The organism is Methanobacterium spitsbergense (assembly GCF_019931065.1).
GTDB lineage: Archaea > Methanobacteriota > Methanobacteria > Methanobacteriales > Methanobacteriaceae > Methanobacterium_B > Methanobacterium_B spitsbergense.
The window spans coordinates 5,999-63,669 of the sequence record NZ_JAIOUQ010000009.1 but is presented as its reverse complement, the minus strand read 5'-3'; the positions used below and the strand labels follow the sequence as shown (position 1 = coordinate 63,669).

The following is a 57,671-nucleotide window of genomic DNA, read 5'->3' as shown; positions in this document are numbered from 1 at the left end:
GTGAAAGAGGAGAAAAAGCAGTATAGTCATCTATATTTTTTTAATAAATAATTTATTTTATTTTATTTTTTCATTATTTTATTTTATATTGGTATATTGTTCATAATCATTAAATAGAAATTTATTATTTTTGAAAAATATTTAATATAATCCATTTAATCTAAACAAACTCCGTATATAGAAGAATAATATAAAATTGGGACTAATCAAAACGTTTATATATTAAAAAATTCAACATCAATATGTCGGAAGTATGTTTCCTACATCCGAGAGTTTAGGTTAAATTTAATTAAGGGGTGAAGAACATTGAAATGTTAATTTTATTTCCCATGGAAATTCACTTAAAAACCAAAATAATTGAGAATAAGATTAGATTCAAAAATTTAACAATAAGAAATAAATTAATTAAATTATAAAATAAGGGGGAAAAAAATGGACGCAATTCTTAACTCTGGTGATACAGCTTGGATGTTAATATCCACAGCATTAGTAATGTTAATGACCATTCCTGGTGTAGCATTGTTCTACGGAGGACTTACAAAAAAAGAAAATGTATTAAACACAATATTTTTATCATTTATAGCATTTGCAATTACAAGCATAATATGGGTAATATATGGATATCCACTTGCCTTTGGTGCAGATGTAATGGGATTAATAGGTAATCCAATAAATATATTGATGAACGGTATTGATGTGAATGCACTTGCACCTTTAGCACCTACAATACCATTGTTAGTATACGTAGCTTTCCAGATGACATTTGCAGCAATTACAGTTGCACTTATATCCGGTGCTGTAGTTGAAAGAATGAAATTTTCATCATGGATGGTATTTGTGCCAGCATGGATTACACTTGTTTATATACCTATATCCCACTGGGTATGGGGTGGAGGATGGTTAGCACAACTTGGAGCTCTTGATTTTGCAGGAGGTACTGTTGTACATTTAAATGCAGGTGTAGCTGCTTTAGCTCTAGTATTACTACTTGGAAAAAGGAAAGACATCAAACTTTTACCACATAACTTAGGATATTCCGTAATAGGCGCTGCCCTTCTATGGTTCGGCTGGTTTGGATTTAACGCAGGATCTGCTCTTTCAGCAGGTGGTCTTGCAGGATCAGCATTTCTGGTTACCAACACTGCAACCGCAGCAGCTTTAATATCATGGGTTATAATAGATATAGTAAAAACAGGCAAACCAACAGTTCTAGGAGCAATTTCAGGAGCAATAGCCGGTCTTGTTGCCATTACACCTGCTGCAGGATTTGTTACAGTTACAGGAGCAATAATAATAGGTTTCTTAACTTCAATATTCTCTTACTATGCAATATCCACCATCAAAAACCGCTTCGGTTATGATGATGCTCTAGATGTATTTGGTATACACGGTGTGTCAGGTGCATGGGGTGCGCTTGCAACAGGAATATTCGCTGCACCATTTATAAATTCATTAGGAACTGGAGCATTATACGGAAATCCTGGACAAATAGTAACTCAGTTAATTGCGATAGTAGTTGTTGCAGCATACACCTTTATCATGACCATAATAATAGCTAAAGTCATTGATATGACCATGGGGCTTAGGGTTGAGGATAAAGAGGAGATAGAAGGATTAGATACACATCTCCATGAGGAATCAGGATACAGAATTTAAAAAATGGATGTGGTAAAATGAAAGAAATAACCGCAATAATCAGACCAGATAAATTAGAAGTTGTTAAAGCCGCTCTACAGGAAATTCAATGCAATGGAATTACAGTGACAGAAGTTAAAGGTCGTGGCAGACAATTAGGTATAACTGAAAGCTACAGAGGACGTGACTACAAAGTTGATTTACTACCAAAAACAAGACTTGAGATAATTGTAAACGACGAAGATTTAGAAAAGGTAATTGATGCCATTGTTAAAACTGCACAAACTGGAGATATTGGAGATGGTAAAATCTTTGTATCCGCTGTAGAAGAAGTTGTAAGAATAAGAACAGGTGAAAGGGGAGAAAAAGCAGTTTAATTCCAAAATTTTTTCCTTACTTTTTTTTATTTGGTCGTTTGGAGGCGATCGATTTCTAATAAAGTAAGAATTAAATTAGAGAAATTGAATTTTGATTTTAACCCATAAACTGTTTAATATTTTTTTTTTAAATCTATTTTTTTGAATACATTATTTTATAAATTCTATAATAAAACAAAAAAAAATTAAAATTTATTATTATTCTATTTTTACCATCCTCTCTTTTGCAGAATTTCATTTTCAGGTATTTGACTTATTTCAAGACCAGGCATTGCCTTTCCAAGTTCAGTTGAAACATCTGCTATTATTTCTGCATCTTGGTAGTGTGTTGTAGCTTCTACTATTGCCTTTGCAACTAATCGTGGGTTTTCTGATTTGAAAATTCCTGATCCAACAAAAACACCATCAGCTCCAAGCTGCATCATTAGTGCTGCGTCTGCTGGTGTTGCAACACCACCTGCTGCAAAATTCACAACTGGAAGCCTTCCTAGTTTAGCAGTTTCTTTAACAAGTTCTAAAGGGGCTTCTATTTCTCGAGCAACACTCCAGAGTTCTTCTTCTGTTTTGTCCCGAAGTTCTCGAATTCCACCCATAATCTTCCTCATGTGACGAACTGCTTCAACAACGTTTCCAGTCCCTGCTTCGCCTTTGGTACGAATCATTGCAGCTCCTTCATCAACTCTTCTTAAACCTTCTCCAAGATTACGTGCACCACAAACAAAAGGTATGGTGAATTTTTTCTTGTCAACATGGAATTGTTCATCTGCAGGTGTTAAAACCTCACTTTCATCTATCATATCAACCCCAAGATGTTCGAGTACCTGTGCTTCAACAAAATGTCCAATTCTTACCTTGGCCATTACAGGAATACTCACAGCATCCATTATTTCCACAACCTTGGAAGGGTCAGCCATTCTTGCAACTCCCCCAGCTGCACGTATATCTGCCGGTACTCTCTCAAGAGCCATGACAGAAACTGCACCTGATTCTTCTGCAATAACAGCTTGTTCAGCGTTAACAACATCCATGATAACTCCACCTTTGGTCATCTTCGCAAATCCTTTCTTCAAAACTTCTGTTCCATGCAACATAATGATCCCTCCTGATTATGTTATTTAAATACATTTAAATTATTTCAAAACAATAAAAAGTCTGAAAAGCCATTATACAAACTTTTTATAACTCAAGAAACAATTATAAAATCTTTTTTTTATCATATCTAATTCAGTTTTTGAATATATTAAAAATTTTGTATTTGGAATAAATTCATATTACAATTAGAAAAAGAAATTTTCCATTTACAAATAGGCATATCAATAAATAGGTTTACAGATAACAAGGATTATGCAAAAATTATTGAAGGGCAGTTTTATAATTTTAATAGGAACTATAATCTTCAGGATAGGAGGATATATTTTTGCAGTTTTAATGCTATCCTTGCTTGGAGTAGAGGGTTATGGTATTTTAAACCTTGTTATGTCTTTTCAATGGATTTTAATATTGATCGCAGTTGCAGGACTTCCCCCTGCTATTGCAAAGTATGTTTCTGAGTACCTTGCCAAGGATGATAAATTCATGGTAAAACAGGTCATTGTAACTTCTTTGAAGATCATGCTCTTAATGAGTTTCATATTCACTGCAATATTCTTCTTTATGGCCAAACCACTAGCAGATTTCTTCAATGGCGGGCCAGAAGTTGTTATTTTGTTCCAAGTTGTAAGTTTTATTGCTCCTTTCAGCGTTATTTTAGGGCTATTCCGAGGTGTTTTTCAAGGATATCAACGCATGACGGATATTCTTATAACCCGAGCAGTTGAGCAGATATTCATGATAAGCCTGGCAGTTTCATTCATTCTTATTGGATTTTACGTCTTAGGAGCAGTAATAGGGGCAGTAGTTGGATTCGGAATTGCAGCAGTTTCTGCCGTTCTTATATTTAGAAAATATCTGTGGGACGATATAAAAAATGTAAAAAAGCCTGAAAATTCTGTGAATGAATATAAACTTGCTAAAAAACTATTAATATTTAGTTCACCCATAATTATAACAGGTCTGGCTGAACTAACTTTATTTCAAACTGGAAACTTTATTATCCCATTATTTTTGAATTTTTCGTATTTGGGTTATTACAATATAGCAAGCCCCATTGCAAGACTTCCTCTTGTAATATCATCTTCGGTTGCTGTAGCACTTCTACCCGCAGCTTCAGAAGCATTAGCTCTTAATGGTAAAGACCTAGTGAAAAGGTATGTTGTACACTCTTACAGATACTTATTCATTGTTCTTCTCCCATTATGTGCATTTGTTATAATATTTGGACAACCCATAATGGCGCTGTTATTTCCAAGGGCACCATTAGCCTATAGTTTTGCTGGAACTGCGTTGAGCATCCTTGTAATTGGTATGGCATTTTTTTCTGTCTATGGAATTTCTGCTAGTGTACTTCAGGGTGCAGGTAAACCCTATCCTGCAATGTTCTTTCTGGTGATTGGAACAGTTACCAATCTTATATTAACTATAATCCTTGTACCAATATTGGGATTGAATGGAGCAGCAATTGCAACAATGTCAGCTTCATTTATTATAATGCTCCTTACTACCTTAAAAAGTCTTCAAGTTATTGAAACAAAGCTGCCTTATGCTAATTTAATTAAAATCACAATAGCATCAATTTTATTGGGATTTTGCCTTTTATTAATGCCAAAAACAATCACAGGAATGTTAATATCCATTTTATTAATACCTGTTGTTTACATTCTGATTTTGGCATTTACCCAGGCGCTAGAAATGAGAGATTTGATACTCATAAACAAAGCGGGAAATCGCATAGGTCCACTTTCAAAACCCATAACAAGATTTACTAAATTTTTGAAAAGATTTGTAACAGAATGATTCCAAAAAAAATGTTACATCCCCTATTTGGTTTAGAGAATCATATTTAATCTATTAGCTTATCAATCTCATCAACAACTTCGGGATTTGCAAGTGTGCTGATATCCCCAACTGGATATCCCTTAACCTTAGCCTTAATAACTCTACGCATGATCTTACCAGAACGTGTCTTTGGAAGATCTGATACCCAATTTACACATGCAGGAGTTGCAATTGGACCTATCTCCATTCTAACATGGTTTATAAGTGCCTCTTTAAGGTTTTCTTCTAATTTGTAATTTTCTTTCAATACAATAAATGCACAAATTTCTTCACCCTTTATTTCATCTGGTTTTCCCACTACAGCGGCCTCAGCAACACCAGGGTGACTTACAAGAGCAGATTCAACTTCTGCCGTGCTTATTCTGTGTCCTGCAACATTTAAAACATCATCTTCTCTTCCTTGTATCCAAAAATAACCATCTTCATCCTTTCTTGCAACATCACCACTCAGGTAGATATTCTTAAAAGTGCTCCAGTAGGCCTCAACATATCTATCAGGATCTTTGTAAAGGGTTCTAAACATTGACGGCCATGTTGATTTTATAACTAAATGTCCCCCACCACCAACAACAGATTTACCATCATCATCCACTACATCAGCTATTACAGTTGGGAATGGTTTAACAGCAGATCCGGGTTTTAGTTTTGAAATTGGTAAAGGAGTTATAAGATGCATTCCTGTTTCAGTCTGCCACCACGTGTCCATAATAGGACATTTTCCTTTCCCAATAGTATTATAATACCATATCCATGCTTCAGGATTAATAGGTTCTCCCACACTTCCTAAAAGACGTAACGAACTCAGATCATATTTTTCAGGCCATTTTTCTCCAAATTTCATAAACATTCTAACAGTTGTAGGCGCTGTATAAAACACAGAAACCCCATACTTTTCAACCATACCCCATATCCTTCCAGGATCCGGAAAATCAGGAGTTCCCTCATATATCAACGATGTAGCCCCAATTAGAAGTGGTGCATAAACGATATAACTATGTCCTGTAATCCAACCAATATCGGCAGCACACCACCATACATCCTCCTCCTGAATATCAAAGACAAATTTCATAGTTGTGTAAACCCCTACAGCATAACCTGCATGGACATGTACAACACCCTTGGGTTTACCTGTAGTACCCGAGGTGTATAGTATGAATAAAGGATCTTCAGAATCCATTTCTTCAGTTTTACATTCGGTATCACTGTTTTCCATAATCTCATGCCACCAGACATCAGTTGGACTATGCATTTCAACTGGGAGGTCAGCATGATTAATAACTATCAATTTTTCAATGGATGGTGTCTTATCCATTATTTTATCTACATTTTCCTTGAGATTTATGATCTTACCCCTTCTAGTAAAACCATCTGCAGTTATAGCAATTTTAGAACCTGAATCATTTATTCGGTCCTTGAAAGCTTTAGCCCAAAACCCTGAAAAAACAACAGAATGAATTGCACCAATTTTTGCACATGCAAGCATTGCAATAGGAAGTTCAAGTATCATCGGAAGATATATACTCACAGTATCTCCTTTTTCCACTCCAAAACCTCTAAGTACATTTGCAAATTTGTTTACTTCTTTGTAAAGTTCAATATAGGTCAAACTACGGACTTCCCCAGATTCTCCTTCCCACAAATAGGCTATTTTTTCTCTATTCGGCCCTTTAATATGCCTATCAAGCGCATTATGAATTATATTGAACTTACCTTCTAAAAACCATTTTGCATGGGGAGGATTCCATTCAAAAGTTTTTCTGTATGGTTTAAACCATTCAAGTTCCCTTGCAAGATCATTCCAGAACCATTCTGGATTTTCACTTGCTCTTTCAAGTAGTTCATCATAATCATGAACATCTTGTGTTTCCATCCACTTTTTTATGTTAGTTTCATCTGTCAGTATTTTTGAAGGTTTAAAAATCCTTTTTTCTTTTAGTAAAGTATCTAAATCTCTGGACATTATATATCCCCTCTTAAATCTTTTAATACTTCGTTATGCAACTTAAAAATTATTTAATAGAGTATATCTAGGATTTAAAAAATATGTTCCATAAATGAGTTTAAATGGATTTTCAAGTATTATTATCTAATTTGAAACATTAATAATTTATGAAATTTTACAGCCCTAATATTTATAAAAAGTAAAAACAATATAGAAAAAGTAATGGAATCAGATAATTTACGATGTGCAGATGCACTTGTTAAAATTTTAGAACTTAATGGTGTTAAATTTCTTTTTGGACACCCAGGAGAACAGATACTACCTTTCTACGATGCAATGCGCGAATCCAAAATAAAACATATACTCATGAGACATGAACAGGGTGCTGCACATGCAGCAGATGGTTATGCTAGGTCATCGGCAAGTATTGGTGTTTGTGCTGCAACTGGAGGTCCTGGTGCTTTGAATCTTATAATGGGAGTTGCAACGGCTTATAAAGATTCTGTTCCCCTAATTGTGATAACTGGTGATGTTTCAAGGGATATGAAAGGTAAAAAAGGGTTTCAGGATATTGATATTGGGGCTGTCTTCAAACCCATCACTCTCAAAAGTTTCGATATTAAAAATCCGCAAGAAGGTATTTTAACCTTAAAAAAAGCAATTGAAACTTTGACATATAATCAAAAAGGTCCAATTCATCTTAATTTTCCAAAAGATGTACTTGAGAGTTATGTTGCTAGATCGATACTGGAATCACTTGAATGTGATAATGAAGAGTATAAAACAAAAATTGCTTTTAAAAAACTGCATAAAGCTATTAAATTGCTCAAAAACTCTGAAAAACCCCTTATACTTGCAGGAGCGGGAACTGTATGGTCAAAAGCATCAGATTCTCTAAAAAAATTTGCTGAGGAAAATGAAATTCCAGTTGTTACCACTTACCCTGCAAGAGGAGTGGTATCAGAAGATAGTTCAATTGCACTAGGTATGATTGGTTTAAGAGGTACAGAAGCCGCCAATTATGCCGGGAAAAATTGTGATGTTTTAATAGCTCTTGGTTGTAAATTCTCAGAACGTACGTTATTGGGAATTGGAGACTGTAAAATAATTCATATTAACATCGACAAGTCCGTTTTAGCAGGGGATGTTAAAATTCATGGGGATGTTAAAGAATTTTTAGACAGGATAATGGAGGTTAAATTTAAGAAATGTGAAAACTGGCTTTCAATTATTAATAAACTTTCAACTAAACATCACATAAATACAAACTATCCAAACGTCCCTATAAAACCACAAAGAGCCATTAAAGAAATATTGGATGCATCGGGAGATTCAATAGTTGTAAACGATGCCGGAACACATACTACATGGGTCACACTTTTAATATCTGTTAAAACTCCATCATCACTCCTTTTTTCTGGAGGATTCGGACCAATGGGATATGGTATTCCTGGAGCTATTGGTGCTGCACTAGCAAATCCCAATAAGAGAGTAGTTGCAGTGGTAGGTGACGGAGACTTTCAGATGACATCACAAGAACTTGCAACCATTAATGAATTAGATCTACCAATTATTATTTGTATCATAAATAACAACTCACTAAGAATAATAAAACAATGGCAAGAAATGCAATACGGAGAAAGTTATCAAGTTGAACTTGAAAATCCTGATTTTATAAAACTTTCAGATGCATATCACGTCCCTGCATCGCGAGTTGATTCACCAGGAGAAGTTTTTAATGCAGTACAAAAAGCTTTAACTTTAAACATACCATACCTAATTGAAGTTTTAGTCGATGAAAAAGAAGAAATACCACTCCCCGAGGTTTTAGAATGAAAGTTTTAATGATAAATCCCCCATATAACTCATCAAAATATAAATTTATAGGCTTAGTGGCACCTCCTCTCGGAATAGCTTATATAGCAGCCATGCTAGAAAGAAACGGCGTTACAGTAAGAATATTGGATGCACCAGCACTTGAATACGATCATGATGCAGTGAAGAATGAAATTCAAAAATATTCACCAGATATAATATCAATTACTGCTGTAACCCCAACAATTGACAGCGCCCTTAAAACAGCTCAAATATCAAAGGAAGTTTCTCCAGATTCAATAACTGTTCTAGGTGGCTATCATCCCACATTCACTTATCAGGAAGTACTAAAAAACAGCTATGTTGACGTTGTTGTGTGCGGTGAAGGGGAGCAAACAATGGTAGAACTGGTAGATGCTATTGAAAAGGGCAAAAATTTAAAAGAAGTAAATGGGATTGCAATCAAAAACTTCAAAACTCCACCCAGAAAAATAATAGATGATCTGGATAGTATCCCCTTTCCAGCCAGACACTTACTTCCAATGGATGAATACAAAATACTAAATATGAAATTAACTACAGGTACAATTGTATCTGGAAGAGGATGTCCCTACAACTGTTCTTTCTGCGCATCATCGGCAATGCACGGCCATAAATTAAGATTGAGATCTGCTGAAAATGTAGTTGATGAAATGGAACATCTTGTTAACGACCACGACATTGAGATGATCGCATTTATGGATGATACATTCACTATCAATAAGAATCGTGTATATGAGATATGTGAAACTATCAAAGATAGAGGACTCGATAACTATTGGGGATGCACAGCACGTGTAGATACAATATCTGAAGAACTTTTGAAAACCATGAAAGATGCAGGATGTATCACAATGTTTTTAGGTGTTGAATCTTCTGATCAACAAGTTTTAAACCATTTAAATAAAAATACCAACATAAACAGGATAAAAAAGACATTTGAACTCACTAAAAAATATGGGATGAGAACAATTGCATCTGTTGTATTAGGAATGCCTGGAGATACAAAGAGAAGTATAAAAAGTACTATAAAATTTGTTAAAACACTTGAACCATCATATGCCGTGTTTTCACTTGCAACACCATATCCTGGAACTGAATTTTATCTAAAAGCAGCCAGTGAGAATCTTATAAAAATTAATGACTGGTCCAAATATACTCTTCTGAGTCCTGTGCTTGAAACAGTTGATTGTTCCCTTGAAGAGCTTAGAAAACTCCAAAGAAAAGCATTTACAGAATTTTATTTAAGACCCGGATACATTGCCAGGAGAACTTGGACAGACGGACCAATAATCCTTAAAACAATAGCATCCATTGTAAAGGGCGTTTAAAGGTATATAACTGCTCTTTTTAATTTATTTTCATCTAGCTAATGATATGATAATAGTATAGTTAAATGAAAAAGAAACTATCAATAATTTCAGAAATTAAAGTTGAATCCCTTAACCACGAAGGAAAATGAAAGTTAAAATACTAGGGAATAGATTTATACTTCTTAAAAAAAATTAAAAAAAAGAAAAGTTCAAAAATAGATTAAAAGAATTCTAAAGTGTTATTTCCAGGCATGTATGTTTCCTGTACTGCAGAAACTCCAGTTCCCAATTCTATTTCGTAACCATATTCTTTTAGAGACATTTCAAGGGCTGCAATAGTTGAAATTATTTCTCTGTGTGTTATGTTTCCCATGTGGCCTATTCTGAAAACATTTCCCTTAAGATGATCTTGACCACCAGCAAGTTCAATTCTATACTTGTTACGCATAGTACCCCTTAGGTTTTTATCAGTCATTCCTTCAGGGATGTTTATTGCTGTAACAGTAGCTGATGAAGCTTCTTCATTGGCAAAAAGCTCTAAGCCCATTGCTTTAACACCATTAATAGTTGCTTTTGCAGCCTGCTCATGTCTTTTTATCCTTGCTTCAAGACCTTCTTCCATTATCATCTTTAAAGCTTCATTCATGGCATACATTAGTGATACTGATGGAGTGTATGGTGTTTCTGGAACTGTTTTTTCTCCACTTTTTCGGTATTTTTTCAAATCAAGATAATATGTCTTGGATTTAGTTTTATCGACTACATTCCAGGCATTATTATTTAAGGTAATTGCAGCCATTCCTGGCGGTGCAGCCAGACATTTTTGTGAACCTGTTACACATATATCAATACCAAAATTATCAACCTGTACATCGTCTCCCCCCAGGGATGAGACTGTATCAACAACATAAAGTGCATCAAAATCTTTGAGGACCTTGCCTATTTCTTCTATAGGGTTTGCAACACCAGTAGAAGTTTCATTGTGAACCATTGTCACGGCTTTAATATCTTCTTCCTCTTCAAGAATGTAACGAACATCATCAGGATTGGCAGCATTTCCCCATTCCACAGTTAATTCAACAGGAATTCCCTGATGAGTTTCAGTTATTTGCATGAACCTCTCACCGAACTTTCCACCAACTATGTTAAGGATTTTATCGCCCTTCTCAATCACATTTCCTAGTGCTGCTTCCATTGCAGCAGTACCTGAACCTGTAATTAAGTAAGACTGATTTTCTGTCTGAAATACTTCTGACATCATTTCGTTTGTGTCATTTAGAATTTCACCAAAAACTGCACTCCTATGATTCACTATGCTCTTTGACATGGCTTTTAAGACTCGCGAGGAAACCCTCGTAGGTCCTGGTATCATCAGCAACGTCTCATACATCTAAAAAAACCTCCAATTTTATAGCTAAGATTAACTTAATTCATTTCTTTGTTGTTTAACTTATCACCCTTTCTCAAACCCCAGTACCAAATTTTGTTGTTTAATTGGTGATGAATAATATATGAAAAATGATAATGATATACTTGACTATTGTTTGAAAAATTTGATTCTAAACTTCAAAGATATTCATTTAAATACAAAAATATTCAGTAATTAGTTTAAAAATAATCATTGCTGAAATAATCTGGTTCGTATTAAAGAATAATGTAATAGAAAATTAATATTGTCGTTTTAGATCTGTGTTAGATCATGACAGGGAACTCATTACTACCCATATTTCATTTTAATAAAACAAATATGAATAATCATTTGAAATAAATTTTGATAATTAATTATAAAAGTCTGAGTTTATTTATGTTTGATATTACAACTCATTTATATGAATCTTGAAGAATGGTTTTCATGGTATAATGAGATATTGGAAGTATTTGGCTTTGACAAGGAAATGGATGAAAAATCTGCTGAAATACTCAGAAAACTTCTTAAAGATAAAAATAGCCTATCTCCCCCAGATTTAATTATCAAACCTAACACAATTATTTTTGGAGCCGGACCTTCACTTAAAAGGAATTTGAAAGAACTTAAAAAGTTAAAACTAGATGATTTCACCATTATATGTGCAGATGGTGCTGTTACAGCTCTTTTAGAGGAAGAAATGATTCCAGATTTAGTTGTTACTGATCTTGATGGTAAGATTGAGGATATAATAGAATCAAACAGAAGAGGAGCTATGATGATTGTACATGCACATGGTAACAACATAGACAACTTAAAAAAATATGTTCCCCTCCTTGAAAATGTTCTAGGAACTACACAGAGTATTCCCCTAGATAATGTGTATAATTTCGGAGGATTCACAGACGGAGACAGATGTCTTTTCCTTGCAGTGGAATTTGGTGCAAAAAATATTGTGATGGCTGGTATGGACTTTGGGAAAATAATAACACGTTATTCAAGACCAAATATTGTTGGAAGTGAAGGTCTAGCAGACAATATAAAGGAAAAAAAACTTGAATACGCAAAAAAACTTGTTGAATGGATTGCAAAAAATGAAAATGTGATGATCTTCAATTTATCACATGGAGAAAAGATCAAGGGTGTTACAGATATTGATATAGATTATTTTCACCATAACTTTCAAAAATAAAGTACAATGTAAATAATTTTTTTTGTATATAACCAATATTTTTATAATCAAAGCCACCAAATAAGAAAACATGGGTATCGATGATATACTACTCTTTGATGAAACAATATTCAAGAATATAGACGCTTTCAATCCAGATTACGTTCCCGAAAATTATCTTCACAGAGAATCACAGATGGAAGCTCTTGCTATATGTTTAAGGCCAGCCCTTAGAGGAGGGCGTCCAATTAATACAGTTGTTCTAGGTTCTCCGGCTACTGGAAAAACAACTGCAATAAATAAGATCTTCAACATAGTTGAAGGAACTTCTGATAGAGTTGTGTGTGTTTATGTAAACTGCCAGCTCCATACAACCCGTTTCAATATCTTTTCTCAGATATACAATAAGATATTTGGGCATATGCCTCCTGAAACAGGTGTACCATTTTCACGGATTTATGGAAGTATAATGAAGTACCTACAGACTGAGAAAAAATCAATGGTAGTTGCACTTGATGATGTGAGCTATCTATTCCATAGTAAAAATGCTAATAAGATATTTTATGATATATTAAGGGCTCACGAAGAATTTAAGGGAGTTAGAACAGGTATATTTGCAATTTTATCCGATATTGAATTCCGCTACATGCTTGACAAAAATGTCACTTCAGTGTTCATACCTCAAGAAATTATTTTTGAACCATACACAACACAAGAAATGTTTGACATATTAAAAGACAGGATAAAAGCAGGTTTCTATCCAGATGTAATATCTGACGATATTTTACAACAGATTGCAGAATATGCATCATCTGCAGGGGATCTGAGGATGGGAATAGATTTATTAAGGGTCAGTGGAAATTTTGCAGAAGCAGATGCATCAAAAACTATAGAAAAAAAGCATCTAATAGAAGCAGCTAAAAATACAGGATCAGCAAACCTCAAAAGCACTCTTAAAACCCTTTCTAAGGATGAAAAAATTCTTTTAAAAACTATAATTGATTTCAACAAAGATGACCTGATTGCAGGGGATCTTTATAAGAGTTTTAGTGAAAAAACTTCGACTAGCTATGCCTCATTTGATAGAACATTGAATAAATTGGAATTTTTAAGGCTCATTGACACAAAATTCACAGGTAAAGGTGTAAAGGGTAATTCTAGAATTATTATTCTGAGATTCAATACCGAAGAAATATTGAAGTGTCTTGAAAGAGTTCAATATTTGAAAAACAAAAATGGATAATTAGACGCTCATTGGCATGTTAGAATTCGGAGTACCTGCTACCAACATTATACTTGCAATTAAAACCACAACAATGGTAAATATAATGAAACATGATTTAGGGTCTATAAAGTATTCATCTAAATATTCAAAGATTCTTGCTTTTTTTCTTAGATCTGGTATCTGATTTCTTCCATAATTTCTCTGCATAAAAATCCCCTCCTAATATTAGAGATCATGATAACTTTATTTAAAAGAAGAGATAGAGAGCGTTTGATAAGTAATATCTCAGTTAAATTTGTTTTATTACAATAACAAAAATTTGGTAAATAACCTAAACTAATAGTATATTCCACAAGTAAGTACAAGAGGTTAAATATTGGAAGCCACTAAAAAGAAACATTTAAAATATGAATTTTTCGATGTTACAGCTGATGTAGGATACAGAGCATATGGCCAAAGTCTTCAAAAAGCTTTTGAAAACGCTGCCATTGCAATGTTCGAAGTAATAACAGATACATCTACTATATTACCAATTATCGAGAAAAAAATTCATTTGGAAGCCGAAGATGACTGTGCAATACTATATGACTGGCTTTCAGAATTACTTTTCCTACATGATGCAGAATATCTAGTTTTCTCTAAATTTGAGGTAAAACTTTATTCTAAAATTGATGCTGGAGAAAAAAAATATATCATTGATGCTTCAGCTTTTGGAGAAGAATTTGATCCATCAAGGCACGAGAGACGATCTGAAGTTAAAGCTGTCACTTATCACATGATGAATATAAAATTTGAAGATAGTTACATAGTACAAGTAATTCTTGACATTTAATTAAATCAACTCTTTTTTCAGGATCTCAATTCGTTAAGTAAATTCCATTCAATTTTTCCCTTTTTTAAAAACAATTAAATTTCTGATGATTTAAAATCAAACTAAGCCTGTTACCAAATATTAAATCTTTTGTAATAAATTGAATTTTTTTTTATCTTCAAAAAATTAAATCAAAATATATATAAGCAATTGTGGATAAGATGTAATAAGATGAAATAGAATGTATCTTTTAGAATTTTTTTGAATGGAGGTTCCATTATGGTTGTAGTTGTAAAAAAAAGTGGGGGTAACGAAGCATTTGATGGTGAAAAAATAATAAAATCTATTGAAAAGGCAGCCATTGATGCCGGTTATTCCTTAGATAGAATAAAAAATATAATAGACGAAACCATAAAAGATATAACTGAAGAAGCCGGAAAAAGTGGCGAAATAGATACAGATGCCATTAGGGATAGCATATTCAACAGATTCGAGAAGAATGAGTCTTCCATTGTTAAATCTTGGAAAAATTTCGATGCAAAATATAAACCCTAAAATTCAAAGTATAAAACTAAGGTATATTAAGGAGTTGAATTAGAAATGATGGATGAACTGATGGAAGAGGAAGAATGGATTGAAGAGGAAGAATGGATTGAAGATAGTTGGATGGAACTTGAAAAAGCCAGGGGTGAAAAAGCACTCAAATGCAGTAAAAAAAAGCCTAAAGCTTCTAAAAAAGAAAGTGACTCTTTAGAAGAACTAACAATTATCTTTGAGGATACAGACAATTTAAACATAGAAGAAACTTACGGAATAAAAATTAAAGGAAATACAATAATTGCAGGTAGACATAGTGGAAATAACACTTCTTTCAAAGAAGTTAATGTGAATAAAATAAAAGGGAAAAGATTCCTTGAATACGTAGCTGGTCAGATAGAAAACGTATCAGGACTTGAATTAAAGCTCACATTGGCATTTGAAAAGGGTTATTCCATAGAAATAACTGACTACAGTTTAGTTGAGGAGTATAAATAATTAGACTTACTCCAAAACTACATTATTTTAGAATCAATCTTTCTTTTTCAGGGTTTTTAACCAGTCAAATACCTCTTCTGCAATATTTTCTGAAATATCTTCTATCCAGTCTTGTTCACTCCATTTACACACATCTTCTTCGGCAATGTCCCCAACAACATCTTCAACTCTATCGTTATCACTCCAACCTCCAACATCAGATTCACAGAAATTAAAGTTTCTATCCTTATTTTCAAATAGCAAATCCCATGTTTGAGAGTTTCTTAACTCCCAAAACCAATAAAAGTTCATTACTGTTTCCTCTTCTGGATTTATATCCTCAAATCTCTCTTCTTTAATATACCCGACAATTAAAACATTATCATCATCCAGATATATTCTTTTTTTATAGGTATCCTCTGAGTCGGGCATTCGCTCCAGTTTTGTATTTTCAATTTTATCAACAAGTTCTTCTTTGCTAATCATCATTACTCTCCTTAACATCACGTCTAAATTATTTCTTATTATAATATGGTAATAATTGCACTTATTTTTATCCATATAATTAAAATTTAAGGGATAATTTATTGTGTGTTAACCGGGCTGTAAAGAAATTAAATTTTGTTTAACATTGTTTTAAACAAGTATCAGAACGTTTTTATGCTTTGGATTACATATATTAGACATAATATTTTGAACATATGAAAATCAATATCTAAAAATTCAAAGTTAGCAATAAATTAATATTATAAAATAAACTTGGAAAACAGTACGAAAGAATATCAAAATTGCAGGAACAACAATAATTCAAAAATGGGTTTAAACTGAATTAAAGGTTTTATGAGAATTTAAAATTTATAATTTAGAGGTGTTGTAAATGACTTATAATCTGATAAAAGAGCAAGTGTATTCTGTTGGTGCTATAGATTGGGATAGAAGAATTTTTGATGAATTGATCAATATTCCAAATGGAACAAGTTATAACTCCTTTATTGTAAAAGGTAAAGATAAAACAGCATTGATAGACACTGTTGATCCAACTAAAACCAACGAATTACGGGATAATCTTAAAAAATTAGATGTTGATATAGATTACATTGTAATTAACCATGCTGAACAGGATCATTCAGGAACAATTCCCAAAATACTAAAAAAATATAGTGATGCTATCATTGTAACCAATACTAAATGTAAAGAATTTCTTAGCGAATTTCTCCCACTTACTGATGCAAATTTCAGGGTTGTTGGAGATGGAGACAGTTTAGATCTTGGTGGTAAAACACTTGAATTTATAATAACACCATGGGTACACTGGCCAGATACAATGGTAACTTACCTAAATGAAAACAAAATACTTTTCTCATGCGATTTTTTTGGCTCACATTTGGCAACAAGTGAATTATTTTCAAATGAAGATATTTACAAATTAGCCAAAAGATATTATGCCGAGATAATGATGCCCTTCAGAACCATTATTACAAAGAACCTTGAGAAATTGGAGAATTTGAACATTGATATTATTGCTCCAAGCCATGGTCCTTTATACAAAAACCCAGAATTTATAATGAATGCATATAAAGATTGGACATCTAACAATACCAAAAATGAGGTTATCATACCTTACATATCAATGCATGGAAGCACCAAACGTATGGTAGAATATTTAGTGGATTCCTTAATTGATAGGGGAATAACAGTTAAACCATTAAATTTGACCCTAACTGAAAGTGGCGAATTAGCTTTAGATCTTGTAGACGCTACGACCATGGTAATTGCTTCACCAACTGTATTAACAGGCCCACATCCCAGCGTTGTTTATGCCACTTATCTTGCAAATGCCCTCAGACCCAAATTAAAATTAGTTTCTGTAATGGGTTCATATGGATGGGGTGGAAGAATGCTTGATTTGATCACAGGAATGATAGGTAATTTAAAGGTAGAAATGATCTCACCATTAATTATCAAGGGATTTCCAAAGGAAGAAGACTATAAAAAAATAGAAGCAATGGCCAATGAAATTGTTTCAAAGCATGAAGAACTTGGAATAATTGAAAAACGATAATATCAATTATTAAACAATACAATTCCATTGCCAGATAATAATATTAAGGGAATAAAATTATATGAGTTGGAACATAAAATCATATATTATGGGAATATTTAATCAATAAATTATCTTAGTTATTTGTGGTTAAATTACTTTAATAGAATATAAAAAGTTTTAAAACATGATTTAGAAATAATTAGATATTAAATTAGATTTATGGGATGAATCATTGTTTTTAAAAGCAATATTTATAATATTAGTTTCTGTTTTGGAGAGTTGTTTATGGTTATAGAAGAATTGAAAAAAATAAGAGAATGTGTTTGGGAGATTCCAACAGAGTACAAAAAAGGGATGAGAGTTCCTGGAAGAATATATTTGGACGATAAAGCTATAAAAACTGTTGAAAAAGGTGCCATTGATCAAGTTGCAAATGTAGCTTGTCTTCCGGGTATTCAAAAGTTTTCAATAGGACTTCCGGATATTCACTTTGGGTATGGATTCAGTATTGGTGGTGTTGGAGCTTTCAGTGCTAAAAATGGAGTTATCAGTCCAGGTGGTGTTGGATTTGATATTAACTGCGGAGTAAGATTATTAAGAACCAACCTAACCGAAGATGATGTCAAACCAAGAATAAACGAACTTGTTGATACACTTTTCAAAAATATTCCTTCAGGAGTAGGAAGTAAAGGTAAATTAAGGCTTAAGGAAGGAGAAATCGATGACGTACTTGACAATGGTGCAAAATGGGCTGTTGAAAATGGTTACGGATGGGAATCTGACCTCAAATATCTTGAAGAGAATGGAAAGATGGATGCAGCCGATTCTACCAAGGTTAGTGATAAAGCCAAGAAAAGAGGGATACCACAATTAGGATCTCTTGGATCAGGAAATCATTTCCTAGAAATTCAGAAAATGGATGAAATATATGATGAAAATGCTGCTAAAATCTTTGGAATTGAGGAAGGTCAAATCACTATTATGATACATTCTGGTTCAAGGGGCTGTGGACATCAAGTATGTGCAGACTACCTAAGAACTATGGACAAGGCATATAAAAGATATAATATTAATCTACCAGACAGACAGCTTGCATGTGCGCCTGCAGATTCAGATGAAGCTCAGGATTACTTCAAGGCCATGGCATGTGCTGCCAACTATGCATGGACCAATAGGCAAATGATAGTACATTGGGTAAGGGAATCATTTGAACAAGTTTTCAATAGAGATGCAGATGATATGAACATGGGTATTGTTTATGATGTGGCTCACAATATTGCAAAATTAGAATCACATACCATTAAAGGCCAAAAAACTGATGTATATGTACACAGAAAAGGGGCAACAAGATCATTTGGACCAGGAAGGGAAGAAGTGCCAAAAGAATATCGGTCAATTGGACAACCTGTTATGATACCGGGTACTATGGGTACTGCATCTTATATTCTTCATGGAACAGGAAAAGCAATGGATGAAACATTTGGTTCCACTGCACATGGCGCAGGGCGTAAAATGAGCAGAGCAGGAGCAAAAAGAGAATACAATGGTGTTGAAGTTAAAAAGATGCTTGAAGCAAAAGGAATCACTATAAAAGCTAATTCAATGCCCGTTGTAGCTGAAGAAGCACCAGGTGCTTATAAAGATGTGGATGAAGTTGTTAGAACATGTCATGAAGCAGGAATTTCATTATTAGTAGGTAAAATGATACCCATTGGAGTTGCAAAGGGGTAAATACATTTTATTTTATTATAATAAACAATATTTTTAAAATTATGGGAAATAAAAAAATGATAGGAATTATAGGCGGTACTGGAGTTTATGAAATTGTAACCATGGGTGATGAAATTGATAAACGCGTTATAAAAACGCCTTATGGGAATTCTCCTGAGATTTCTCTATTTCAACTTCATGGCAAACGTGTGGCTTTCATGCCAAGACATGCAAAAGGACATTCAAATCCCCCACACATGATTAATTACCGTGCAAATATTTATGCAATGAAAAAATTGGGTGTAGAAAGAATATTAGCTACCAATGCAGTAGGATCACTTGAAAGATCAGTGAATCCAGGAGATTTTGTTATCCCTCATGACTTTATTGATTTTACCAAAATAAGGAAGGGATCTTTTTATGATGACAGAACAGTTCACATTGATGTTACAGAACCCTACTGTAATGAACTGAGAAGTACTATAAAATCTTCGGGTGATGTTATTGATGGTGGTGTTTATGTATGTACAGAGGGGCCAAGATTTGAAACACCTGCAGAAATTCAGATGTTTCATATGATTGGTGGTACAATTGTTGGCATGACTGGAATACCAGAAGCAGTATTGGCACGTGAACTTGAAATGTGTTATGCAAGTATATGTACCGTGTCCAACTATGCGGCTTCAATATCTCCTACCAATCTAACCATAGATGAAGTTTTTGAAATAATGGATAGGAAAAAACATGATCTGGTAAAGCTCATGGATATCTCCATCTCCAAAATGTCTGAAGAAAGAAGTTGTCACTGCATGGGTGCACTTAAAGGTGCGGAGATATGATGTCTAGAAATAACATGGTGTTTAATCAACGGTAACTCCAATATTATTATAAGTAATCTAAAGTTGAAAACCAGTACATAATATATATTGAACGATACAGAATAAAAGTTGGATTATTAATAAAATATAATTAATTTATAAGTCGTGTACCCCCATAAGAATAAATATTCTAACCCATATCTGAATTTTTAGATGAATAAAATTATAAAAACTTATTTAAATTATTTAAAGGATGATAATATGTTAAATGAACTTCAGAAAGAGATCATAGCACTCAAAAAAGATAAAAATGCTATAATACTGGCACATAATTATCAAACTGGAGATATACAGGAAATTGCGGATTTTATTGGAGACTCACTTGAGCTCTGCATAAAAGCTTCTCAGATTGTTGACTCTGATCTAGTTGTATTTTGCGGAGTGGATTTCATGGCAGAAACAGCAGCTATTTTGAATCCAAATAAACGAATAGTATTACCTGATAAAGAAGCAGAATGTCCCATGGCACATATGCTAACTGCTGATGAACTTAGAATATATAAAGAAAGATATCCTGATGCAGCTGTGGTTCTCTATGTAAATACACTTGCCGGGGCAAAAGCTGAAGCAGATATACTTTGTACGTCTGCAAATGCTGTAAAAGTAGTAGAAAGTCTTGATGAAAACAGAATATTATTTGGTCCGGATATGAACCTTGCTTGGTATGTTTCTCATCAAGTAAAAGATAAGGAGATAATTCCTGCACCTGAAAGTGGACATTGTTATGTGCATAAAATGTTTAACTTAGGGGATCTGTATTTCTTAAGGGAAAAACATCCTGACGCTGACATACTTGTACATCCTGAGTGCGATCCAGAGGTTCAAGAATATGCAGATTATGTTCAGAGTACAGGAGGCATGATTAAACATGTTGCAGAGTCTCCGAAAAACACCTTCATAATAGGAACAGAAGTGGATCTAGTTACAAGGCTTAGAAGGGAAAATCCAGGTAAAACCATAATTCCTGCACTCAATGAAGCAATATGTGAAAATATGAAATTACACACACTTGAGAAAGTGAAAAATTCTCTTATTAATCAAGAATTTGTTGTCAAAGTCCCAACAGATGTGGCTGAGAAAGCAAAAAATGCAATAGATAAAATGCTTGAGATATCTTAAATAAAAAATTAATTATTTTTTTTATTAATTCTTTATTTTATTTCAGACATATTAAAAGTTTTAAATTAAAAAAATATTTTTTTAAAGATTATTCCATTACCCTCAATTTTTTCAAAAGACTTGTCCTTTCATCTTTTAATTTTTTTAAAATTTTTTCATCAGGACTTTCCTGTTTTTCAAGATATGCTATTGTAACTGTTATTGCATGAAGATTTGTTTCCGTCTGGTTTATAGGCATTTTTACTCCTCTAAATTTATATTAAACTAATAAATAATATTTGTTCCATATGAAATTAATAGTATTGTTTAGGTATGATATGGATATTATATGATATAAATAAAGGAATAGACAAAAACTTAGAAATTTAGGAATAACGTTCTATCCAAATAATAATCATCATGGAAAGGTTAAAATTTATGCAATCAAGACGAGGAGTTGTTAATCTACCCCTTCATGGAGGTAAAGCACCTAAATGGCTGTTTAATAGGATGGTAAAATTAACAACAGGCGTTGTGGATGTGATGCTCTATGAATATGATTCAGATGAATTTTTAAGACGTATCTCCAATCCTCACTGGTTCCAAGCCTTCTCTTGTGTATTGGGTTTTGATTGGCATTCTTCAGGAACAACTACGACTACATGTGGTGCATTGAAAATGGCCATCAATCCAGAAGAACATGGAATGATAGTTGCAGGAGGAAAAGGAAGGGCATCGAGAAAAACACCTGCAGATATTGAAGCTGCTGGAGATATATTTTCTCTGTCCACAACAAAAATTGAAGATCTAATCCATTCAAGCAAAATATCGGCCAAGATCGACAATTCATGTATACAGGATGGTTATCAACTTTACCATCATTCATTCTTGTTAACAGAAGGGGGAAATTGGGCTGTAATTCAACAGGGAATGAACCAAGAAACTCGTTATGCTAGGAGATATCATTGGCTAGGCGAATCAGCTGATAATTACCTTGAAGAACCACATATGGGGATCTGCTGTGATATCCAAAACCCAAAAACACTGGATATGACTTCCATGGATAGTAATGAAGCAAGGAATGTTAGTGTAGATCTCATTTGCGACAACCCTGAACACTTAAAGAAATATTTTAAGGATAGAACACCTATACTATCAAAGTCACAGATGAAACTTGATAACTACTTCAATGAATTCAAAATGCCTCGCCATCATCCTGTATTGAATCAAGACCTTTCGAATCGTGAATTTGAAGTTTTGAAACGTGCATGGGAAATTCAACCTTCAAATTATGAAGAATTGATTTCACTCGAGGGAATGGGACCAAAGAAGATAAGGGCACTTGCATTGATATCAGACCTTGTATATGGTTCAACACCAAGTTGGGAGGATCCTGTTAAGTATAGCTTCACCCATGGTGGGAAGGATGGATATCCCTATCCAGTTGATCGTGAAGTCTATGATCATTCGATTCAAACATTAAAAGACGCTTTAGATCAAGCTAAACTTGAAAAAAAAGATAAATATCATGCCATAAAACGTCTTGAAGGACTAGTTAACCATTGAATATTCTCAATTTTAAATTTTATGGATAGATTTTATTACAGAATTGTACTGATTCAATATGAGTTTATACAAAGAAATTGTTTCTGATTTTTATTCATCTTCCTGGTAGCTTCCATTGTATTCACCAGAACCAGTAACATCAAACACAACACCCTGTGCTATTCTTTCACCCTTTTTAACTGTATAATCAAATTCTCCATAATTGTATACCATAAATTGTAGTGTTCCATAAAATCCCGGGTCACCCACAGCAGTGTGAACAGATATAAATGATCTTAAAAGAGTAGAACGTGGTAGATAGAGCATTGAACAGCCTTTTGGTATCTTTATTTTCCGGTCTATAGTTACAAGATATGCTGTTTTAGGTTTTAATACATAAATAGGGGGTTCTAACTTTTCTAGTTCAGGTAGATTTTTTTCATTGTCAATTAATGATCCTGGTCCAACTTGTATGAAAACTTCATTAATTCTTAAATCAATTCCTGAAGGTTGTACAAGTTCTTTGAAATCTGGAAATAATTTTTTTAGTTCATTTTCTCCAAGCATTTAGTTAACCTCATAAAAATTTTAATTATCTAAGTTACTTTTTTAATTCTATGCTTTGAATGCTTAAATTGTTTTTCCTGATTTAATTTTTTACCCCTAAATTTAAGATGAAGTTAGATTCTAAAATAAATATTACATTGGAAATAACTAATTTTTTCAATAAATTTAAAGGGGATAGCAATTTGGAAAACGTTAAAAAACATTTTGAAGAAGAAGCAGAAGAATTTGACAAAACCATTCAACAATTGATACCATTGTACTCTGAAATGATAGATTCTATGATTACTGCATTACCATATAATGTTTCCGATAAATTTAAAGTGCTTGATCTAGGTTGCGGAACAGGAAATGTATCTAAAGCGGTTAAAGAAAGATTTCCCAGAGCAATGATTGACTGTATAGATATTGCTGAGAATATGATAGAAATGGCAAAGATCAAACTTGAAGATTACAACGACATAAAATATTATACTGGAGACTTCGCTGAATTTGATTTTGAAGCAAAATACGATGTTGTTGTTTCCTCTCTTGCACTTCATCATATAAAAACAGATGAAGAAAAAAAGAGATTCTACATGAGAATTTATGGTGTTTTAAGTAAGGGAGGAGTTTTCCTTAATTCAGACAGTGTTCTTGGATCAAATGAAAGTTTGAACGAAATTTATACGGAAAAATGGGTTGAATTCATGTTACAGAATGTACCAAAGGAAGAAGTTGAAGAAAAATGGCTACCAAAACATGAGGAGGAAGATTTTCCAGCTCCATTAATCAAACATCTTCAATGGTTAAATGAAATAGGATTTAAAAATATTGATATTGTTTGGAAGTACTATGGATCGGCTGTTTATTGTGGAACAAAACTATAAACACGATTTTAATAAAAAAACAAGATATTTATAATAATAAACACATAATATTAGCAAATATACACCATACAAGATCAAATTATTCCTCAGGAGAAACGAAACATGAAAGCCAACGAGTTTATTGGAATGAAAGTACTTGATAAAGAAGCAAATGAAGTGGGTAAAGTAGCGGAAATTGCTGTTGTCTTTAAAAAATGTCTTGTAGACAAGATATTTGTATCAATGGGTTCTGCCTTGAGCAAAAAATATTTGGTAATAGTTGAAGAAGATATAGCCGAGATTGGAGATTATTTACAGTTAAAAATCGATAAAGCAGGGTTAGAAGAACAGGTCAAAGTTGATAAGATTGATGATTTCCTGGGTAATGCAACAAAATATAAAGATTTCATTGGAAAAACAGTTCTAACCAAAAGTGGGATGGACGTAGGAAAGATCACAGATATGCTGATAGATCCAAAGGGTTGCCTCATACACAATATCGTTGTAACAACAGGTGGCACTCTAAACAAAAAACATATTATGATATCTGACGAAGATATAGATGCTATGGGAGATTATTTGATACTTAATTTAGACCAAAAACAAGTAGAAGATAGAATAGATTAAATATTTTTATTTTTTTTAAATTTTTAAAATTAGAATAATTACAAAGATTTTTATTCATTAAAAGAAAATCTGTTAATTATCCTATAATCTGTTCAACCATCCATTCGGGTTTAAACTCAATTATATCCGAATAAGACTGCCCTACTCCTAAAAATAATATTGGTTTTTGTATTACATATCCAATTGACAGGGCTGCGCCACCCTTGGCATCAGCATCAGCTTTTGTTAGGATTATACCATCAATTCCAACAGCCTCATTGAATTTTTGAGCTTGTTCAACTGAATCATTCCCTGTTAATGCGTCACCAACATATATAATCAGATCAGGATGTATAACACGTTTAATTTTCTTCATTTCATCCATTAAATTAATATTTGTCTGCATTCGACCAGCAGTATCAACAAGAACCAATTCTTTGCCCTTTGCCTTAGCATGTTCAACTGCATCAAATGCCACAGCAGCAGGATCTGCACCTTTCTTATGTTTAATTATTTTAACTCCTAATTTATCGGCATGATGGGTTAACTGTTCAATTGCACCCGCCCTGAAAGTATCTGAAGCTGCAATAACTGGCGTATATCCCTTTTCTAAGAAGTAAGTTGAAATTTTGGCAATTGTAGTGGTTTTTCCAGTACCATTTATTCCCACAAACATTATTTTTAATGGTTCACCAGATTTTTTAGCATTTTCTGCAAGTGAAATCACATCTTTGCTTTCAATATCTAAAATATTTGATATTGCCTTTTTTAGAGCATCTCGTGTAAAATCTGTAACATCGCTTCTACGCCGTATTTTACGGCCAATCAAATCGTCCTTAACAGAATTAATTATTTTCTCAGCAACATCCATTGCTACGTCGCCTTCTAATAGTGCTAATTCAAGTTCAAATAAAATATCATCTATATCTTTTTCAGATATGGTTTTATTTCTAACAAAAGAGAATATGCCTGATTTATCATCTGATTTTTCAGAAGTTTCTGATTCGATGAGTTCAGTTTCATCAGAAATTGGAGTTTCCAATTCTGAAGATTCTTTTACAATTGATTTCTCATCTTTAATTTCATCAGTTTCATTGGGTTTTCCACGAAGAAATCCCAACATTCCTGATTTTTTTCCGTCTTCAACTTTTGATTCTGTTTCAGACGATCTATCATCCACAGGTTTTGTATCAGGTTTCTCAACAGATTTAGGAGATTCAGATTTTTCAGTAGATTTAACAACCTCTGTTTCCTCTGATGCAGCTTCTAATTCTTCTTCTGCTGTTACTTTATCTGATATCTTTCCAATTGTACCTGTAAACTTCTTTTTAAGTGATTCAAACAAAGAGTTTTCACTCCCTTAAATTTAAATATAATTATTTAACAAAGGTAAAAGGAATAATCTAATTTAGACTTCTCCTTCAACTTTCTGCATTAGTTCCTCTGCTTCAGGACTCCTCTGCATTATGTATTCGGTTATCTTTTGAAGATCCGATGCCATTTTTTCTTTAAGCTCTTCAAGTTCTTTCTTTTGTTCGGCTATAGTTTCTTTAGCATCATCTACTGTCTTTTTAACAGCAACCCCTGCTCCAAGACCAATTATGACTTCTTCAGTATTTTTTAATTCTGTTATAAGGAAGGATCCTGCACCTATTGGTACTAGTGTTTCTTTATTATCTTCTCCTTTAACAGTTTCCAAAGTGTCCATAGCAACTTGGAGTTCGGTAATTGTTGCGTTTAAAGTATCGATTTGTTGCTGAAGTACTTCTGCCTGTCCTTGATATGTATTCAGTTCATTCACCAACGCTTCAAGTCTTTGTTTATCTTCCATCAGATCACCTGTTGGATAATGCTTTGATGATTGGATCTACAGATTCTTCAATAGAGATCTCTTTGATATCATCAATGAATATCTTGCTTCTACCTATCCTATGTTTGCTTCCAAACTCAGAATATATTTTTTCACGTATGTCGTCTTCACTTATAGCTTTTAACTCTTTTGTGAAGTGTTTAAGGCCTTGGCCCATCATAAATTTTCCCTGAACTCTAAATATCTTTGTCTTCATAAATATCCCTCAAGAAAACCAAATGCTTCCTCTATTCTTGCAAGTTCAGGACCTGTTGTGTTCAGTCCCACCATAACTCCCTTTGAGTTGGCTACTGCACAAGCACCTACAAGTTGTGTTCCGTTGTTAACGGTTCCCACATCTACAGGAGTTTTGAATAATTTTTCAATAAATTCAATTTCATCCTCGCTAGCAGCTGGATGTACTAATACTCCTTTGTTGGTTGCTCTTGCAACTGATCCTGTAATTTTAAAATTTGCTATACTTCCTCTTTGAACTTCAACGTCTAAAACATGGGATATTGTTTCAATGGCTTTATCTGAGATAAGTGGATGCACGAGTGCCCCAAAGTCATTTGCAAGGATAATATTTCCTACTGCAGTGAGTTTGTCTGGTATTCTCTCAACTTCAATTCCTTCTTCTCTGATTATTTCTAACTCATTGTCAAAGGCATACTTTGAAACAACTACACCATTTGAATTTCCGCATGTTAAGGCCCCAGTCAAGTTACTTCCACTGATAGGGGTTTTGATAACCGAAACATCTAAACATTCTGTTATCAAATCAACCATTCCATCCAATATATTTGTAGGAGTAATAGCAATTTTTTCTGTGGCTGATATTGAAACGCCAAGATTTGGGCTTCCGCCAATATTAATCCTTCTAATCATAAACTCACCTATTCTACTAAGGTGACTGATACAGAACCATCCTCTTCCTTTACTGCCTTCACTTTGATTTTTGGTGGTACCTTTTGAATTCCTCTCTCCCATATTTTCTCGTTAACAGAGGTATCTATTTTGATATCATCAGATTTCATGTGTTTTTTTAGGAATTCTCTTACCAATCTAATTGCCTTAGGAGACCTTATGGTCCTCGGTACTCTTTTAACATCCCTTAATGGGATAATGTAAACTCTTTCCATTTAAATCACCTATGCTTTGACTTTACTTCTTCTCCATTGCCTCATCTTCGGATGAGTCCGGACTTTTCTTGATGTTTTAAGCATTACCCATAGAGGTACGCGTCTGTTTTGTTTTGTGGCTTTTGAAAGTCTTAATTTCTTTGCACATGGTTTATTTCTACTCATTTTCTCTCCATCCTATTACTCTTGATTGTAAATGTTCTGGGAATATTTTAAAGGCTAGCTCTTCACCTTCAAGTTTTGAAATAAGAAATCTTATCTCTATCTCATAGTCAGAATTATTTTCCATGCTTGTTAACTCTTTTTTTACATGGAATAGAGCATTTGAAAGATGATTTATGGATTTATGACCTAATCCTCCAAGATTAATGTATTCAACACCATTTCTATCTTCAAAACTTCTAATTTGGTTTAAATCGAGTTTTGGAACCTTATCATCTCGCCTTGTTCCATCGGAAACAACTGAATAATCATTAGCTATAAGTTCAAGTGCGTATGTATGTACTTTGTTTATGCCGTTGTTGGGAAACCCATCGTTTATTATGGTTTTCACAGCATCTTTAAGTACATCAGGTTCTCCTTTCAGAATTCGGTGTTTGAACCCAAGTTTTGATGAGGATTCTGCTGCTGCTTTCCATGAGGGATAAAATCCAAAGTTAACAGTTACCAATTCAACTTGGTATCCTAAACTTTTTAGAATAACTGCAATTATTGAACTGTCTTTTCCTCCACTGTAAAGTACACCAGCCTTCATTTATCCCCTCATCTTTTTTAATAACTTCTTTTAATATTAATCTCTCTTTTCTGACCAATGAGTTTTCTAAGAAGTTCTTTGAGCTGATCATCAGTAATCTTAGATTGCACACGTCCCGCTTGAGCGAGTTGGATTAGTTGAATCTCTATCTGATCCACAAATTCTGGTTTTGTGAGTCGAATATTAGCGAGTCTTGCCCGGGCTTCTGGTGTAAGTAATTGCATTATGGCCTGTTTTTTTTGGGCATCCATCTCCCTGCGCATCTGTTCTTGTTCGGCGGCTTGTGAAGATTGCTGATTAGCTTGCTGCTGCTGAAGTTGTTGCATTCTTTTACGCCTTATTTCATCGATGTCAGTCATCAAAGACCTCCTTTAATATTTGGAAAGTTCAGGGATATCTTTTTTTAGTTTATGGGATGTTTTATCAAGGAATGATTTTCCTTCAGGAGTTACAAGTCTTCCTTCACCTACTTTGCGGACGTATCCTGCGTCCTCGAGCTGGTGTAATGCTCCTCTAATTACTGCACCACTACCCTTCTTGAATTTCTCAGGTGCTGTACCTCTGTCTTTTTTACCACCATAGTAGGTTTTAAGACTGTTTATACCCACAGGGCCATCCATGTAAACCTTTCTTAATATGGATGCACACCGCACATACCACCAATCAGGGTTGTCGGGTCTTCTCTCTTTATGAACACCTGTTTTCACAAATGTTGCCCATTCTGGGGGTGCTATTTTCTTGTTTTCGTTTAACTCCTTTGCAACTTCGCTGATGAGCGAATCTGCTGGCACATCGTAAATTGTAGTCATATTTATCCTCCTATTTACCTCTTCTTTGTTTGAATATTACAGCAACGTTACCTCTAAAATCAATAAGTTTAGAATTAGACTTTTCAATGATCTCGGTAATATAGTTTTGTTTCTCTCCAGATATACCTTTTGAAAATCTGAGCTTTATAACTTCATTTTCCTTGAGTTGTCTTTTTATCTCTTCTACAACATTGTTATTTATTCTTGATTTTCCTATGTTTATGGTGATTGTTGATAATGATCTGTTCATTAATTCCTTTTTTGGAGGTGTTATTATATTCAATTTTCCTCCTCCTTCTCTCTTTTTTTTCCTTCATATATGGAATTTTATTTATATTCCCACATTCAAGACATTTAATAACCACGCTTGAATCGGATAATCTTATCTGGCAGTTTAAACCGGGTTTCATAAAATGATAGCAACTGTGGCAGAATCTCTTGCTCCATTTAGAGGACATCTTCATATTGTACTTTTTTGCAATATTTCGAGCCATTTCAACGTAACGATTGGACCTTTCTGGATGTCTGGTTAATTCATCATCAGCCTTGTTAAAAAGAATGTCAATCCTCTCTTCAGCTATTTTTAACATCCATTTCGGTCTTCTTCCCCTTCTCAAAGTTTAACCTCTCATGGTAAACTGCAAATACCAGAATATAGAACTATTAATCTTAAAATGTTTAGCTCATATGGGTTTTGAATCCTAAAGGAGTAGATCCCTAAAATTCTAAGAACTGTACTTAAGAATAATATTATAGTTTATTCACGTTACCATTTAAAAAGCTTTGCTATCACAATTCTTATTGAAGTTCAACATCATAAAAGATCGATCTGGAAAGTTTATTTCATTAATTAAAATGATACTTCCAGATTTCAACAAAATAATTATTTATATGCCATATAGTTCCTCTAGGAAGTTGAGATTACCCGGTGGAAAATGTTTTTTATAGTTTATTATTTCAATTACAATATCTGCAACTTCCTCAACATTAATATCACTGGTATCCAATTCATTTACCTTTTTTCCATGTATTTCTACGGCTTCAAATGTACATATATCAAGAGCCTCTGCTTCAAGATTCTCGTAAACCTTAGAATCTGACCAACCTCTTTTATTCAGGCGTTTTCTTAAAATATCTGGTCTTGCCCTGAGAACTATAACCATATCCACAACATCGCTGGAAAATTCATGGGCAAGATGGCCCTCAACAATTATATGATCCTTATCAGAATTCTCAACGATAATCTTGATTTCATTTAAAAGAGTATCTAAATCAACAACTTTGTATCCCTTTTCTGCATCAATCTCATTATAGATATGTTTTTCATCAACAAGATCATTTACAGCTAACAGCGATGTTTCCAATTTTTCAGCAACAATTCTTGATACAGTTGTCTTCCCTGTTCCGGGTGTTCCGGTTATAAGTACAGCTGTCATTCTTCTAACCAAATCTAATGAAAAAGAATAATTGAATGAATTATTTCAATTTTTCTATTAACATCTGAGCAACTTTTTCACCTGAAAGGAGCATTCCACCAAATATGGGCCCCATACGTGGTGATCCGTGAACTGCGTTTGCTGCCATACCTGTAACGTAAAGACCAGGGTATACTTCGGTTGTATTATCCATTACCTGACTTTCTGCCTTATCGGCCCACATGGATTTTTCGCCCATTATCTTTCCTGTTTCAGTTAGAAGTTCTACTTCCATCTTATTTTCCAGTATCTTCACAACTTCACAAGGGTGTCCTGTAGCATCAATAACTGCCTTTGAACGAACAGTTAATGGATCTACATGCAGACCTCCCATCTCAACTGCTGTCCAGTTAAGAACAACTCCTTCAACTCCCTTATCCCTCATCATAACATCTTCAATAGCCATTAGATTGAATATTTTTAATCCTGCTTTACAAGCTTCTGAACAAATGGTTGAAACACATTCAATGGAGTCTGCAACATAGTAACCTTCTTCATATTCTTTAGTCCCAATACCAAACTCATCTAGGATATGTTTGCTTTCCTCTTGAACAACGATCTTGTTGAACATCATTCCACCACCCCACATTCCACCACCCATTGAGAGTTTTTTCTCAAACAGAGCAACTTTAAGTCCGGCTTTTGCAAGATAGTATCCTGCGGTGAGTCCTGCAGGACCTCCTCCACCAATTGCAACATCCATATCTGTATAATCCAAGAAATCCTCCATAAATCCTTCAATTATCGCCTTTGAAACAATTATATCATCTAATTTCATTTTTTCACCACTTTAATATAGTTTTTCATCATATAAAAATTCTTTCAACTTAATTGATATTCATGTGAGAATTTTAATAAATCATTCCTAAAACCCATATTTAGGTTTTATTTTCTTATTATCAACCTTAAAACGTCTTTATCATTTAAAACATGATCTAGGCCCACCTTTTGGCCGGGGAATTTAACCGAAGTACCCCAAACCTTTGCATGTCTGAAATTTTTTATAAAATCCCTATGTAGTTTGGCTGCAACATCTGCAATAGTCGATCCTTTTCGTATGATCATGGGTTCTTCTAAATCTGCTTTCCTTCCTTGTGGTTTTAAATAAAGACGTATGAGTTCAAGTCTTTCGAATATTTCATCCTTGAGTTCTTCTGTATTGATGCCTTTATCCGCTGCTATTAAAATTGCCTCTGGCATTTCTAATTTTAATTTTTCCAAGTATTCTTTATCTGCAAGGTCTATTTTATTTAAAACAACCAGCATTGGCACATAGATACAGCTTGGATCCATTGAATCTATGAAACGATCAACAGTTACATCTTCCCTTATCAACACGTCTGCGCTGTGTATTCCATATTCATTTAATATAGATCTAATGGTTTTTTCATCGATCTTGGTTAAAGGAACAGTTGATAAAATATGTAATCCTCCCATCTTAGTTTGTTTTACAGTAACATCTGGAGGTCTTTCATTTGCCCTTATTCCAATGTTTCTCAGTTCTTCCAAGATTACCTTCAAATGTTGTGGATTAAAAACATCAAGAACCATTAATATAAAGTCAGCATTTCTAGCAACAGACAGAATTTCCCTTCCTCGTCCTTTACCACGAGATGCTCCAGTTATTATCCCCGGGATATCCAGTATCTGTATTTTAGCTCCCCTATATTCCATAACTCCGGGAACTATATCTAAGGTAGTGAATTCGTACGCTCCTATTTTAGAGTCAGCATTGGTGAGCTGGTTTAAAATAGTGGATTTTCCAACCGATGGAAATCCCAAAAGCACTACTGTAGAATCTCCACTTTTTTTAACATGAAAACCCCTACCTTTACCTCCAGAACTGCTTCTTGCAAGTGCATCTTCCTTAAGCTTGGAGAGTTTGGCTTTTAACTTCCCTATATGATGGGAAGTTGCCTTGTTGTAAGGAGTTTTTTTGATCTCCTCTTCGATTTCTCTGATTCTGTCTTCAATAGCCATAAAACTCACATAAAATTAGTTTAAGATGTGTATATCAAATAAAATATATTTAAAATTCTACAATGTATCAATTAATTAATATCTAAATTTTTAAGATTAAATGATAATTGATGTATGTTGTATCTTTACTTAAGATGGTTTATTTAATCGGAATTTTTTCAGCTAATTATTCATTCTAAATCGGGATTCACTTTTCATTGATCAACAAATAGTTGTTTATTCCTTCCACTTAAAAAAAGTTTTTGATTGGAGATTTTTAAAAAAATTGAATTAATAAAAAATTATTAAGGGGTATTAGTAAGTTACACCCCAAACCATGACTCCCGGCTGACCATAGATTGACTTGAAATGGGTTAAACCAGCACCACCCATAAAGAAAAGTCTAGTGAACATGGAATCTTCAAGTTCTTTATTCATTGCAACAGAGATGTATGTGTTGTTTTGATTGATCAGTAATATTGAATACTGGCTTGAATTTGATACTACTGTCTGTGTTATGGTGTCATTGCTAATTATAGTTAGTTTGTGAGGTTGGATTACTAAACTACCATTTCCTGTTGTGAGTTCTGTTGATATTTGGTTCAATATTTGATTTGTATCGTTGGTTTTTATATTGTTGGTGTTAACTAATCCTGCAGATATGCTAGTTCCATTGGCTTGAGCAACAACTGCATTATTTCCGATGAGTAGTGTTTTATTATTTACAGTTGTGCTATTCATCTGCGCTGTTAGATACTGGTAGTTAGTACCATTATTGGATGTGAAATTCCAGCTACCAAAGTAAGACCACCAGCCTGCTTTTTGAATCATGTCTGAACTGGTAATTAAAACATCTGGCGTTGGGTTGTCCGGATGGGTGTACTGAACAACATTTTGTGCCTGTTCTGGTGTTAAACCATAAGTTGTGGTCATTATTGTTAATGCAGTTTGTTTATCAACACCAAGGATACTGCTAAGAATATCTGCACTCTTACCACTACTTTTGGTATAGTTATCTAGGATAAGTGGAGCCATATCTCCACTTGATGCAAGCATTCTAAGTATTCCTGCAGAAAGTGTTTCGTTACTTGTTAAAAGTGCTTTTCCAACCCAATATGCTCTTGGACTATTCTGGGATGAACCATCAAATGTAACAGGCCTATCTGCTACAGCAGTGAATAAATGTCCATAATCCCACCAAGAGGTAATAATTGTATTATTCGAAGTGTTATTTTTAACCCATTCAAGTGAATTAACCATTGAATCATCCGTACCCGGTACAACAGCGCTTGATATCCCATAAGCTGTTGCTACAGGCGAAAATGCAACTACAATCACAATTATTGCCATTACAACTGTTTGATATGAAGTGTTTGAAACATGGTCTTTTATATAATCATAGAGAAGTCCTACAAAAATACCTGCGCTGAGTGCTATTGGAAGAGAGAAGTTTTCTATGAATCTTACACCTTTAGTCATGGCATAAATAGTTATTAAAAGCCATATTGTGAAGAGTATGATATAGAAAATATAATTCCTTTTTTGATCTCCAATATCTGGTTTAATAATAACTTTTTCCGCTTTAGTTTCCGTATCTTCTTTTCTTCTACGATTAGGTTTTCCTCTTCTTCTTGGTTTTCTGGTTTTTTTCTCAGGTACTTCCTTCTTCTCTTTTTTGGTTCTTAAATTCAAACATAGAGCAATTACTCCGAAAAATCCGAAGAAAAATGGTAAATATCCACCAACTCCATTTATTATCTCAGATATTCCTGGTATCTGAAGTTCTGATACCGATATGTAAACGTTTGGATATGAGGTTGTTTGAACTGCTGCTTGAAGTTGGTTTACATTTATAGGTTCGGTTAATGCTCCCAAAAGGCCAGTAACTCCAAGAGATATTGCCATCAATATCATGCTTAAGATCAGAAATACGATCAAGGAGAAAACTTCAGGTTTGTCATTGAACCATGCTAGTCTGCCGTTTAATCCTTCGGTTGACTGTTTAGGTTTCAAATGGAATATATACTTGTTTACTATTAAATAAATCACTGCACTTGCAATAATTAAGTAGTAAATGTACCACCATCCCTGCCATGCCAATGTAAATATAAGCATTGAAATAGCTGCTAAGCTCGCGTAAATGGTTCTATTTCTAAAGTTATTTGCAAGAATGCTCATCACGAAGAACATTACAACAAGTAGCGGTATAAGCATGTTAAACATGTCTGTGTCAAAGAAACCTGCGAATGTGTGTGCAAAGTATGATGGTGCTAAACCCACAAGTAATCCTGCTGTTATTCCCCCATAATCATTAGTTATTTTTTTAACTAATAGATATGCAGGTATCACTGCCAGAGAAGCTATGAAAGCCCCTATCCAGAAGCTAACAGTTGCCAATGGCACTTTAGCAAATATATTGACAATTACATATCCTATTTCTGTTAGATATGCAATTAATGGAGGATATTCTGCACTTTTTCCTGCAGGGTATGACGAATGAAGATCCCATTGGGTTCCGTTTATCTTAGTATCTCCCAGATAACCATGATTAACAAGATCTTGAGTAAGTCTAAAGTTGTAGTATGAATCCATCTCACTGAAGTAGGGAAGTCCTGTTTGATCCTGATAGTATGATTTCATCTGATCAGGAACACCCCCTATATTTGCTGCTTCTGCTCTGATGGAAAACACCAATAAAAACAATAGAATAATAATAATCAATGATTTATATTTGAATAGCAGTTCTTTTGCACTCATATTTATCTCCTGTATATTACATGATCATTTTTGTTATAATTCATTGATTTGTATACTTAACAATTATATTTTTTGATTTTATAAGAATTAATAATTCCAAATGATAATCCATCACAATACAATAAGCTTTGATGATAAAAGAAAAGAATTTTTTAAGTTTGTTTGGGTTTTTTAGGTGTTCCTTTCTTTTTGGCTGTTTTTTTAGCACGTTTTCTCTTTGTTGCAGCCTTAGTTGGTTTTTTTGCACTAGTTTTTCTAGCAGATTTCTTAGTAGATTTCTTAGTAGTTTTCTTAGTAGTTTTCTTAGTAGTTTTTTTAACAGTAGTTTGACCTGTGGCTTTTTTAGCAGTTGATGTTTTTTGTTCACCCTCTTTCTCATCTAATGATTTGGTAAATCTGCACTTAGGAAATCCACTGCAACCAATAAATTCTCCATATCGCCCTGATCTTTTTATTAGATCGCTTTCACATTCTGGGCATGTACCAACTACCTCGTTGGTAGGTTCTCGATCGTCTTTACCACATTTGGGATCGAGGCACGCCCTCTGTCTTGGTTTACCAAATGAAATTAGAGGGAGTCCACATTCTTCACAAGTTGCTTTAAGAACCTTAGCACCCATTGGCATCGAATATGTAGATTTACATTCAGGATATCCGGAACACCCCACAAAAGTACTTCCTCGAGGAGAATCTATTAAAATGAGGTTTTGACCGCATTTACATTTTCCAACCACTCTGCTTTCCCTGTAAGACTTATACAGTTCTTCACCAATTACAAGTTTGTTCTTTTCAATATCATCAAGTATGGATGTAAGCTCAACCTTTGCTTTTTTTATAATCAGTTCTTTATCAACACTGCCTCCCATGATCTCTTCAAGTCTAGTTTCAAACTCTCTTGTAAGTTCTTCGCTTGTTATTTTGTTTGAGTACTCTTTCAGAGTATCTATAAGATGTTCTCCTAATTCATTGACCTTTATTTTCTTTCCTTCAACATATTTTCTATTGTATAAAATAGAAATAATATTTGCCCTTGTTGATTTGGTTCCTAAACCCCTTTTCTCAAGCTCTCTTATGAGAGATGCCTGGTTGTACCTTGCAGGCGGTTTGGTTTCCTTTTCTTCGCTTCGAACATCTTTAACAACAAGTGTTTCACCTTCCTTTATTACTGGAAAAACATCATCATCTGGTTTTCTAAATGGAGTTAGATCCATCCATCCCATTTTTGCCATTCTCTTCCTTGAGAAGTTGAAATCTTGATTTCCAATTTTAAGGTTGGTTTTCATTGATTCTAAAATTCCGTTTTCACCAAATACAGATATAAATCGATATGTTATGAGTTCGTAAAGTTTCCTATAATCGGTTGTTAACTCCTTCGGAATAACTCCTGTTGGGTGTATGGCAGGATGTGCTTCATCTGTTTTCTTTCCTTCATTTGGTTTGTAGGGTTTTTTCAGTTTAGCAACTTGATGTTTGAAAGATGCATTATAACTCAATTTTTTCAGTATTTTATCTACACCAATACTCTTTGGTAGTTTCTGTGAAGATGTACGAGGATATGAAGTATAACCTTCTGTATAAAGATTTTGTGCTATCTGTTGTGTCTTTTTAGGACTGAATCCAAAAACTGCGTATGCTTCTGATTGTAATGAACCCAAATCAAATGGAAATGGGGGTGCTTTGACAGTTTCTTTAAGATCTATTCTGTCTATCAATGCATCTTTACCTTCGCAGTCAGCAAATATCTCATCTGCAACAGATTTATCAAATATTTTACCTGCTTTATGATCTGCTGTGATTCCTTCTGCTATACCCGGCACTTCGAGATCAGCTTTGATCATCCAGTATGGTTCTGGTATGAATTTTTGAATCTCTTTTTCTCGTTCAACAAGAATAGCCAATGTAGGTGTTTGTACTCGGCCTGCAGAAAGCTGGATGTAACGTTTAGTGGCTTTCATAACCGAATCTGTTAGAGATTTGGATATATTTACTCCAAAGAGAAAATCAAGAACATGTCTTGCAATACCACTGTCAACCTGGTTGAAGTCTATATCCATTGGATTTTTATATGCGGCAGTTATATCTTCGTCTGTGAGGGTTGAAAATTTCATCCTAACAGCATTATCAAAGCTCTTTTCACCACAAGCATATTTTAAAGCATTATAACCTATGAGAGTACCTTCTATATCGTAATCACAGGCATGAACAAATTTATCTGCATTTTTGGATACCTTTTTTATGACATCGACATAATCCTTAACATACTTCTTCTGTTTATCCTTCTCATAGAGTGGAACCCACTCAACATCAAATAATCTAGCCTGTTTTTTATTTCGTGGTGCAAGTGAATATAAATGTCCTACTGCGGCCAGAACAGTGGTTTTATTACCATTCTCTTCAAACTCGTAATATGAAACCTTCTTATAACGTTTTTTAACTGAATTTTTTGAAAGAGCAGAAGCTATCTTCTCAGATGCCTTTGGCTTCTCGCATATTATGACTTCGTGCATTATATCACTCGTACAAACTGTTTAAAATAATTTTAAGATTTAATTAACGTATAATTGTGTAAATATCCTACATAGATCCTTATCAACAATTTAATATCCATATATTATTAATAATTTTAATAATGTAGACTTTGTATATTTAAAAGCATGGACATATATATAATATATCTCATTTGTGTTGTCTGACAAATATTTTTGTGTGATATAAACTTGTAGGCCAAACAATTAAATTCCAAAATAATTACATTTACAAGGTACATAAGGACAGTTGATTGAAAACTAATTCTAATATTGAAAATAACGATATTTAATACTATTAAATATTACTAAAGATAACTTAAGATTTATTTAAATCATTTAATTATTGAATCTCCTGAATTAATCAAATATTTGAAATGCTGACAATAAATAAATATAATTTTTATATCCTTAGAAAATTAGGGGAGATATACATGTTAATAGGCGTAATATCTGATACCCATATTCCTGAAAGAGCAACTAACATTCCTGAAGCAGTATTTGAAATATTTAAGGATGTAGAGCTCATTTTACATGCAGGGGATTTGGTTTCAACAACTGTACTTCATGAGCTAGAGAATTTGGCACCTACAATGTGTGTTCAAGGCAACATGGACCGGATGTATGGTTTGAAATTTCCAAAAAATGAGATTATTAAAGTCGATGATGTTAAAATTGGAATTGACCATGGAGAAGTTTATCCTAGAGGAGATACTCAACAACTTAAATACATAGGGCTTGAAATGGGTGTAGATGTACTAATAACAGGACATACTCATGTGCCATTTATTAAAGAAATTGATAAAATGATTCTCCTAAATCCTGGAAGCCCAACTGTTCCAAGAATGACAGATCCATCTGTTATGTTAGTTGAAGTTGATGAAAATGGTTTGGAAGCAGAAATCATTAAAATAGGAAATTCTACATGTAAATCACTTAATTTCAAAGGGAGGTGAATAATATGGGCAAAAAATGGAATGCAGAAAGGAAAAATGAACATTACTACAAAATGGCTAAAAAAGAACAATACCGATCTAGAGCCTCTTACAAACTTTTACAACTTAATAAACGTTTTAAAGTGATTAAATCCGGAGATAAAGTAGTCGATTTAGGAGCTGCTCCTGGTGGCTGGTCTCAAATTGCTCTTGAAGCAGTTGGAGAAGAAGGTATGGTTATTGGTGTAGATCTTGAGTGGATAAGACCATTAGATGATGAAAACTTTTATACAATCCGTGGCGACTTCACAAATGAAGAAATATTAGGACAAGTTAAGGATCTCATTTCTGGAATGGCTCAGGTTGTTATTTCCGATGCATCCCCTAAATTATCTGGAATTAAAGATATGGATAATCTAAGATCTGCTGATCTGGCAGACAATGCATTAAAAGTATGCGATCATCTTCTAATGCATAGTGGAAATTTTGTTTTGAAGGCATTTCAAGGAGCAGAATTTGAAAATATAGTGAAAAATATTAAAGAACGTTTTAAAACCGTTAAAACCACAAAACCCCCTTCATCTAAAAAGGGAAGTGTTGAAATGTACATTGTTGCCAAGGGTTTCAAAAGAATGTTCTGATGAATATAAGAAAACATATTTTAAATCGTATAAAACATTAAAAAGGGGATAACAAGTTAAACAATATTTACATCATACCCCTAACATTACTTAAACTAGTTTTAGCCACATTAAGCTGAGTTTGTGCCGCATTTATTCTTTTCTGCACTTCCTCTTTAGATTTACCCGAAGCTAATGCACTGTCAACATCATCAATTGCAGCTTTAGCCTTAACAAGTTCAAGTTGAGCATTTATGTAAGCAGTTTTTACATCAGAATTGCCTGATGCATCAACATTAGTCTTAAGGCCAGAATACTGCCCTTCTAAAGTGTTGTAATCTGATTTTAGCACTGCAAGTTGATCATAAGCTGTTCCACTACCTACATCAGAGTTAATAGTGTTCCCAATCGAATAAACACCTATGTAAACAAAGACAGCTATTGTTCCAAGAATCATTATGATTCCAAGTACTGATATGCTCATAGAAGTTGCTTTAAATAAGTTTAATCTTGATCTTTTCATTTTATCACCATTTAAATAAGAATTCAATCCATCATTTCAAAGTGAATCCCAATATTTTATTAGGATTTTAATATGAATGATCAGAATGTAATTTATAGATCATATGAATGATCATTTATTATCAGTGTATCCCATATATTAATTTGTTAAATTTAATAGTATGATTAGCCAATTTTTAAACTATATATTCTATGTGGATTATTAATTCTATTAACCTAAATTTTATGAAATACAAAGGAGCATATTATCTAAATGCCATCAATAACATCTACAGAAAAAGCTAAAGCTTCAGTTGCAAAATTTGAAGAGTTTTTCAGCACCAAATACAAAGATACAGTCTTTGAAGCTCTCGAAAAATACCCTGACGAAAGATCTGTGGTTATAGATTATTCTGAGCTAGAGATGTTTGATCCTGACCTTGCAGATCTTTTAATTGAAAAACCAGAAGAAGTTATTGACGCTTCACAGAAAGCCATTAAGAATATAGATCCACTGGGTAAAAATGCAGATTTACACATTAGATTTGAGAATGTAAGAAATAATATACAGCTCAGATTTCTACGAAGTAAATATATTGGTAAATTCGTTGCAGTAGATGGAATTGTTCGTAAAACTGATGAAATCCGCCCTAGGATAGTTAATGCATTATTTGAATGCAGAAGCTGTATGAGACTCCAGGAAGTGCCTCAGACAAGTAATATGATAAACGAACCAGCTCTGTGTCAAGAATGTGGTGGTAGATCATTCAAGTTACTTCAGGAAGAATCAGAGTTCATGGATACTCAGACAACTAAACTTCAGGAACCCCTAGAAAATCTTTCAGGTGGTGAAGAGCCCAAACAGATACTTGTTGTTATGGAAGACGATCTTGTAGACTCTTTAACTCCCGGAGATATTGTTAAGATAACAGGTGTTATGAAAACTGTTAGGGATGAAAAAACTAAACGTTTCAAAAATTATATTTATGGAAACTATATTGAACCCCTTGAACAGGAATTTGAAGAACTTAAAATAAGTGAAGAAGATGAAGAGGAAATTAAAAGACTTGCTGCAGATCCTGATGTTTATAATAAAATAATAAACTCAACAGCACCTTCAATACAGGGTTATCATGAAGTTAAAGAAGCTATTGCACTTCAACTCTTTGGAGGTTCTCCAAAGGAACTTGAAGACAAGACCAGAATAAGGGGAGACATTCATATTCTAATTGTTGGAGACCCCGGTATAGGTAAATCCCAGATGCTGAAGTATGTTTCTAAACTGGCTCCACGTGGAATTTATACAAGTGGAAAAGGTACCAGTGGTGTTGGACTCACAGCCGCGGCTGTTCGTGACGAATTTGGTGGATGGTCGCTTGAAGCAGGAGCCCTTGTTTTAGGGGACCGTGGTAATGTATGTGTTGATGAACTCGACAAAATGAGGTCAGAAGATAGATCAGCTATCCACGAAGCACTGGAACAGCAGACAATTTCCATTGCAAAAGCAGGTATAATGGCAACATTGAATGCCCGTTGTTCTGTATTAGCAGCAGCCAATCCCAAATTTGGACGTTTTGACCAGTATAAATCAATTGGAGAGCAGATAGATCTCCCATCACCAATTTTATCAAGATTCGATCTTATTTTTGTTGTTGAGGATAAACCAGACGTTGAAAGAGACACAAAACTTGCAGCCCATATACTTAGAATACATAAAGATACATCCATACCTTTCGAAATTGAACCAGAACTTCTTAGGAAATATATTGCATATGCAAGAAGAGAAGTAAGCCCTAAACTTACAGACGATGCTACAGCTGTGCTTCAAGAGTTTTACGTAGGTATGAGGGGTGGAGCTGCAGAAGAAGATTCACCTGTACCCATAACTGCTCGTCAGCTTGAGGCTCTTATCAGACTTTCTGAGGCCAGTTCAAGGATAAGGTTGGGTACTGAAGTAACTGGTGCAGATGCCCAGAGGGCAATTACAATACAACAAAAGTGTATGAAACAGGTAGGATACGATCCAGAAACTGGTAAACTTGATATTGACAAGGTTGAAGGTCGTCCAGCTAAATCAGACCGTGATAAAATCCGTTTAGTAACCGAAATAATTGGTGAACTTGGAGAAGAATATGGTGGAAGAACACCAAAAAACATACTTATAACTGAAATGTCAGACAGATACAATATGAGTGAAGATAAGGCTGAAGAAATTATAAAAATACTCAAAAGGAAAGGAATAATATTCGAACCTCAACAGGGGTACTATAAAATAGCTTAGGAACCTCAGTAGAAGTTCCTGAATTTTATATTTAATATTCAATCTATACAATCACTATTTATATAATATTAAGAATTTAAAACTCATAGAAGTTGTTATATAATAAAATAAATATTCTAAAAATCTTGAATGGATTTTTAAAAGGAGGTAATAAAATGGCTGATTATAATGAATTACTTGATAGGGCAATTGAACAGCTCCCTAAAAAGGTGGAAGAAACCAAGAGGTTTAATGTACCAAATGCTTATTCCATGATTCAGGGAAACAGGACAATGATACAGAACTTCACTGAGGTAACAGAAGCCCTCAACAGAGACCCTCAACATGTATTAAAGTTTCTTTTAAGGGAACTTGGAACTGCAGGGAATCTTGAAGGTACAAGAGCTATTCTTCAAGGTAAGTTCACACACTACCTTATTAATGATAAGATAGAAGATTATGTTAAACGTTTCATAATGTGTCATGAGTGTAACAGGCCAGATACAAAGATAATAAGAGAAGATAGGATTTTCATACTTAAATGTGAGGCCTGTGGTGCCAAAGCACCTTTAAAAACCCTTTAAAGAAGTTAAAAGCTTCTTCTTTTTTATTTTATTTATAAATTTTTATAATAAAATTCTAATTAAATTTAAAAGTGTAACAATGTTCTGTCCAAGATGTGGTAGCGAAGATGAAGATTTATACAATGGGATCTGCAAGTCTTGTTTTGTAAAAGAAGCTCAGCTCATAAACATCCCTTCTGATGTTGAAATAACTATCTGTGCACACTGCAATTCTCTCTTAAAAGGCATTAAATGGGAAGATTCTGAACTTGCAGAAGAAGATCTTGTTAAAATAGCAGTAATAGAAAACGTGGAAACACCCAACTATGTTGATAATTTAGAGTTGTTAGTTGACATATTAACTGTCAAAGGTTCTAACTATGAATGCATGGTTCATGCAAATGGAACTATTATGGGGATAAGTGTATCTGAGGATCATCGAGTAAATGTTAAAATAAAGAGGAGTATGTGCCCTGATTGCAGTAGGTATGCTTCTGGCTACTTTGAATCTGTTATTCAGATCCGTGCAGATAAAAGATTTCCTTCTTCTGATGAACTTCAAACCATTGACGACATAATAAGGACAAAAACTGGCGCATTATCTGTTAAAAATAGAATGGCATATATTTCAGACGTATCGGTTATTAAAGAAGGTGTAGATTATTATGTTGGTTCTTATAAAGCTGCAAGAAAACTTTCAAGCGCTATTAAGGATGTGATGGGTGGAGTTATGCAGGAATCACCACGTTTAGTTGGAAGGGACAAATCCCGTGGAAAAGATCTGTACAGGATATGGATATCTATAAGATTACCTAATTTCAAACAAGGCGATTTCATAAAATATGAAGGCCATATAGGGCAGGTTAAAGGTTTTGACGGGAGAAAAATTCTTCTTAAGGATCTTGAATCCTCCAATATTTGGTCGGTTATGTGGAAGGAATACAACAGGATCAAAGTTATTGCAAGAAGTTCAGATATTAAAATAACCAGTATCACATCTAAAACACCTAAATTTATACAAGTACTTCACCCTGAAACTTACCAACCAGTTGATATAGAGATTAATGATAGGATATCGGACTTAGAAATTGGAACTGAAGTTAAAGTTCTTGAAATTGAAGGAATTCTGTATATCCTTGGGAAATATAAAAATAATGCCAACTAAAAATGCTTTTATAGTCTAAACTAGATAATCAGTTTAATTCTAAATATCTATATTTTAACATTTATTTAAGATCAATCATGGTGATAATATGGACCTTGACTCTAAGATGGAAAACATTAAGAACGGCACTCTCGAAGTGGTGACAGAAGAAGAACTCAAAGAAAAACTCAATAAAGATAGACCAGTAGCCTACATTGGATACGAACCATCAGGAAATGTTCATTTAGGTCATGCAATCACTGTGAAAAAAATGATAGACCTTCAAAATGCAGGTTTTAAGGTTAAAATCCTTCTAGCTGATCTTCATGCATACTTGAATGGTAAAGGAAGTCTTGAGGAAATTGAAGAAATATCAAAGTACAATATGAAATGTTTCAGAGCCTTGGGATTGTCTGAAGATACAGAGTTCATATTTGGTTCAAGTTACCAGACTAAAGAGGATTATACCTACAAAGTATACGAACTTGCACTTTCAACAACTTTAACACGTGCAAAACGGAGTATGGCCCAGATAACAAGGGACAGTAAAGATCATAAGGTAGCAGAAGTAATATATCCACTTATGCAAGTTCTTGATATGATATTTCTGGAAGTTGATCTTGCACTGGGAGGCATGGAACAAAGGAAAATTCATATGCTTGCAAGGGAAAGTCTACCTAGAATGGGCTATGAAGCACCAGTATGTATACATACACCATTACTGCATGGAACAGATGGCTCAGATAAAATGTCGTCTAGTAAAGAAAATTATATTGCAATTGATGATAAACCAGATGTTATTAAAATGAAGCTCCAGAAGAGTTACTGTCCGCTTGGAATTGTTGAGGGAAATCCTGTAATTGAAATTGCGGACCATTTCATATTTTCAGAAGATAAAACACTTCTAATAGAAAGACCTGATAAATTTGGGGGAAACCTTGAAATTAGTTACAATGAGCTTTTGGATATGTACAGTAAGGAAGAACTTCATCCACTTGATCTGAAAAATTCTGTTTCAAAACGTTTAATAGAAATTTTGGAACCTGTAAGAGAATACCTTAAATAGAGTTAGTAATTTGATTGAAATAATATGATAATGATTATAATCTTGGAGGGAAAATAAATGGCAAAAGAGAAAGTTGAAAAATTTGAGATGAGGATTCCACCAGGTGTTACCGGGCAGATTATTGCTAATGTAATGGAAAATTATAATTTAGAGGTCAAACAGACAGATGCAGGGCCTGTTTTTCAGGGAGAAATTAAAGATCTTGAAGATGCACGTGATTATATTGTAAAAGCATTAAATGAGAGAATTCAAGAACTTGAAAAAAGATAATATAAAGAAAAATAGCTCTTTTTACTTTTATTTATTAATTTTATTCTTAGATGCACATGCCCAACTTATGGGCTATAACTCTTTTTATATCGTCGTGAACTTTGTTTAAACCGTTATTCGCGTTGACGACCATAAAATCTTCTTTATCTGCAAGTTCAAGATATCTATTCCTAATTTTTTTTAAGAAATAAACATCTTCAAATCTATCCTTGCCTTCACATCGTGAAATGGCCGTTTCAGGTTCTATATCCATTAACAAAACTATATCTGGCTTTTTTGCAAATTTATTTATCTCCTTAATCCATTCTGCTCCATTTTGATAAACAATGCTTGAGTAAAAACATCTATCGCTTAAAACTATTTTGCCTTCGTCTTCAGCTTCTTGTATTTTTTCCATTAAAATAATTCTATCAGCTGCAAAAAGGAGTGCAAGTGTTTTCTGGAAGTTTTCATTAGTTGCATTTGGATTTTGAAGCATTTTACGTATTAATCTACCTGCTTGAGAATCTGTTGGTTCAAAAACCCTTAATATTTCATGTCCACATTCATTAAGCCAATTCATAAGTAATTCTATTTGTGTTGACTTGCCTGATCCATCAATTCCTTCTAAACATATGTACATAACACAATATCTCCTAAATTATTAATTCTAAATTTAGTATTATAACCATTTATAAGCTGTTACTCTGAATCAAAACTGAAAAAAAATAAAATATTGAAACTTCATTCTCTAAAATCTAAATTTAATGTAATTGTAAGATTTTTTGACATTTTTGAAACTAACATACCCAGAATCAAATCCAAATTCTCTTATACATAAAAGAACTTCATAAATGACATGATATCGAATGACATTATTGGGCTGGTATTAGTCTACGGTTACATAGCCATATTACTGATTATATCTGAAAGATTTTTGAAAAAGTATCCAACATTTAGCAGGAAATTCCTTCATATAATGGTTGGAAATGTAATTTTCATATTACCCCTTTTCACGAGTCAATTTATAATCACTTTTCTTGCTGCCGCCCCATTCATATTTTTAACATTTTTAATGAGTCCTTATTCTCCAATTAAACTGAATGACCAGATATCTTCTTCGGGACATGGACTTGGACTTGTTTATTATTCAATATCTTGGACTATTCTAGCATTCTTCTTCTTTAATCAACCATGGATAATTGCAGTTGGAATAGTTGCAATGTCTTATGGGGATGGTATGGCAGCATTAGTTGGTGAAAATTTTGGCAAACATAAATACAAAATATTTGGTGATAGAAAAAGCTTTGAAGGTTCAATAGCAATGTTTTTAGTACTAATAGCAATGTTAGAAATAGTACTGGTATATTACAATGTTTCCATATCAACTATGGCCATTATACCCGTAGTGGCATTGGTAGCAACAATATTTGAAGGGATAACACCTAAAGGATTGGACAATATTACAGCATGTTTCTCTGCAGTTGGTACATATTTACTGTTAACATTGATTGTATTTTAATGGGTATACTCTGTTTCTGTAAAATTATCATTAAAAAATGAGGTAGATAAATGCGTTTTATAATAATAGATGGATTAGATGGTTCAGGAAAAGATACCCATGCAAATTTAATTCAAGAATACTATCTTGCAAAGGGGGAAAAAGTTATTGTACGTACACATCCATCAAAAGATAATGCCTATGGGATTAATGCTAAAAAAGCACTTTTAGGTCATGGAAAAATTAATCATATAAAAGCATCTATGTACTATACACTTGATGTTTTAAGATCTGTTCGAAAATATCATGGAAAAGCTGAAACTGTTATAATGGTACGATATTTGATGGGAGTTGCATATCTCCCTTTCCCTATTGCTAAATTGTTATACATGTTCTTTTCAACAATACTTCCAACTTCAAACTACATGTTCTTTTTAGATGTTGAACCTGATGAACTCCTTAATAGGTTGTTAAAACGAAATGAACACGAAATGTTTGAAAACTTAAATGACCTTATTAAAGTAAGGGGCAAAGCAATTGAGCTAGCAAAAAACTGGCATATCATTAATACTGGAAGAAAAATTGAACAAGCACAATTGGAGATAAATAAAATTCTTGATCGTTTAGATAATGAAATATTATCTCATAAATAAAAAAGCGGTATCCAATATTGAAATTATTACAAATGTGGGTGAGTATTCCTAAGATAAAATGTATTCTTTATTTGTTTATCTTCAACTAGTTGATCAACCCCCTAAATAGCTTTGGTTAATATCCCCAACATCAGAATATCCTCTAATTTCCCAGTAACCTTTGTATGTGGAGTTGTTGGATACTTCAATTTTTGTAACCCATTTTATCCATTTATAACCCCATTTACTCTCTGCAACAAGCATAAATGGGAATCCTCTCTCAGGAGGAATAGTTACATTATTCATTTTATAAGCCAGTAGTATCTGGTTATTGTTAAGATAACTAATTGGAAATGAAGTTGTGTAATTATCGTATGCATAAAATATGACCGTATTTCCGTTTGGTAAGGGTTTTGCTTCATTCAAAAGGTCGGATACAAGAAGTCCTTGCCATAATATTGTTACGTCCCATCCTTCAACACAGTCTAATTTTACAACCTTTTCATAGGAGGTATGGTTCAAAACTTCATCATAGGTATAATTTCTTGGATTTTGTACTAATCCAGTTACTTCTAAATGATAATTTGTTATATTAATAAATTGAGGGCCTTTTATGGAATTTTCACGAAAATCATTTACAGATGACAGTTTCTGACCTTGATAATTCTTAATCTCTACACCACTCAGTTTTACAGTTCTATCTTTTTGTAACTCGAAAGCAGCGAAAATAGCAACAGCAGCAATTAGTATTACAAGTAATATTATAATTTTCTTGTCCATACAAATAAACTCCTTAAAATCTAAATATCTTGGATTCAATGTAATTAATTCTCGTTAAATTTCAATTGTTATATTTGTTGTATATTTTACTTTAATTTTTTTAAAATATTGTATTATGATCAAATTTTATTATATTTTCAATTAAAATTATCACTAATAATATGGTTTTTATAATGAAAATTTTATGCATTAAGTGTTCTTTTTTACACTTGAAGTGTATGTCTTATCATAAATTATAATGAAAAGTTATGAGGTATATTTAGATAAAATTTAGTATAATCCAATTTTTTTCTTAAATATTACACCTATTTTTGAAATTCAATCCAAAATAAAGTAAATATAAAAATTAATAGATCCTAAAAAAAATATTTATTTAAATAAACATATTTTATTATCTTTGAAAGGTTTCTTTAATCTTAGCATCCATATCGTCGGAGTAATGGAGAGTTTTGGCTTCTGGTGTTTTAGGATCAATTGAAGACCCCCATCCGAGACTAACTGGCCCATGGTGACTCAATATCATATGCATAATTTGATTTGAAAGTTCTTTGGGTGTATCTAGTTTTTCCATTTTTTCTTTAACCATTTCACAAGAAATATATATATGATCAAGTAGTTCTCCTTCTTCCGAAATACTAATAGGCCCATTTCCATAGGTATAAGTTTTTATCTTTCCAACATCATGTAATAACACACCACAGAATAGTAAATCTTGATTAAGATCAGGGAATATTTCACATGCTGTTCTGCTTATCTTGAGAACTTCAACTGTATGATCTAAAAGGCCACCCACATAATTATGATGATGTACAATTGCTGCAGGTGATTTATAGAAGAGTTCTGTGAAATTCTTGTCGCAGAAAAAGGATTTTAAAAGATTTTTTAGGTGAGGATCCTTCATATCTTTTATAGTTCTCCTGATCTCACCAACTAAATCATCTGTATTATTTTCGGATGCCATTACAAAATCTTCAAGTTGATATTCATCATCATCTAATTCCGTTAACACATTAATAACCATGTTGAACTTTCCAGAATCACTTGGAAATTCACTAATTCTCCCCATTATTCTACAAACACTGCCCAGTTTTATTGAATCATGAACAGAGTCAACTTCTATAGGATGGGGAAACATTCGCCCATCCATCTGACCAGTTCTATCCACAATAGTTATATCAATGTATTTTCGTCCCTTCGCAGATGTTCTTATGATCTTTTCTGCTATAGCAAATTCAGATGATATATCCCTTGATAAATTTAAATTTTCTATAAAATCTTCCTCTTTTTTAGACATTATTAAACTTCCCTTGGTTTTGATTATTTATAATTATTTTTAATCTTTAGATTTATTTGTTTGCTATTTTAACTTGAAATTCTCATTATTTGGAAAATATTATGTGAAAATAATTGTAAATATAATAATATAACTCTAATTTGAAAATTTGTTATAATTGTCTACAGATCTTAAAGTTATTTACAATTTCAACTTCAAAATGTTTTGGATGTGAATTTTTGGATCAAGAATTGAATACTCAAAGAGGATGGTTAACTCTTATAATTGTAACTCTTTCAATTTTCACGATTGTTATTGATAAAACATTCATGAATGTGGCCATATCGTCCCTAATAAGAGATTTGAATACGAATATTGGGATGATCCAGATAATTATTGCTACATACTCCTTAACCATGGCAAGTTTAATGCTTATTGGTGGACGTTTACAGAATATACTTGGGAGAAAAAGAACATTTCTTACTGGGGCTACAATCTATGGTGTTGGAACCATAATAGCCGCTCTCAGTATTAATAGTTATATGCTACTGTTTGGCTGGTCAATACTCGAAGGAATTGGAGCAGCACTCATGATGCCCGCAACAACTTCCATCATCTCTGGAAGTTATGATGGTGAAAGAAGGGCATTCGCACTTGGAATTACAAGTTCAATGGCCTCTGGTGCAGGAACAGTAGGTCCAATTATTGGTGGTTTTTTAACAACATTTTACACTTGGAGATATGCATTTGGATTGGAGTTGATTGTAATAATTATTATTGTCCTATTTTCAAGGGAGATAACAAGATTTCCTCCTACAATGAAATGGGGAGAGTTAAATTTAGTTGGTGCTGTTAATTCCTCCGTGGGAATATTTCTCTTTGTTATAGGTATTTTATTACTTAACGATCCACAAACTTGGAATATTGCCCCATACCCAATTGTTATTGGAATAATTCTAATGATAATTTTTTACTTTAATCAGAAAAGTAGGATGAAACAGAATAAAGAACCTTTAGTTGATGTTTCCCTGTTTAAAGATCGTGGTTTTACTCTTGCAAATATTGCAAGGTTAATAATGAACTTCACAATAGGTGGTGTTTTATTTGTTATTCCAGTTTATTCCAGGGCGTTCTGGGCGCAGATCCTCTGACAACTGGTTTATCATTGATCCCCATGAGTGTTGCAATTTTCATAATGTCCTCTGCAGCAGGAAAACTTTCAACAAGAATACAACCCCGTTATATCCTTGCAATTGGCGCAGCATCAGCTCTTAGTGGTAGTCTTTATCTTAGTTTAATATTCAATCCTTATACCACAATATTGGACATGTTTCCAGGCATATTCCTTCTCGGAGTAGGTATGGGAATAGTCTTTCCCCACTCAGCTAACGTTATATTCTCTGTTGCCAAACGTGACCAACAACCAGATGCATCAGGAATTATGAACACAGGTATAAATCTTGGTTCATCTCTTGGAACTGCAGTATTGGGAGTAGTATTGATATTAGGAAGTTTTAGTGGCCTAGGTCTGGTTTTCAACAATCAGGCGGCAGTTTCAAGCACTGAGAAAATTACAGGCGTTCACCAATTATTTGAAAAATTAGAAATTGAAAATCCTGGTGACATTGATGAAAAACAAAAAATGCTTAAGATTCAAAAAGTCAACACCATGAAATTTGCATTTAATATTGTAAGTTTCGTATTATTTATTGGTTTGATAATATCACTTTTCATTCCCCTACAAAAAAAGAAACGAAAACATACAATAGATCCATTTAGTTCCCATATATAGAATATCAACTGGAATAAATTACAATTAAAATCTACTCTTTCATCAAATCGAATCTAATTCGTTCCAAAAAGGTTTGATATCAATAAGAGGAGATTCATCCAATGCATCTAACCATTTAACAGTTAATTTATTTTTATTGATATTTAAAAGTTCAACCAAACAAAATCCAATGGGATTTGGTCGTACAGGAGCTCTTGTTGAAAAAACTCCCCTTTTTTCTGTCTTTCCATGAGGAAAAACTTTTAATTTATCCCTTTCTGCCCTATCTTGCCAATATAAAATTATTAAATATTTATAATTCTTTAAACCTTCAAGTCCATCTATGAATTCGTTGAAAACCGTGATAATACTGGTTTCATCCGAATATCGACCTTGCCTAGGTGAATCGTTCTTTAGTTTGTAGGGAGAGTTTATTATTCCTATTGATTTTAGTTTGATATCCATAAATATCACTATTTATAGTTTTATAGGGAATTAACTGAATTTAAAATATTCAAATTTTCAATATATCATATGTATTATGTTTGGTATAATTGGTGATCCCAATGCAAATGCAATGAAAACAATTGCCATACCGATTTTAATTCTTTTTGAAACTATTCTAGTATTTTCAATTGACTGATTCTGCAATATAGAAACTGCACATGCAATGAAAAGCCCCATTGCAAATATTAGAACGATTAAATAGATTACATTAAAAATACCTATGAAATAAAGAGCAGGACTTGTTATGCTCGCCAAAATCATAAAAAATGCTGCTAAAATAGATGAAGCACGCATCCCAAATTGAATTGGGAAAGTTTTAGCCCCTTCTGCACTATCTCCTTCAACGTCTTCCATGTCTTTAACAATTTCTCTAGCCATTGTCATGAGGAAGGCAAAAAATCCTAGAAGTATTGAAATGATAACTGCATCTAAAACAAGACCTGCAAAAACAAAACATAGACCTGTTAAAAATGCAATGCTTAAATTTCCTATTAAAAGTGATTTTTTGAGACGGTATGCATATAAAAACATTAAAATGGCACTTAAAACTACGATAATTCCCGGAATAGGACCAATTATAACTGCCATAATTGTGGATATTATAAATAATGTAATAGAGTAAATTGCAGCTGTTTTTAAAGAAATTCTTCCTGAGGGTATGGGTCTTTCAGGTTTATTTATGGCATCTATGTTGTGGTCAACATAATCATTAATAACATTTCCTGCCCCAGTAAATATGAAAACAATAAAACAAGCTATGGGTACGTAAATTGTGAAATTTCCAACTATAATCGCCACTAGTAGTACTGCAATAACCCCCATAAGGGCATTAAATGGCCTGAGTATTTCTAAATATGCATTCATTTTATTACACCTGAATCTTTTAACATTTATTTTGATTTGTTGACCTAGCTTTTATCATTATCCATTAATTTTCATTAAAAAATTTTAACACTTCGGAGGTCTAATAATAATTCTGAGGAAAAATTATGGCTAAAAATTATATACCCGAACTTCTGGCACCAGCAGGGTCAATAGATGCATTAAAAGCTGCAGTTAATGCAGGGGCAGATGCTGTTTATATTTCTGGTAAAAAGTTTGGTGCTAGAAAATTCGCAACTAACTTCACAGATCCTGAAATTGAACAGGGTTTAGAATATGCAAAACTTAGGGGTGTTAAGATTTATGTGACAGTAAACACCCTTGTAAATGATTCAAAGTTACTATCTGTTGCAGAATACTTGATTTGGCTTTATAAAATAGGTGTCGACGCAGTGATAATACAAGATCTTGGCGTTGCAAGTTTAGCAAAAAAACTAGTACCTGATCTAGATCTTCATGCTTCTACCCAAATGACAATCCATAATGTTCCTGGAGTTAAATGGGCTTCAAAATTCGGTTTCAAAAGGGTTGTTTTATCCCGGGAGCTTGGAATTTTAGAGGTTGAGGAAATAATAAAAAAAACTAAATATCTAGGAATAGAAATTGAGATATTTGGCCATGGAGCACTATGTTACTCTTACTCCGGACAGTGCTTATTATCTTCATTTATAGGGGGAAGAAGTGGGAACAAAGGAATGTGCGCCCAACCTTGCCGTAAAAAATATACATTGCTTTCAGGAAAAATTGACCAATACGGCAAACCATTGGCTCTTCATACTGTAGATATTAAGGATAAATACCTTCTTTCAACACGAGACTTGGCATTGTATCAAAATTTAGATACTATATCAAAAATTAATTTAAACTCTCTGAAAATTGAAGGTAGAATGAGGTCTCCGGAGTATGTTGCATTGGTTGTAAATATTTACAGAAAAGTTCTTGACTCAATATCATCTGGTAACTGGAAGCAAAATTCTGATGATATTTCCAAATTGAAATTAGCCTTTAATCGGAAATTTACTGGAGGATATTTAACAGAAAACAGTGCAGAATTAGTTATGGCTCGTGATTCGCCAGGAAATAGGGGTCTTTATATCGGACAAGTCCAAAGATACGATGAAAAAACTCGGACAGCAATTATAAGTATTAAAAACAAATACAAACTCGAAATAGGCGATGGTATTGTTTTCAAATATTCTAATGACAATAATGAAAAAACGGTTAAAAGAACAAATAAATTTTTTAAAACATATGGAATGGCCATAGAAAAATCACCAGTGCATAAAGGAGATAAATTAATATTAAACGTAGGAATGCCAGTAAAAACTGGTTCAAAGCTGTATCTTACTCGTTCAATATCCTTAAATCATGAGGCAAATAAAATTATAAAAAATAGGACTAGTCCTTCAATTCCTATAGATATTGTAATGTGGTGGGACACTGATCTAAAAGCACATTTAGAGGGAGAATTTATAGGATTCAATGATAATAAATGTAAAATTCATTTAAAATCATCTTTTAAAATGGAAAAAGCGATTAATAAACCATTAAATCCCGAACAAATTGAAAAACAGCTTCAAAAAACTGGGAAAACACCGTTCATCCTTCGAAAAGTTTCCATCAAATATCCGGGTGATCTTTTCATATCCCTCAGTAAATTAAATAATTTCAGAAGAGAATTTCTAGAAAAATCTCAAATTGAACTTCTTTTAAGTTACAAACCCTCTCAATCTCATGTTCAAGAAGCATGTGAAAGGTTTAATAATATTAAAAAGTTATTATCCTCCTCAATGGAACAATTTGTAGGAATAGATAATGATAATACACCGATAGATCTTGCAGTTTATGCAGATAGTCTGGATACTGTTAAAGGAGCATTGGAAAGCGGGGCCAATAGAATTTACTTCGAAGTTCCCCCTAAAAATTTAAATATTTTATGTTCTGATTCCAAAAATCTCAATTCAATGTATGATGGTTCTATAGATGAAGCAGAAATAGAAAGAGTTGTTTCGGTTTTAAAACTTATTTGTGAATTGTGTAAAAAAGATAGGACAGAATTTATTTGGAAATGGCCACAAATAACCCACCAATATCAAATTAATCAATATTATACAATTTTAAAACAGTTATCAAAAGATTTCCATGGTATTATGATTGATGATATAGGCGTTGCAGAAGAAGTAAAAAAAGTTATGCCTAACTTGGTAATATATGGATCTGCAGGTCTTAATATCTGGAATAAACAAACAGTTTTACAGCTTATAAAAATATTTAATACCATTACACCCTCTGCAGAACTGTCTAAAGAAAATTTAAGAAAGATTATTAGTAGTTCGAGGTTAGATGATTTGAAAACCAATTTTGAATTGGTTGTTCAAGGAAATGTTGATACACTTGTTACAAAGGATTGCTTATTCTCTTTGGTTCCAAAAAAAGATATTAAAGATATTGAAAATGAATTTTGGGGAATTCAAGACGAAAAAAAGCAAATTTTTCCTATAAAGATTGATTTAGAAGGACGAACACATATCCTAAACTCTGTAGAACTATGTTTAATTGATCATCTCCATGAAATTTCTCAAATGGGTATTAATTCTATTGTTATAGATCTCAGGACTAAAACATATCATTATTCAAGAGATATGATAACAATTTACAAAAATGGATTGGAATATATCAATAGAAAAGAGAATTCCGGAAAAAATATGAATAGACTTAAATCTAAGATTAAAATCATTTCTACGGGGGGAATCACAACAGGAAACTTTTTAAAAGGTATTAAAGAGTAAGAATAGTTTAAAAATTCCTTAACCTACAGAGTTTATTCTTTAAAAATAAAAAAATCTATTAATTGGATCAATTTTTGATTCTAGTTAACAGTTTATTAATAAAGTTAGATTTAGATAGAGAAATTTAAACTTATATCAATACCAATATCCTCAAAAAACAAAGAAATAAAAATACACAGAATTATTTCCTTGGAGATAAATGATATTAACTAACAGAACTTATTCTGTTGTTAATAATACTTTTGACACGATGTCTTTGGCTATTTTACTATTTTTTAGATTTACTTGTCCAATATATTTTCTGTTGGGAATTCTTGGCAAACTATTTCCTTTGATTAAATGCCCGTTGAATATAATATTATCTGGTGTACCTCTGCAATTTGAGGCCCATATTTTAACCAGTGTTGAATAGCTAACTTTTTCTTTATGTTTCATTACTGCATAGGTTATTATGTTACGCCTGTTAATTCCCCATCTATCTGTAGTTTCTAAGCTTATAGCTGATGATACAGGGTTAGATGTAGAGATGTAACCATTTCTATAATATGCTGGATGATTAGGTACACTAACATATTGTCCTTCGTGCATTTTAAAGACAGTCTTTTTTACACTCCCACCATTATATATAACAAGACCTAACGTATCATCTGGTGATTTAATTACAAAGTGTCCTATTCCCATTCTCTTCAAAATATTATACGCTTTATTTACCGTATTAGATGTTATATGGCCCGAAGTTGAAGTTCTCCCTGCTAAATTTTCAAGTTCTTTATTCAAGCTTGGAATATCTGATCCTCCAGATGAGACTATCCAACCATTACGTGCTATTATTGTGTGAAAGAAATAGCCATTAGTAGTTTTATACTCTTTGATCGCATATTTCCCATACCATTTTAATTGGATAAAATGAATATCTGCAGAGTATGTAGAATCTCTTCGGAAAGAAAATACATCATAACCCTTTTTAACATGTAATAGTACTGAACAACATCCATTTTTGCTTGTTTTAACTTGCACTTTGGGTGTTATTTTTTTAGTTTTTGATGAATGAATTTTTTTTGTTATTTCTATGTTTGATTCATACTTTGAAGAATGGATCTGAGGATTTTTTGAATTGTTGCTTGCAGCTGCTGAACTGCCAATAAAAAATAGCATCAGAAAAATTGTTAATATTATTATTTTCTTTTTATGAAAGATTGTATCACCTCTATAAAAAGTATAATGTAAAAGTTTTAATATATACTTTTAACTATTGAATAAAATAGTTTTTTATGAGATTTCTAGATAAAATTATTAAATTTTGATTAATAATTAAAAAAATTGTGTTACTTATTTTGATTTTTTTTAATGAGAAATTTTTAATTAAATAGTGGAATAAATAATATATGAAAGTATAGGAATTATTATAAGGTTTATCTTGAAATTTAAGTGATTAATCCCTTATTCAAAAAAAAATGTTTAAAATATAAGAATTATGATACGAAATTTTTTATAAAATATTTCTGTTTGTGCAAAGCTATGGTGATAAAAATGCGTGTGTTCAATCTCTTAAAAAATAGGATAGATGAGATGGAAGATAAAGAAGATATTGACGGTTTAATCGATGCATTGAATGATAATGATGAGAATATACGCAAAGAAGCTCTGATGGCTCTTGAAAGAATAGGAGACCATCGTGCTACAGAACACATAATGCAATCGCTCAAAGACCCGGATAAAACCATACAAGAAGAAGCAATAACAGCACTCGGAAGGATTGGAGACAAAAAAGCAGTACCATCACTCATACAAACTCTCAACAGCCCACAACTAGGAATCAGATGGAGATCAGCAGAAGCACTAGGCAAAATAGGAGACACCCAAGCAACAGAACCCCTCATACAAACACTCCAAGACCCAGATAAAACCATACAAGAAGAAGCAATAACAGCACTCGGAAGGATTGGAGACAAAA

General features: G+C 33.2%; 61 protein-coding genes (1 of these 61 cut by a window edge). 31 read left to right on the top strand and 30 right to left on the bottom strand.

Annotated elements, in window-relative coordinates; genetic code table 11:
• The 3 genes from K8N75_RS08190 to K8N75_RS08180 all read left to right on the top strand — a co-directional run.
• On the top strand, positions 1–26 hold the 3' end of the coding sequence (locus tag K8N75_RS08190) for a P-II family nitrogen regulator (protein ID WP_223791590.1). 313 nt of this gene lie to the left of the window's left edge; only the last 26 of its 339 coding nucleotides appear in the window; the start codon falls outside the window, past its left edge; the stop codon is at positions 24–26.
• Positions 27–432: 406 nt separating this feature from the next.
• On the top strand, positions 433–1,656 hold the full coding sequence (locus K8N75_RS08185) for an ammonium transporter (RefSeq protein WP_223791589.1): 1,224 nt from the start codon (positions 433–435) through the stop codon (positions 1,654–1,656).
• Between the two features lie 17 nt (positions 1,657–1,673).
• Positions 1,674–2,012 (top strand): P-II family nitrogen regulator, encoded by a 339-nt coding sequence (locus tag K8N75_RS08180; RefSeq protein WP_223791588.1) that lies wholly within the window; start codon positions 1,674–1,676, stop codon positions 2,010–2,012.
• Between the two features lie 209 nt (positions 2,013–2,221).
• On the opposite strand, the gene pdxS is transcribed toward K8N75_RS08180, so the two are convergent.
• Positions 2,222–3,103, bottom strand: coding sequence for a pyridoxal 5'-phosphate synthase lyase subunit PdxS (gene pdxS, locus K8N75_RS08175; RefSeq protein WP_048191274.1), 882 nt, complete (start codon positions 3,101–3,103; stop codon positions 2,222–2,224).
• Between the two features lie 253 nt (positions 3,104–3,356).
• On the opposite strand from pdxS, the gene K8N75_RS08170 reads away from it, so the two are divergent.
• Entirely contained in the window at positions 3,357–4,904 is a 1,548-nt protein-coding gene (locus K8N75_RS08170; protein ID WP_223791587.1) for a flippase, read from the top strand.
• A 46-nt stretch (positions 4,905–4,950) separates the two neighbouring features.
• Here K8N75_RS08170 and acs read toward each other — a convergent pair whose 3' ends face one another.
• The gene (gene acs, locus K8N75_RS08165; RefSeq protein WP_223791586.1) at positions 4,951–6,906 is read right to left on the bottom strand and encodes an acetate--CoA ligase; all 1,956 of its coding nucleotides are present in this window, start codon (positions 6,904–6,906) and stop codon (positions 4,951–4,953) included.
• Positions 6,907–7,110: 204 nt separating this feature from the next.
• Here acs and K8N75_RS08160 point away from each other — a divergent pair, with 204 nt between their 5' ends.
• Both K8N75_RS08160 and K8N75_RS08155 read left to right on the top strand, forming a co-directional pair.
• Positions 7,111–8,724 (top strand): thiamine pyrophosphate-binding protein, encoded by a 1,614-nt coding sequence (locus tag K8N75_RS08160; RefSeq protein ID WP_223791585.1) that lies wholly within the window; start codon positions 7,111–7,113, stop codon positions 8,722–8,724.
• Positions 8,721–10,073: a B12-binding domain-containing radical SAM protein gene (locus tag K8N75_RS08155; RefSeq protein ID WP_223791584.1), complete on the top strand. Its 1,353-nt coding sequence runs from the start codon at positions 8,721–8,723 to the stop codon at positions 10,071–10,073. The genes K8N75_RS08160 and K8N75_RS08155 overlap by 4 nt, the downstream gene beginning before the upstream one ends.
• 202 nt (positions 10,074–10,275) lie before the next feature.
• Here K8N75_RS08155 and K8N75_RS08150 read toward each other — a convergent pair whose 3' ends face one another.
• Positions 10,276–11,445, bottom strand: coding sequence for a pyridoxal-phosphate-dependent aminotransferase family protein (locus tag K8N75_RS08150; RefSeq protein WP_223791583.1), 1,170 nt, complete (start codon positions 11,443–11,445; stop codon positions 10,276–10,278).
• A 439-nt stretch (positions 11,446–11,884) separates the two neighbouring features.
• Between K8N75_RS08150 and K8N75_RS08145 the strand changes: the two genes are divergently transcribed.
• Positions 11,885–12,652, top strand: a complete 768-nt coding sequence (locus K8N75_RS08145; protein WP_223791851.1) for a 6-hydroxymethylpterin diphosphokinase MptE-like protein — start codon at positions 11,885–11,887, stop codon at positions 12,650–12,652.
• Between the two features lie 70 nt (positions 12,653–12,722).
• Positions 12,723–13,874 carry an ORC1-type DNA replication protein gene (locus K8N75_RS08140; RefSeq protein WP_223791582.1) on the top strand — a complete coding sequence of 384 codons (1,152 nt, stop codon included), beginning with the start codon at positions 12,723–12,725 and terminating at the stop codon, positions 13,872–13,874.
• Here K8N75_RS08140 and K8N75_RS08135 read toward each other — a convergent pair whose 3' ends face one another.
• Positions 13,875–14,063: a hypothetical protein gene (locus K8N75_RS08135; RefSeq protein ID WP_048191286.1), complete on the bottom strand. Its 189-nt coding sequence runs from the start codon at positions 14,061–14,063 to the stop codon at positions 13,875–13,877.
• Between the two features lie 169 nt (positions 14,064–14,232).
• On the opposite strand from K8N75_RS08135, the gene K8N75_RS08130 reads away from it, so the two are divergent.
• The 3 genes from K8N75_RS08130 to K8N75_RS08120 all read left to right on the top strand — a co-directional run bounded on the left by K8N75_RS08130 (position 14,233) and on the right by K8N75_RS08120 (position 15,702).
• Positions 14,233–14,688, top strand: coding sequence for an archease (locus K8N75_RS08130; protein ID WP_223791581.1), 456 nt, complete (start codon positions 14,233–14,235; stop codon positions 14,686–14,688).
• 258 nt (positions 14,689–14,946) lie between these two features.
• On the top strand, positions 14,947–15,222 hold the full coding sequence (locus K8N75_RS08125) for an ATP cone domain-containing protein (RefSeq protein ID WP_223791580.1): 276 nt from the start codon (positions 14,947–14,949) through the stop codon (positions 15,220–15,222).
• Positions 15,223–15,267: 45 nt separating this feature from the next.
• Complete coding sequence (locus K8N75_RS08120) at positions 15,268–15,702, top strand: hypothetical protein (RefSeq protein ID WP_223791579.1); 435 nt, start codon at positions 15,268–15,270, stop codon at positions 15,700–15,702.
• A 33-nt stretch (positions 15,703–15,735) separates the two neighbouring features.
• Here K8N75_RS08120 and K8N75_RS08115 read toward each other — a convergent pair whose 3' ends face one another.
• Complete coding sequence (locus K8N75_RS08115; protein ID WP_223791578.1) at positions 15,736–16,167, bottom strand: hypothetical protein; 432 nt, start codon at positions 16,165–16,167, stop codon at positions 15,736–15,738.
• 391 nt (positions 16,168–16,558) lie between these two features.
• On the opposite strand from K8N75_RS08115, the gene K8N75_RS08110 reads away from it, so the two are divergent.
• The 4 genes from K8N75_RS08110 to nadA all read left to right on the top strand — a co-directional run bounded on the left by K8N75_RS08110 (position 16,559) and on the right by nadA (position 21,432).
• Positions 16,559–17,743 (top strand): FprA family A-type flavoprotein, encoded by a 1,185-nt coding sequence (locus tag K8N75_RS08110; RefSeq protein ID WP_223791577.1) that lies wholly within the window; start codon positions 16,559–16,561, stop codon positions 17,741–17,743.
• 267 nt (positions 17,744–18,010) lie between these two features.
• Positions 18,011–19,456: an RtcB family protein gene (locus K8N75_RS08105; RefSeq protein ID WP_223791576.1), complete on the top strand. Its 1,446-nt coding sequence runs from the start codon at positions 18,011–18,013 to the stop codon at positions 19,454–19,456.
• Positions 19,457–19,512: 56 nt separating this feature from the next.
• Positions 19,513–20,274 carry an S-methyl-5'-thioadenosine phosphorylase gene (gene mtnP, locus K8N75_RS08100; protein ID WP_223791575.1) on the top strand — a complete coding sequence of 254 codons (762 nt, stop codon included), beginning with the start codon at positions 19,513–19,515 and terminating at the stop codon, positions 20,272–20,274.
• Between the two features lie 240 nt (positions 20,275–20,514).
• Positions 20,515–21,432, top strand: a complete 918-nt coding sequence (gene nadA / locus K8N75_RS08095) for a quinolinate synthase NadA (RefSeq protein WP_223791574.1) — start codon at positions 20,515–20,517, stop codon at positions 21,430–21,432.
• A gap of 88 nt (positions 21,433–21,520) precedes the next feature.
• On the opposite strand, the gene K8N75_RS08090 is transcribed toward nadA, so the two are convergent.
• Positions 21,521–21,670 (bottom strand): hypothetical protein, encoded by a 150-nt coding sequence (locus tag K8N75_RS08090; RefSeq protein WP_197050639.1) that lies wholly within the window; start codon positions 21,668–21,670, stop codon positions 21,521–21,523.
• A gap of 179 nt (positions 21,671–21,849) precedes the next feature.
• Here K8N75_RS08090 and K8N75_RS08085 point away from each other — a divergent pair, with 179 nt between their 5' ends.
• Positions 21,850–22,977, top strand: coding sequence for a DUF763 domain-containing protein (locus tag K8N75_RS08085; RefSeq protein ID WP_223791573.1), 1,128 nt, complete (start codon positions 21,850–21,852; stop codon positions 22,975–22,977).
• Positions 22,978–23,067: 90 nt separating this feature from the next.
• Here the strand turns inward: K8N75_RS08085 and K8N75_RS08080 are convergent, their stop codons facing one another.
• Entirely contained in the window at positions 23,068–23,523 is a 456-nt protein-coding gene (locus K8N75_RS08080; protein WP_048191301.1) for a dCTP deaminase, read from the bottom strand.
• A gap of 107 nt (positions 23,524–23,630) precedes the next feature.
• On the opposite strand from K8N75_RS08080, the gene K8N75_RS08075 reads away from it, so the two are divergent.
• Both K8N75_RS08075 and K8N75_RS08070 read left to right on the top strand, forming a co-directional pair.
• Positions 23,631–24,389 carry a class I SAM-dependent methyltransferase gene (locus K8N75_RS08075; RefSeq protein ID WP_223791572.1) on the top strand — a complete coding sequence of 253 codons (759 nt, stop codon included), beginning with the start codon at positions 23,631–23,633 and terminating at the stop codon, positions 24,387–24,389.
• A 102-nt stretch (positions 24,390–24,491) separates the two neighbouring features.
• The gene (locus K8N75_RS08070) at positions 24,492–24,995 is read left to right on the top strand and encodes a PRC-barrel domain-containing protein (protein WP_223791571.1); all 504 of its coding nucleotides are present in this window, start codon (positions 24,492–24,494) and stop codon (positions 24,993–24,995) included.
• Positions 24,996–25,071: 76 nt separating this feature from the next.
• Here the strand turns inward: K8N75_RS08070 and ftsY are convergent, their stop codons facing one another.
• The 16 genes from ftsY to topA all read right to left on the bottom strand — a co-directional run bounded on the left by ftsY (position 25,072) and on the right by topA (position 38,226).
• Positions 25,072–26,319: a signal recognition particle-docking protein FtsY gene (gene ftsY / locus K8N75_RS08065; protein WP_223791570.1), complete on the bottom strand. Its 1,248-nt coding sequence runs from the start codon at positions 26,317–26,319 to the stop codon at positions 25,072–25,074.
• 63 nt (positions 26,320–26,382) lie between these two features.
• Positions 26,383–26,805, bottom strand: a complete 423-nt coding sequence (gene pfdA, locus K8N75_RS08060) for a prefoldin subunit alpha (RefSeq protein WP_223791569.1) — start codon at positions 26,803–26,805, stop codon at positions 26,383–26,385.
• 4 nt (positions 26,806–26,809) lie between these two features.
• Positions 26,810–27,040, bottom strand: coding sequence for a 50S ribosomal protein L18Ae (rpl18a, locus tag K8N75_RS08055; RefSeq protein ID WP_048191308.1), 231 nt, complete (start codon positions 27,038–27,040; stop codon positions 26,810–26,812).
• Positions 27,037–27,711 (bottom strand): translation initiation factor IF-6, encoded by a 675-nt coding sequence (locus K8N75_RS08050; RefSeq protein WP_223791568.1) that lies wholly within the window; start codon positions 27,709–27,711, stop codon positions 27,037–27,039. Before K8N75_RS08050 ends, rpl18a begins: the two co-directional genes overlap by 4 nt.
• Positions 27,712–27,719: 8 nt before the next feature.
• The gene (locus K8N75_RS08045; RefSeq protein ID WP_048191311.1) at positions 27,720–27,965 is read right to left on the bottom strand and encodes a 50S ribosomal protein L31e; all 246 of its coding nucleotides are present in this window, start codon (positions 27,963–27,965) and stop codon (positions 27,720–27,722) included.
• A gap of 9 nt (positions 27,966–27,974) precedes the next feature.
• Complete coding sequence (locus K8N75_RS08040; RefSeq protein ID WP_013644146.1) at positions 27,975–28,130, bottom strand: 50S ribosomal protein L39e; 156 nt, start codon at positions 28,128–28,130, stop codon at positions 27,975–27,977.
• Positions 28,123–28,719 carry a DUF7411 family protein gene (locus K8N75_RS08035; RefSeq protein WP_223791567.1) on the bottom strand — a complete coding sequence of 199 codons (597 nt, stop codon included), beginning with the start codon at positions 28,717–28,719 and terminating at the stop codon, positions 28,123–28,125. Before K8N75_RS08035 ends, K8N75_RS08040 begins: the two co-directional genes overlap by 8 nt.
• A gap of 17 nt (positions 28,720–28,736) precedes the next feature.
• Positions 28,737–29,078 (bottom strand): DNA-binding protein, encoded by a 342-nt coding sequence (locus K8N75_RS08030; RefSeq protein WP_223791566.1) that lies wholly within the window; start codon positions 29,076–29,078, stop codon positions 28,737–28,739.
• 12 nt (positions 29,079–29,090) lie between these two features.
• Positions 29,091–29,528: a 30S ribosomal protein S19e gene (locus tag K8N75_RS08025; protein WP_223791565.1), complete on the bottom strand. Its 438-nt coding sequence runs from the start codon at positions 29,526–29,528 to the stop codon at positions 29,091–29,093.
• Between the two features lie 10 nt (positions 29,529–29,538).
• Positions 29,539–29,802 (bottom strand): YhbY family RNA-binding protein, encoded by a 264-nt coding sequence (locus K8N75_RS08020; RefSeq protein ID WP_048192688.1) that lies wholly within the window; start codon positions 29,800–29,802, stop codon positions 29,539–29,541.
• The gene (locus tag K8N75_RS08015) at positions 29,723–30,118 is read right to left on the bottom strand and encodes a ribonuclease P protein component 4 (protein ID WP_338038038.1); all 396 of its coding nucleotides are present in this window, start codon (positions 30,116–30,118) and stop codon (positions 29,723–29,725) included. The genes K8N75_RS08020 and K8N75_RS08015 overlap by 80 nt, the downstream gene beginning before the upstream one ends.
• A gap of 297 nt (positions 30,119–30,415) precedes the next feature.
• A complete protein-coding gene (locus K8N75_RS08010; protein ID WP_223791563.1) occupies positions 30,416–30,964 on the bottom strand; it encodes an adenylate kinase family protein in 549 nt (182 codons plus the stop codon).
• A 40-nt stretch (positions 30,965–31,004) separates the two neighbouring features.
• Entirely contained in the window at positions 31,005–31,781 is a 777-nt protein-coding gene (locus tag K8N75_RS08005; protein ID WP_223791562.1) for a sulfide-dependent adenosine diphosphate thiazole synthase, read from the bottom strand.
• Positions 31,782–31,888: 107 nt separating this feature from the next.
• Positions 31,889–32,983, bottom strand: a complete 1,095-nt coding sequence (locus K8N75_RS08000) for an OBG GTPase family GTP-binding protein (protein WP_223791561.1) — start codon at positions 32,981–32,983, stop codon at positions 31,889–31,891.
• Positions 32,984–33,277: 294 nt separating this feature from the next.
• The gene (locus tag K8N75_RS07995; RefSeq protein WP_223791560.1) at positions 33,278–35,719 is read right to left on the bottom strand and encodes a dolichyl-diphosphooligosaccharide--protein glycosyltransferase subunit STT3; all 2,442 of its coding nucleotides are present in this window, start codon (positions 35,717–35,719) and stop codon (positions 33,278–33,280) included.
• 152 nt (positions 35,720–35,871) lie between these two features.
• Entirely contained in the window at positions 35,872–38,226 is a 2,355-nt protein-coding gene (gene topA / locus K8N75_RS07990; protein ID WP_223791559.1) for a DNA topoisomerase I, read from the bottom strand.
• A 452-nt stretch (positions 38,227–38,678) separates the two neighbouring features.
• On the opposite strand from topA, the gene K8N75_RS07985 reads away from it, so the two are divergent.
• Both K8N75_RS07985 and K8N75_RS07980 read left to right on the top strand, forming a co-directional pair.
• A complete protein-coding gene (locus K8N75_RS07985) occupies positions 38,679–39,200 on the top strand; it encodes a metallophosphoesterase (protein ID WP_223791558.1) in 522 nt (173 codons plus the stop codon).
• A 5-nt stretch (positions 39,201–39,205) separates the two neighbouring features.
• Complete coding sequence (locus K8N75_RS07980) at positions 39,206–39,820, top strand: RlmE family RNA methyltransferase (RefSeq protein ID WP_223791557.1); 615 nt, start codon at positions 39,206–39,208, stop codon at positions 39,818–39,820.
• 67 nt (positions 39,821–39,887) lie between these two features.
• On the opposite strand, the gene K8N75_RS07975 is transcribed toward K8N75_RS07980, so the two are convergent.
• Positions 39,888–40,322: a hypothetical protein gene (locus K8N75_RS07975; protein WP_223791556.1), complete on the bottom strand. Its 435-nt coding sequence runs from the start codon at positions 40,320–40,322 to the stop codon at positions 39,888–39,890.
• Positions 40,323–40,583: 261 nt separating this feature from the next.
• Here K8N75_RS07975 and mcm point away from each other — a divergent pair, with 261 nt between their 5' ends.
• The 5 genes from mcm to K8N75_RS07950 all read left to right on the top strand — a co-directional run bounded on the left by mcm (position 40,584) and on the right by K8N75_RS07950 (position 45,603).
• Positions 40,584–42,581, top strand: coding sequence for a minichromosome maintenance protein MCM (gene mcm, locus K8N75_RS07970; protein WP_223791850.1), 1,998 nt, complete (start codon positions 40,584–40,586; stop codon positions 42,579–42,581).
• A gap of 155 nt (positions 42,582–42,736) precedes the next feature.
• Positions 42,737–43,144, top strand: coding sequence for a translation initiation factor IF-2 subunit beta (locus K8N75_RS07965; protein ID WP_048191342.1), 408 nt, complete (start codon positions 42,737–42,739; stop codon positions 43,142–43,144).
• Between the two features lie 79 nt (positions 43,145–43,223).
• The gene (locus K8N75_RS07960) at positions 43,224–44,288 is read left to right on the top strand and encodes a 60S ribosomal export protein NMD3 (RefSeq protein ID WP_223791555.1); all 1,065 of its coding nucleotides are present in this window, start codon (positions 43,224–43,226) and stop codon (positions 44,286–44,288) included.
• Between the two features lie 88 nt (positions 44,289–44,376).
• A complete protein-coding gene (locus tag K8N75_RS07955; RefSeq protein ID WP_223791554.1) occupies positions 44,377–45,333 on the top strand; it encodes a tyrosine--tRNA ligase in 957 nt (318 codons plus the stop codon).
• Positions 45,334–45,390: 57 nt separating this feature from the next.
• On the top strand, positions 45,391–45,603 hold the full coding sequence (locus K8N75_RS07950) for a hypothetical protein (RefSeq protein ID WP_223791553.1): 213 nt from the start codon (positions 45,391–45,393) through the stop codon (positions 45,601–45,603).
• A gap of 46 nt (positions 45,604–45,649) precedes the next feature.
• Here K8N75_RS07950 and tmk read toward each other — a convergent pair whose 3' ends face one another.
• The gene (gene tmk, locus K8N75_RS07945; protein ID WP_048191347.1) at positions 45,650–46,225 is read right to left on the bottom strand and encodes a dTMP kinase; all 576 of its coding nucleotides are present in this window, start codon (positions 46,223–46,225) and stop codon (positions 45,650–45,652) included.
• 216 nt (positions 46,226–46,441) lie between these two features.
• On the opposite strand from tmk, the gene K8N75_RS07940 reads away from it, so the two are divergent.
• Positions 46,442–47,104 carry a diacylglycerol/polyprenol kinase family protein gene (locus tag K8N75_RS07940; protein WP_223791552.1) on the top strand — a complete coding sequence of 221 codons (663 nt, stop codon included), beginning with the start codon at positions 46,442–46,444 and terminating at the stop codon, positions 47,102–47,104.
• A gap of 50 nt (positions 47,105–47,154) precedes the next feature.
• Positions 47,155–47,736: a nucleoside/nucleotide kinase family protein gene (locus K8N75_RS07935; RefSeq protein ID WP_223791551.1), complete on the top strand. Its 582-nt coding sequence runs from the start codon at positions 47,155–47,157 to the stop codon at positions 47,734–47,736.
• A gap of 93 nt (positions 47,737–47,829) precedes the next feature.
• Here K8N75_RS07935 and K8N75_RS07930 read toward each other — a convergent pair whose 3' ends face one another.
• Both K8N75_RS07930 and K8N75_RS07925 read right to left on the bottom strand, forming a co-directional pair.
• On the bottom strand, positions 47,830–48,495 hold the full coding sequence (locus K8N75_RS07930) for a molybdopterin-dependent oxidoreductase (RefSeq protein WP_223791550.1): 666 nt from the start codon (positions 48,493–48,495) through the stop codon (positions 47,830–47,832).
• A 391-nt stretch (positions 48,496–48,886) separates the two neighbouring features.
• Complete coding sequence (locus tag K8N75_RS07925) at positions 48,887–49,789, bottom strand: 3'-5' exoribonuclease YhaM family protein (RefSeq protein ID WP_223791549.1); 903 nt, start codon at positions 49,787–49,789, stop codon at positions 48,887–48,889.
• A 218-nt stretch (positions 49,790–50,007) separates the two neighbouring features.
• Here K8N75_RS07925 and K8N75_RS14100 point away from each other — a divergent pair, with 218 nt between their 5' ends.
• Positions 50,008–50,919: an MFS transporter gene (locus K8N75_RS14100; RefSeq protein ID WP_255590874.1), complete on the top strand. Its 912-nt coding sequence runs from the start codon at positions 50,008–50,010 to the stop codon at positions 50,917–50,919.
• 23 nt (positions 50,920–50,942) lie between these two features.
• The gene (locus K8N75_RS14095; protein WP_420830721.1) at positions 50,943–51,560 is read left to right on the top strand and encodes an MFS transporter; all 618 of its coding nucleotides are present in this window, start codon (positions 50,943–50,945) and stop codon (positions 51,558–51,560) included.
• A 42-nt stretch (positions 51,561–51,602) separates the two neighbouring features.
• On the opposite strand, the gene tsaA is transcribed toward K8N75_RS14095, so the two are convergent.
• Both tsaA and K8N75_RS07910 read right to left on the bottom strand, forming a co-directional pair.
• Positions 51,603–52,004, bottom strand: a complete 402-nt coding sequence (gene tsaA / locus K8N75_RS07915; RefSeq protein ID WP_223791548.1) for a tRNA (N6-threonylcarbamoyladenosine(37)-N6)-methyltransferase TrmO — start codon at positions 52,002–52,004, stop codon at positions 51,603–51,605.
• A 57-nt stretch (positions 52,005–52,061) separates the two neighbouring features.
• Positions 52,062–52,910, bottom strand: a complete 849-nt coding sequence (locus K8N75_RS07910; RefSeq protein WP_223791547.1) for a UbiA family prenyltransferase — start codon at positions 52,908–52,910, stop codon at positions 52,062–52,064.
• Positions 52,911–53,035: 125 nt separating this feature from the next.
• Here K8N75_RS07910 and K8N75_RS07905 point away from each other — a divergent pair, with 125 nt between their 5' ends.
• Entirely contained in the window at positions 53,036–55,717 is a 2,682-nt protein-coding gene (locus tag K8N75_RS07905; RefSeq protein WP_223791546.1) for a U32 family peptidase, read from the top strand.
• Between the two features lie 219 nt (positions 55,718–55,936).
• On the opposite strand, the gene K8N75_RS07900 is transcribed toward K8N75_RS07905, so the two are convergent.
• The gene (locus K8N75_RS07900; protein WP_223791545.1) at positions 55,937–56,872 is read right to left on the bottom strand and encodes a hypothetical protein; all 936 of its coding nucleotides are present in this window, start codon (positions 56,870–56,872) and stop codon (positions 55,937–55,939) included.
• Between the two features lie 375 nt (positions 56,873–57,247).
• Between K8N75_RS07900 and K8N75_RS07895 the strand changes: the two genes are divergently transcribed.
• Positions 57,248–57,671: HEAT repeat domain-containing protein (locus tag K8N75_RS07895; RefSeq protein WP_223791544.1), on the top strand; the 424-nt coding region annotated here is incomplete at its 3' end.

What these genes read in the sequence shown, in the direction of transcription:
- K8N75_RS08005 (WP_223791562.1), bottom strand. Translation starts at nt 31,781, where the DNA reads ATGAAATTAGATGATATAATTGTTTCAAAGGCGATAATTGAAGGATTT.
- K8N75_RS08085 (WP_223791573.1), top strand. Translation starts at nt 21,850, where the DNA reads ATGCAATCAAGACGAGGAGTTGTTAATCTACCCCTTCATGGAGGTAAA.
- K8N75_RS08090 (WP_197050639.1), bottom strand. Translation starts at nt 21,670, where the DNA reads ATGCCTATAAACCAGACGGAAACAAATCTTCATGCAATAACAGTTACA.
- K8N75_RS07935 (WP_223791551.1), top strand. Translation starts at nt 47,155, where the DNA reads ATGCGTTTTATAATAATAGATGGATTAGATGGTTCAGGAAAAGATACC.
- K8N75_RS07900 (WP_223791545.1), bottom strand. Translation starts at nt 56,872, where the DNA reads ATGCTATTTTTTATTGGCAGTTCAGCAGCTGCAAGCAACAATTCAAAA.
- K8N75_RS08105 (WP_223791576.1), top strand. Translation starts at nt 18,011, where the DNA reads ATGGTTATAGAAGAATTGAAAAAAATAAGAGAATGTGTTTGGGAGATT.
- K8N75_RS07955 (WP_223791554.1), top strand. Translation starts at nt 44,377, where the DNA reads ATGGACCTTGACTCTAAGATGGAAAACATTAAGAACGGCACTCTCGAA.
- K8N75_RS08030 (WP_223791566.1), bottom strand. Translation starts at nt 29,078, where the DNA reads ATGACTGACATCGATGAAATAAGGCGTAAAAGAATGCAACAACTTCAG.
- nadA (WP_223791574.1), top strand. Translation starts at nt 20,515, where the DNA reads ATGTTAAATGAACTTCAGAAAGAGATCATAGCACTCAAAAAAGATAAA.
- K8N75_RS08040 (WP_013644146.1), bottom strand. Translation starts at nt 28,130, where the DNA reads ATGAGTAGAAATAAACCATGTGCAAAGAAATTAAGACTTTCAAAAGCC.
- K8N75_RS07980 (WP_223791557.1), top strand. Translation starts at nt 39,206, where the DNA reads ATGGGCAAAAAATGGAATGCAGAAAGGAAAAATGAACATTACTACAAA.
- K8N75_RS07960 (WP_223791555.1), top strand. Translation starts at nt 43,224, where the DNA reads ATGTTCTGTCCAAGATGTGGTAGCGAAGATGAAGATTTATACAATGGG.
- K8N75_RS07965 (WP_048191342.1), top strand. Translation starts at nt 42,737, where the DNA reads ATGGCTGATTATAATGAATTACTTGATAGGGCAATTGAACAGCTCCCT.
- K8N75_RS08015 (WP_338038038.1), bottom strand. Translation starts at nt 30,118, where the DNA reads ATGTTAAAAATAGCTGAAGAGAGGATTGACATTCTTTTTAACAAGGCT.
- K8N75_RS08070 (WP_223791571.1), top strand. Translation starts at nt 24,492, where the DNA reads ATGAAAGCCAACGAGTTTATTGGAATGAAAGTACTTGATAAAGAAGCA.
- K8N75_RS08145 (WP_223791851.1), top strand. Translation starts at nt 11,885, where the DNA reads ATGAATCTTGAAGAATGGTTTTCATGGTATAATGAGATATTGGAAGTA.
- rpl18a (WP_048191308.1), bottom strand. Translation starts at nt 27,040, where the DNA reads ATGAAGACAAAGATATTTAGAGTTCAGGGAAAATTTATGATGGGCCAA.
- K8N75_RS08075 (WP_223791572.1), top strand. Translation starts at nt 23,631, where the DNA reads ATGAAGTTAGATTCTAAAATAAATATTACATTGGAAATAACTAATTTT.
- K8N75_RS08170 (WP_223791587.1), top strand. Translation starts at nt 3,357, where the DNA reads ATGCAAAAATTATTGAAGGGCAGTTTTATAATTTTAATAGGAACTATA.
- K8N75_RS07995 (WP_223791560.1), bottom strand. Translation starts at nt 35,719, where the DNA reads ATGAGTGCAAAAGAACTGCTATTCAAATATAAATCATTGATTATTATT.
- K8N75_RS08010 (WP_223791563.1), bottom strand. Translation starts at nt 30,964, where the DNA reads ATGACAGCTGTACTTATAACCGGAACACCCGGAACAGGGAAGACAACT.
- topA (WP_223791559.1), bottom strand. Translation starts at nt 38,226, where the DNA reads ATGCACGAAGTCATAATATGCGAGAAGCCAAAGGCATCTGAGAAGATA.
- K8N75_RS07925 (WP_223791549.1), bottom strand. Translation starts at nt 49,789, where the DNA reads ATGTCTAAAAAAGAGGAAGATTTTATAGAAAATTTAAATTTATCAAGG.
- K8N75_RS07930 (WP_223791550.1), bottom strand. Translation starts at nt 48,495, where the DNA reads ATGGACAAGAAAATTATAATATTACTTGTAATACTAATTGCTGCTGTT.
- K8N75_RS08035 (WP_223791567.1), bottom strand. Translation starts at nt 28,719, where the DNA reads ATGAAGGCTGGTGTACTTTACAGTGGAGGAAAAGACAGTTCAATAATT.
- K8N75_RS08160 (WP_223791585.1), top strand. Translation starts at nt 7,111, where the DNA reads ATGGAATCAGATAATTTACGATGTGCAGATGCACTTGTTAAAATTTTA.
- pfdA (WP_223791569.1), bottom strand. Translation starts at nt 26,805, where the DNA reads ATGGAAGATAAACAAAGACTTGAAGCGTTGGTGAATGAACTGAATACA.
- K8N75_RS08045 (WP_048191311.1), bottom strand. Translation starts at nt 27,965, where the DNA reads ATGGAAAGAGTTTACATTATCCCATTAAGGGATGTTAAAAGAGTACCG.
- K8N75_RS08110 (WP_223791577.1), top strand. Translation starts at nt 16,559, where the DNA reads ATGACTTATAATCTGATAAAAGAGCAAGTGTATTCTGTTGGTGCTATA.
- K8N75_RS08050 (WP_223791568.1), bottom strand. Translation starts at nt 27,711, where the DNA reads ATGATTAGAAGGATTAATATTGGCGGAAGCCCAAATCTTGGCGTTTCA.
- K8N75_RS07975 (WP_223791556.1), bottom strand. Translation starts at nt 40,322, where the DNA reads ATGAAAAGATCAAGATTAAACTTATTTAAAGCAACTTCTATGAGCATA.
- K8N75_RS07910 (WP_223791547.1), bottom strand. Translation starts at nt 52,910, where the DNA reads ATGAATGCATATTTAGAAATACTCAGGCCATTTAATGCCCTTATGGGG.
- tsaA (WP_223791548.1), bottom strand. Translation starts at nt 52,004, where the DNA reads ATGGATATCAAACTAAAATCAATAGGAATAATAAACTCTCCCTACAAA.
- K8N75_RS08140 (WP_223791582.1), top strand. Translation starts at nt 12,723, where the DNA reads ATGGGTATCGATGATATACTACTCTTTGATGAAACAATATTCAAGAAT.
- acs (WP_223791586.1), bottom strand. Translation starts at nt 6,906, where the DNA reads ATGTCCAGAGATTTAGATACTTTACTAAAAGAAAAAAGGATTTTTAAA.
- K8N75_RS08120 (WP_223791579.1), top strand. Translation starts at nt 15,268, where the DNA reads ATGATGGATGAACTGATGGAAGAGGAAGAATGGATTGAAGAGGAAGAA.
- K8N75_RS08185 (WP_223791589.1), top strand. Translation starts at nt 433, where the DNA reads ATGGACGCAATTCTTAACTCTGGTGATACAGCTTGGATGTTAATATCC.
- tmk (WP_048191347.1), bottom strand. Translation starts at nt 46,225, where the DNA reads ATGTACATATGTTTAGAAGGAATTGATGGATCAGGCAAGTCAACACAA.
- K8N75_RS08125 (WP_223791580.1), top strand. Translation starts at nt 14,947, where the DNA reads ATGGTTGTAGTTGTAAAAAAAAGTGGGGGTAACGAAGCATTTGATGGT.
- pdxS (WP_048191274.1), bottom strand. Translation starts at nt 3,103, where the DNA reads ATGTTGCATGGAACAGAAGTTTTGAAGAAAGGATTTGCGAAGATGACC.
- K8N75_RS08115 (WP_223791578.1), bottom strand. Translation starts at nt 16,167, where the DNA reads ATGATTAGCAAAGAAGAACTTGTTGATAAAATTGAAAATACAAAACTG.
- K8N75_RS08135 (WP_048191286.1), bottom strand. Translation starts at nt 14,063, where the DNA reads ATGCAGAGAAATTATGGAAGAAATCAGATACCAGATCTAAGAAAAAAA.
- K8N75_RS14095 (WP_420830721.1), top strand. Translation starts at nt 50,943, where the DNA reads ATGAGTGTTGCAATTTTCATAATGTCCTCTGCAGCAGGAAAACTTTCA.
- K8N75_RS08025 (WP_223791565.1), bottom strand. Translation starts at nt 29,528, where the DNA reads ATGACTACAATTTACGATGTGCCAGCAGATTCGCTCATCAGCGAAGTT.
- K8N75_RS07950 (WP_223791553.1), top strand. Translation starts at nt 45,391, where the DNA reads ATGGCAAAAGAGAAAGTTGAAAAATTTGAGATGAGGATTCCACCAGGT.
- K8N75_RS08155 (WP_223791584.1), top strand. Translation starts at nt 8,721, where the DNA reads ATGAAAGTTTTAATGATAAATCCCCCATATAACTCATCAAAATATAAA.
- K8N75_RS08000 (WP_223791561.1), bottom strand. Translation starts at nt 32,983, where the DNA reads ATGGCTATTGAAGACAGAATCAGAGAAATCGAAGAGGAGATCAAAAAA.
- mtnP (WP_223791575.1), top strand. Translation starts at nt 19,513, where the DNA reads ATGATAGGAATTATAGGCGGTACTGGAGTTTATGAAATTGTAACCATG.
- K8N75_RS08150 (WP_223791583.1), bottom strand. Translation starts at nt 11,445, where the DNA reads ATGTATGAGACGTTGCTGATGATACCAGGACCTACGAGGGTTTCCTCG.
- K8N75_RS07940 (WP_223791552.1), top strand. Translation starts at nt 46,442, where the DNA reads ATGATATCGAATGACATTATTGGGCTGGTATTAGTCTACGGTTACATA.
- K8N75_RS08080 (WP_048191301.1), bottom strand. Translation starts at nt 23,523, where the DNA reads ATGCTTGGAGAAAATGAACTAAAAAAATTATTTCCAGATTTCAAAGAA.
- K8N75_RS07905 (WP_223791546.1), top strand. Translation starts at nt 53,036, where the DNA reads ATGGCTAAAAATTATATACCCGAACTTCTGGCACCAGCAGGGTCAATA.
- K8N75_RS07985 (WP_223791558.1), top strand. Translation starts at nt 38,679, where the DNA reads ATGTTAATAGGCGTAATATCTGATACCCATATTCCTGAAAGAGCAACT.
- K8N75_RS08180 (WP_223791588.1), top strand. Translation starts at nt 1,674, where the DNA reads ATGAAAGAAATAACCGCAATAATCAGACCAGATAAATTAGAAGTTGTT.